The 54,401-nt window shown below is 71.7% G+C and carries 52 protein-coding genes, 1 tRNA gene and 1 riboswitch; of the genes, 24 read left to right on the forward strand and 29 right to left on the reverse strand.

The features are described 5' to 3' along the window. The first annotated feature begins 54 nt into the window (after positions 1–54). Entirely contained in the window at positions 55–1,749 is a 1,695-nt protein-coding gene (locus B9S57_RS19290) for an ISAzo13 family transposase (RefSeq protein WP_103514838.1), read from the forward strand. A gap of 13 nt (positions 1,750–1,762) precedes the next feature. Here the strand turns inward: B9S57_RS19290 and B9S57_RS19295 are convergent, their stop codons facing one another. Then, positions 1,763–2,284 carry a hypothetical protein gene (locus tag B9S57_RS19295; protein ID WP_146057768.1) on the reverse strand — a complete coding sequence of 174 codons (522 nt, stop codon included), beginning with the start codon at positions 2,282–2,284 and terminating at the stop codon, positions 1,763–1,765. 707 nt (positions 2,285–2,991) lie between these two features. Here B9S57_RS19295 and B9S57_RS34525 point away from each other — a divergent pair. Continuing rightward, on the forward strand, positions 2,992–3,162 hold the full coding sequence (locus B9S57_RS34525) for a hypothetical protein (RefSeq protein WP_181011405.1): 171 nt from the start codon (positions 2,992–2,994) through the stop codon (positions 3,160–3,162). A 159-nt stretch (positions 3,163–3,321) separates the two neighbouring features. Here B9S57_RS34525 and B9S57_RS19300 read toward each other — a convergent pair whose 3' ends face one another. The 3 genes from B9S57_RS19300 to B9S57_RS19310 all read right to left on the reverse strand — a co-directional run bounded on the left by B9S57_RS19300 (position 3,322) and on the right by B9S57_RS19310 (position 6,547). Next, a complete protein-coding gene (locus B9S57_RS19300; RefSeq protein ID WP_103516810.1) occupies positions 3,322–4,518 on the reverse strand; it encodes an NAD(P)/FAD-dependent oxidoreductase in 1,197 nt (398 codons plus the stop codon). 93 nt (positions 4,519–4,611) lie between these two features. Beyond that, on the reverse strand, positions 4,612–5,556 hold the full coding sequence (sigJ, locus tag B9S57_RS19305; RefSeq protein WP_103516811.1) for an RNA polymerase sigma factor SigJ: 945 nt from the start codon (positions 5,554–5,556) through the stop codon (positions 4,612–4,614). Positions 5,557–5,785: 229 nt separating this feature from the next. Continuing rightward, entirely contained in the window at positions 5,786–6,547 is a 762-nt protein-coding gene (locus tag B9S57_RS19310; RefSeq protein ID WP_103516812.1) for a hypothetical protein, read from the reverse strand. Between the two features lie 279 nt (positions 6,548–6,826). Here B9S57_RS19310 and B9S57_RS19315 point away from each other — a divergent pair, with 279 nt between their 5' ends. The 8 genes from B9S57_RS19315 (at position 6,827) to B9S57_RS19350 (ending at position 17,455) form a co-directional block, all read left to right on the forward strand. Then, complete coding sequence (locus B9S57_RS19315; RefSeq protein ID WP_103516813.1) at positions 6,827–7,717, forward strand: DUF2797 domain-containing protein; 891 nt, start codon at positions 6,827–6,829, stop codon at positions 7,715–7,717. Positions 7,718–7,766: 49 nt separating this feature from the next. Further along, positions 7,767–8,708 (forward strand): amidohydrolase family protein, encoded by a 942-nt coding sequence (locus tag B9S57_RS19320; protein WP_258036457.1) that lies wholly within the window; start codon positions 7,767–7,769, stop codon positions 8,706–8,708. A gap of 83 nt (positions 8,709–8,791) precedes the next feature. After that, positions 8,792–9,529: a response regulator transcription factor gene (locus B9S57_RS19325; RefSeq protein ID WP_103516814.1), complete on the forward strand. Its 738-nt coding sequence runs from the start codon at positions 8,792–8,794 to the stop codon at positions 9,527–9,529. 4 nt (positions 9,530–9,533) lie between these two features. Further along, positions 9,534–11,342: a HAMP domain-containing sensor histidine kinase gene (locus B9S57_RS19330; RefSeq protein WP_103516815.1), complete on the forward strand. Its 1,809-nt coding sequence runs from the start codon at positions 9,534–9,536 to the stop codon at positions 11,340–11,342. A 51-nt stretch (positions 11,343–11,393) separates the two neighbouring features. After that, positions 11,394–12,689, forward strand: coding sequence for a bifunctional glycosyltransferase family 2/GtrA family protein (locus B9S57_RS19335; RefSeq protein ID WP_103516816.1), 1,296 nt, complete (start codon positions 11,394–11,396; stop codon positions 12,687–12,689). Next, positions 12,686–14,881: a glycosyltransferase family 39 protein gene (locus tag B9S57_RS19340; RefSeq protein ID WP_103516817.1), complete on the forward strand. Its 2,196-nt coding sequence runs from the start codon at positions 12,686–12,688 to the stop codon at positions 14,879–14,881. Before B9S57_RS19335 ends, B9S57_RS19340 begins: the two co-directional genes overlap by 4 nt. A 218-nt stretch (positions 14,882–15,099) precedes the next feature. Continuing rightward, positions 15,100–16,599 (forward strand): MFS transporter, encoded by a 1,500-nt coding sequence (locus tag B9S57_RS19345; RefSeq protein WP_103516818.1) that lies wholly within the window; start codon positions 15,100–15,102, stop codon positions 16,597–16,599. Between the two features lie 82 nt (positions 16,600–16,681). After that, positions 16,682–17,455, forward strand: coding sequence for a TetR/AcrR family transcriptional regulator (locus B9S57_RS19350; protein ID WP_103516819.1), 774 nt, complete (start codon positions 16,682–16,684; stop codon positions 17,453–17,455). A 34-nt stretch (positions 17,456–17,489) separates the two neighbouring features. Here the strand turns inward: B9S57_RS19350 and B9S57_RS19355 are convergent, their stop codons facing one another. From B9S57_RS19355 to B9S57_RS19375, 5 genes are all read right to left on the reverse strand, one after another. After that, complete coding sequence (locus tag B9S57_RS19355; RefSeq protein WP_103516820.1) at positions 17,490–18,428, reverse strand: D-2-hydroxyacid dehydrogenase; 939 nt, start codon at positions 18,426–18,428, stop codon at positions 17,490–17,492. 8 nt (positions 18,429–18,436) lie between these two features. Next, positions 18,437–18,904, reverse strand: coding sequence for a PPOX class F420-dependent oxidoreductase (locus B9S57_RS19360; protein WP_103516821.1), 468 nt, complete (start codon positions 18,902–18,904; stop codon positions 18,437–18,439). A 77-nt stretch (positions 18,905–18,981) separates the two neighbouring features. Next, complete coding sequence (locus B9S57_RS19365; protein WP_103516822.1) at positions 18,982–19,797, reverse strand: YceI family protein; 816 nt, start codon at positions 19,795–19,797, stop codon at positions 18,982–18,984. Between the two features lie 183 nt (positions 19,798–19,980). After that, a complete protein-coding gene (locus B9S57_RS19370) occupies positions 19,981–22,476 on the reverse strand; it encodes an MFS transporter (RefSeq protein ID WP_103516823.1) in 2,496 nt (831 codons plus the stop codon). Positions 22,477–22,499: 23 nt separating this feature from the next. Beyond that, the gene (locus tag B9S57_RS19375; protein ID WP_103516824.1) at positions 22,500–23,012 is read right to left on the reverse strand and encodes a MarR family winged helix-turn-helix transcriptional regulator; all 513 of its coding nucleotides are present in this window, start codon (positions 23,010–23,012) and stop codon (positions 22,500–22,502) included. Positions 23,013–23,338: 326 nt separating this feature from the next. Between B9S57_RS19375 and B9S57_RS19380 the strand changes: the two genes are divergently transcribed. Further along, positions 23,339–23,554 carry a hypothetical protein gene (locus tag B9S57_RS19380; RefSeq protein ID WP_103516825.1) on the forward strand — a complete coding sequence of 72 codons (216 nt, stop codon included), beginning with the start codon at positions 23,339–23,341 and terminating at the stop codon, positions 23,552–23,554. A 249-nt stretch (positions 23,555–23,803) separates the two neighbouring features. Here B9S57_RS19380 and B9S57_RS19385 read toward each other — a convergent pair whose 3' ends face one another. The 6 genes from B9S57_RS19385 to B9S57_RS19405 all read right to left on the reverse strand — a co-directional run bounded on the left by B9S57_RS19385 (position 23,804) and on the right by B9S57_RS19405 (position 29,173). Beyond that, positions 23,804–24,670, reverse strand: coding sequence for an RNA polymerase sigma factor SigF (locus B9S57_RS19385; RefSeq protein WP_014155104.1), 867 nt, complete (start codon positions 24,668–24,670; stop codon positions 23,804–23,806). Positions 24,671–24,904: 234 nt separating this feature from the next. After that, on the reverse strand, positions 24,905–25,762 hold the full coding sequence (locus B9S57_RS19390; RefSeq protein WP_103516826.1) for an RNA polymerase sigma factor SigF: 858 nt from the start codon (positions 25,760–25,762) through the stop codon (positions 24,905–24,907). 186 nt (positions 25,763–25,948) lie between these two features. Continuing rightward, positions 25,949–26,242: a Dabb family protein gene (locus tag B9S57_RS19395; RefSeq protein WP_103516827.1), complete on the reverse strand. Its 294-nt coding sequence runs from the start codon at positions 26,240–26,242 to the stop codon at positions 25,949–25,951. 10 nt (positions 26,243–26,252) lie between these two features. Further along, positions 26,253–26,417 carry a hypothetical protein gene (locus B9S57_RS34530; RefSeq protein ID WP_181011406.1) on the reverse strand — a complete coding sequence of 55 codons (165 nt, stop codon included), beginning with the start codon at positions 26,415–26,417 and terminating at the stop codon, positions 26,253–26,255. Between the two features lie 390 nt (positions 26,418–26,807). After that, entirely contained in the window at positions 26,808–28,424 is a 1,617-nt protein-coding gene (locus B9S57_RS19400; protein ID WP_258036461.1) for an MDR family MFS transporter, read from the reverse strand. 101 nt (positions 28,425–28,525) lie between these two features. Further along, on the reverse strand, positions 28,526–29,173 hold the full coding sequence (locus B9S57_RS19405) for a TetR family transcriptional regulator (protein WP_103516829.1): 648 nt from the start codon (positions 29,171–29,173) through the stop codon (positions 28,526–28,528). Between the two features lie 366 nt (positions 29,174–29,539). Here B9S57_RS19405 and B9S57_RS19410 point away from each other — a divergent pair, with 366 nt between their 5' ends. Beyond that, entirely contained in the window at positions 29,540–30,337 is a 798-nt protein-coding gene (locus tag B9S57_RS19410) for a hypothetical protein (RefSeq protein ID WP_258036458.1), read from the forward strand. 66 nt (positions 30,338–30,403) lie between these two features. On the opposite strand, the gene B9S57_RS19415 is transcribed toward B9S57_RS19410, so the two are convergent. The 4 genes from B9S57_RS19415 to B9S57_RS35585 all read right to left on the reverse strand — a co-directional run bounded on the left by B9S57_RS19415 (position 30,404) and on the right by B9S57_RS35585 (position 32,111). After that, positions 30,404–30,491 (reverse strand) — tRNA-Ser (locus tag B9S57_RS19415). Positions 30,492–30,570: 79 nt separating this feature from the next. After that, positions 30,571–30,999: a tRNA adenosine(34) deaminase TadA gene (tadA, locus tag B9S57_RS19420; protein ID WP_103516831.1), complete on the reverse strand. Its 429-nt coding sequence runs from the start codon at positions 30,997–30,999 to the stop codon at positions 30,571–30,573. 81 nt (positions 31,000–31,080) lie between these two features. After that, positions 31,081–31,656, reverse strand: a complete 576-nt coding sequence (locus tag B9S57_RS19425) for a hypothetical protein (RefSeq protein ID WP_103516832.1) — start codon at positions 31,654–31,656, stop codon at positions 31,081–31,083. Between the two features lie 218 nt (positions 31,657–31,874). After that, positions 31,875–32,111 (reverse strand): hypothetical protein, encoded by a 237-nt coding sequence (locus B9S57_RS35585; protein WP_329230963.1) that lies wholly within the window; start codon positions 32,109–32,111, stop codon positions 31,875–31,877. A gap of 115 nt (positions 32,112–32,226) precedes the next feature. Here B9S57_RS35585 and upp point away from each other — a divergent pair, with 115 nt between their 5' ends. After that, positions 32,227–32,862, forward strand: coding sequence for a uracil phosphoribosyltransferase (upp, locus tag B9S57_RS19435; RefSeq protein ID WP_103516833.1), 636 nt, complete (start codon positions 32,227–32,229; stop codon positions 32,860–32,862). 54 nt (positions 32,863–32,916) lie between these two features. On the opposite strand, the gene B9S57_RS19440 is transcribed toward upp, so the two are convergent. From B9S57_RS19440 to B9S57_RS19455, 4 genes are all read right to left on the reverse strand, one after another. Continuing rightward, a complete protein-coding gene (locus tag B9S57_RS19440; RefSeq protein ID WP_103516850.1) occupies positions 32,917–33,513 on the reverse strand; it encodes a LytR C-terminal domain-containing protein in 597 nt (198 codons plus the stop codon). A gap of 141 nt (positions 33,514–33,654) precedes the next feature. After that, a complete protein-coding gene (locus tag B9S57_RS19445) occupies positions 33,655–33,951 on the reverse strand; it encodes a type II toxin-antitoxin system VapB family antitoxin (RefSeq protein WP_014155093.1) in 297 nt (98 codons plus the stop codon). A 250-nt stretch (positions 33,952–34,201) separates the two neighbouring features. Beyond that, on the reverse strand, positions 34,202–35,725 hold the full coding sequence (locus B9S57_RS19450; protein WP_181011407.1) for a M28 family metallopeptidase: 1,524 nt from the start codon (positions 35,723–35,725) through the stop codon (positions 34,202–34,204). A 200-nt stretch (positions 35,726–35,925) separates the two neighbouring features. After that, on the reverse strand, positions 35,926–36,537 hold the full coding sequence (locus B9S57_RS19455; protein WP_103516835.1) for an HhH-GPD-type base excision DNA repair protein: 612 nt from the start codon (positions 36,535–36,537) through the stop codon (positions 35,926–35,928). Between the two features lie 204 nt (positions 36,538–36,741). Between B9S57_RS19455 and cbiE the strand changes: the two genes are divergently transcribed. Together cbiE and cobM are read left to right on the forward strand one after the other, a co-directional pair. After that, positions 36,742–38,049, forward strand: a complete 1,308-nt coding sequence (cbiE, locus tag B9S57_RS19460; RefSeq protein ID WP_103516836.1) for a precorrin-6y C5,15-methyltransferase (decarboxylating) subunit CbiE — start codon at positions 36,742–36,744, stop codon at positions 38,047–38,049. Beyond that, positions 38,046–38,795 (forward strand): precorrin-4 C(11)-methyltransferase, encoded by a 750-nt coding sequence (cobM, locus tag B9S57_RS19465; protein ID WP_103516837.1) that lies wholly within the window; start codon positions 38,046–38,048, stop codon positions 38,793–38,795. Before cbiE ends, cobM begins: the two co-directional genes overlap by 4 nt. A 25-nt stretch (positions 38,796–38,820) precedes the next feature. On the opposite strand, the gene B9S57_RS19470 is transcribed toward cobM, so the two are convergent. Continuing rightward, a complete protein-coding gene (locus B9S57_RS19470) occupies positions 38,821–39,939 on the reverse strand; it encodes a cobalt-precorrin-5B (C(1))-methyltransferase (RefSeq protein WP_103516838.1) in 1,119 nt (372 codons plus the stop codon). Between the two features lie 15 nt (positions 39,940–39,954). Here B9S57_RS19470 and B9S57_RS19475 point away from each other — a divergent pair, with 15 nt between their 5' ends. Next, positions 39,955–40,710, forward strand: coding sequence for a cobalt-precorrin-6A reductase (locus B9S57_RS19475; RefSeq protein WP_103516839.1), 756 nt, complete (start codon positions 39,955–39,957; stop codon positions 40,708–40,710). 17 nt (positions 40,711–40,727) lie between these two features. On the opposite strand, the gene B9S57_RS19480 is transcribed toward B9S57_RS19475, so the two are convergent. The 3 genes from B9S57_RS19480 to B9S57_RS19490 form a co-directional block, all read right to left on the reverse strand. Next, on the reverse strand, positions 40,728–42,260 hold the full coding sequence (locus tag B9S57_RS19480) for a precorrin-2 C(20)-methyltransferase (protein ID WP_103516840.1): 1,533 nt from the start codon (positions 42,258–42,260) through the stop codon (positions 40,728–40,730). A gap of 2 nt (positions 42,261–42,262) precedes the next feature. After that, positions 42,263–42,889, reverse strand: coding sequence for a precorrin-8X methylmutase (locus tag B9S57_RS19485; protein ID WP_103516841.1), 627 nt, complete (start codon positions 42,887–42,889; stop codon positions 42,263–42,265). A 61-nt stretch (positions 42,890–42,950) separates the two neighbouring features. Continuing rightward, on the reverse strand, positions 42,951–44,252 hold the full coding sequence (locus B9S57_RS19490; protein ID WP_103516842.1) for a nitrite/sulfite reductase: 1,302 nt from the start codon (positions 44,250–44,252) through the stop codon (positions 42,951–42,953). A 108-nt stretch (positions 44,253–44,360) separates the two neighbouring features. Then, a riboswitch (cobalamin riboswitch) is annotated at positions 44,361–44,511 on the forward strand. Positions 44,512–44,542: 31 nt separating this feature from the next. Between B9S57_RS19490 and cobN the strand changes: the two genes are divergently transcribed. From cobN to B9S57_RS19520, 6 genes are all read left to right on the forward strand, one after another. After that, entirely contained in the window at positions 44,543–48,142 is a 3,600-nt protein-coding gene (gene cobN, locus B9S57_RS19495; protein WP_103516843.1) for a cobaltochelatase subunit CobN, read from the forward strand. Between the two features lie 86 nt (positions 48,143–48,228). Then, positions 48,229–48,978, forward strand: a complete 750-nt coding sequence (locus B9S57_RS19500) for an IclR family transcriptional regulator (RefSeq protein WP_103516844.1) — start codon at positions 48,229–48,231, stop codon at positions 48,976–48,978. A gap of 69 nt (positions 48,979–49,047) precedes the next feature. Beyond that, positions 49,048–49,440 (forward strand): hypothetical protein, encoded by a 393-nt coding sequence (locus tag B9S57_RS19505; protein ID WP_374935963.1) that lies wholly within the window; start codon positions 49,048–49,050, stop codon positions 49,438–49,440. Between the two features lie 103 nt (positions 49,441–49,543). Beyond that, the gene (locus B9S57_RS19510; protein ID WP_103516845.1) at positions 49,544–50,158 is read left to right on the forward strand and encodes a glyoxalase; all 615 of its coding nucleotides are present in this window, start codon (positions 49,544–49,546) and stop codon (positions 50,156–50,158) included. 78 nt (positions 50,159–50,236) lie between these two features. After that, complete coding sequence (locus B9S57_RS19515; RefSeq protein ID WP_103516851.1) at positions 50,237–50,680, forward strand: helix-turn-helix transcriptional regulator; 444 nt, start codon at positions 50,237–50,239, stop codon at positions 50,678–50,680. Positions 50,681–50,690: 10 nt separating this feature from the next. Continuing rightward, entirely contained in the window at positions 50,691–51,101 is a 411-nt protein-coding gene (locus B9S57_RS19520) for a VOC family protein (protein WP_103516852.1), read from the forward strand. A gap of 57 nt (positions 51,102–51,158) precedes the next feature. Here the strand turns inward: B9S57_RS19520 and B9S57_RS19525 are convergent, their stop codons facing one another. Next, positions 51,159–52,283, reverse strand: a complete 1,125-nt coding sequence (locus B9S57_RS19525) for a hypothetical protein (protein WP_103516846.1) — start codon at positions 52,281–52,283, stop codon at positions 51,159–51,161. 287 nt (positions 52,284–52,570) lie between these two features. On the opposite strand from B9S57_RS19525, the gene B9S57_RS19530 reads away from it, so the two are divergent. Beyond that, complete coding sequence (locus B9S57_RS19530; RefSeq protein WP_103516847.1) at positions 52,571–53,077, forward strand: DUF4234 domain-containing protein; 507 nt, start codon at positions 52,571–52,573, stop codon at positions 53,075–53,077. 279 nt (positions 53,078–53,356) lie between these two features. On the opposite strand, the gene B9S57_RS19535 is transcribed toward B9S57_RS19530, so the two are convergent. Beyond that, positions 53,357–53,749: a hypothetical protein gene (locus B9S57_RS19535; protein ID WP_258036459.1), complete on the reverse strand. Its 393-nt coding sequence runs from the start codon at positions 53,747–53,749 to the stop codon at positions 53,357–53,359. Between the two features lie 100 nt (positions 53,750–53,849). Here B9S57_RS19535 and B9S57_RS19540 point away from each other — a divergent pair, with 100 nt between their 5' ends. Then, positions 53,850–54,254, forward strand: coding sequence for a site-specific integrase (locus B9S57_RS19540; protein ID WP_258036460.1), 405 nt, complete (start codon positions 53,850–53,852; stop codon positions 54,252–54,254). The last annotated feature ends 147 nt before the right edge of the window (positions 54,255–54,401 follow it).

Consider the following 54,401-nt stretch of genomic DNA (forward strand, 5'->3'; position numbering starts at 1 on the left):
GGGCCTGCCGGGAAACAAGCCGTCGCTTCCGGGATTGTGGCTCGTTGTTGTGGTATGGGGAGATCGGAGGGGATCGAGACCGGGCTGGCGGCGAAGTTTCAGGCGCTGTTCCCGCACTTGGACGAGCGTCAGCGGCGACTGACCATAGGAGCGGAGGCACGCTCGCTGGGGCATGGCGGGATCAGGCTCGTCGCTCGCGCGGCGGGGGTGCGTGAGGGCACCGTTTCACGCGGGGCTGCTGAACTTGAGTCCGGTGACGTGCTGTTGGGACGGGTCCGCCGGGTGGGCGGGGGCCGCAAACGGGCGGTGGACCTGAATCCGGGGCTGCGGCCCGCGCTGCTGGCTTTGGTGGAGCCGAATGTGCGTGGGGATCCGATGTCACCGCTGCGGTGGACGGTGAAGTCGACGCGGCAGTTGTCCGCCGAGCTGGTCCGGCAGGGCCATCGGGTCTCGGCGGACACGGTGGCGGCGGTGCTGCGCGAGGAGGGCTTCAGCCTCCAGGGCAACGCCAAGACCACCGAAGGCAAGCAGCACCCGGACCGGGACGGACAGTTCCGCTATATCAACGACCAGGCCAAGGAGTTCCAGGCAGCAGGCGACCCCGTGATCAGCGTGGACACCAAGAAGAAGGAGCTGGTGGGCAACTACAAGAACGGCGGGCGCGAGTGGCATCGCAAGGGGGAACCGGTCCGGGTCCGTACTCACGACTTTCCCGACGCCGATCTGGGCAAGGCGATCCCGTACGGAATCTACGACCTGGCCGAGGATGCCGGCTGGGTCAACGTCGGCACCGATCACGACACCGCAGCGTTCGCCGTCGCCTCCATCCGCCGCTGGTGGCATGCGGCCGGACATGCCGCCTACCCGCACTCCGGACGCCTGCTGATCACCGCGGACGCAGGCGGTTCCAACGGACACCGGACCCGCGCCTGGAAGTTCGAGCTGGCCGCCCTGGCCCTCGAGACCGGCCTGGAGATCAGCGTGTCTCACTTTCCTCCAGGTACTTCAAAATGGAACAAAATTGAGCACCGGCTGTTCTCCCACATCACGATGAACTGGCGAGGCAGGCCGCTGACCAGCCATGACGTCATCGTCAACAGCATCGCCGCGACCACCACCCGCACCGGCCTCGCCATCCGGGCCGAGCTCGACACTGCCCTCTATGAGACCGGATTGAGGGTCAGCGACGGGCAGATGACCGCCTTGCCGCTGAACCGCCACGACTGGCATGGCGACTGGAACTACACCCTGCGTCCCGAGGAGCACCGTCGGGATGGAATCCCTCCCGTACTGCCTCAGCTCCAGCCCGGCCCCGGCCGCGCCTGGCTGGTCCACCCGGCCCTGACCGGCATGGACGACGAACGATGGGGCCAGCTCATCGGTGAGCTGGCGGCGGCCCGCACGGCCCAGCGGGAAGACGACCTACACCAGCGGCGCGGCGGCGACCGGCAGAAGACTCCCGCCGCCGGCCTCTACACCGGCCGGCGCCCGGGCCTCACTCTCGTCGACCGGCTCCTGGCCACCCTCCTCTACGAGAGGCTCGGGCTTCCCCAGGTCGCCATCGCCCGCCTCTTCGCGGTCGCGCCCCAGACCATCAACCGGCGCATCCGCAAGACCCACCAACTCCTCGACGAGATCGGGCACATCAACGCCCCGGCCGAGCACCGCCTCGCCACCCTGGACGACCTCGCAGACCTCGCCACACAGCTCGGAATCACCCCGCCACCGGAGATCAAGACGGCGAGTTGATAATCGGCAGGCCCTACCGCGCACCGTCCACGGGTTTCTCAGGAGGCTGAGGCAACGGCGTGGCAGAGGAGACCACATGAAGGAATCTGATGTGGGGAGCATCGATCTCTCGGATGGCTGCCTGCAGAAGCTCCCAGATGTCGAGGCGGGCGGGCGTCGGGTCTGCAACCGCCGCAGCTAGAGCACAGGAGAGGGCCCGCCGCTTTTGGGTGAGTGAGATGTCTTGCGCAGCGCCCACGACCCTTCCGGCGAACTCAAGCAACCTCTCATCGGCAAGGAGCCGCTGCTGAAGCTCGTCCGCCTCGATACCGAGGACACGGGTAACCTCACTCATCAATTCGCCGCGCCTGGCCGCGCGGTTCGCTGCGATCCGATCAGCAGCCATCTCGAATCCAGTGGCTAGGACTGGCCCGACTGCGGCACCAACAAGCGCTCCCGCTGGACCGCCGACTACTACGCCAACGGCAGCACCGGTACTTGCCCCAGCGACTTGCCCCAGGCCTCTGGCTACATCACCCGTCGTCTTCTTGTTCACAAGGCTGACTGTAGGCACTCAGTTGACGGAGGACATCCCGATTCCGTGCAGGGGTAGCGGTACAGCAGGGAAGTACAGCAACCACAGCAACCGGCCCCAGACGACAGCATCCATGGAAGGCCGTCACACGACCGGTATCACCGTCACTGACCGATCCACATTGAGCTACGGATCAGAAGGTTGCAGGTTCGAATCCTGCCGAGTGCACGCTGATCAGAAGCCCCCTGGAGATTCTCCAGGGGGCTTCTGGCATCAGTGGGTGACATCAACGTCTTCGTCGGCTGGTGCGACGCCCCAACCGGCACCCTTCGGGGGAGACCGCGTGGGGGGCTACCGTCGTTGCTGCCGCTCGTGGCCGGTGTCGGTGGGGGCGTGGCTGCGTTCGACCACCGCAACCTCGGGCAGTGGTTCTACGACCTGCTGGTGAGGCTGTTCCCCGGGGGACCAGGCCCGATGTCTCCCCGGATCGGCTGCGGGTGCTCACAGGATTTCCAGGGATGCTCTTGCTGGTCATCACTGGTGTTCAAGCGGTCGGCTTGGCTCTCGGGTGATGCCCGGGGAGCTCTGGTACGCGGTGTCCGGCGTCGGGACGTCTTCCTCGGTGCGGATCTCGGACGAGGCTGCCCTTTCCGGGTAGTTGGCCGGGTATGACGGATTCGAAGACGGGTGACGTGGCCGGACGACGGAGCCGTGGGCTTCGTTGGGCGATGATCGTTGGCTTTGCGCTGGTGGTCGGCGCGTTCGGTGCGGTGGTCTGGCACCTGCGGACCGGGGAGAACTGGACGGAGTCGACTCAGTTCGGCGCGGTCCTGGTTCCGTGCTGGGCGGGCTACGCGTGGGTGGTGCGGTTCGGTGAGCGCAGGCGGGAGCGTCGCTGACGCTCAGCCGGGGAAGTGGTTGCGGGATGATGACGGGCTTGCGGATGCCCACGGTCGTGGTGCCGCAGCCGGCGGTGAGGACCCGTACGGTGCTCCACCCGTCGAAGGGGACGGCTGCCCGAGCGGGTGGCGGAGGGCTGACAGCGTACGCCTGCCGGGTCAGGCCGACGCCTCGGCGGCCGGGGCTTCCCGGGGCTGCTCCCCTACGACGCGGCGGCGCCGGGGCGGGATGCCGAGCAGGGGGTTGGCCACGCCCCAGGCCGCGCCCTTGCAGACCAGTTCCTTGTAGAAGGCGGCGAACCTGCCGGTCAGGGCGGCCCGGACGGCCTGGTCGTCGGCCGTGACGTACTGGATCAGGCCTTCCTTGCGGCCCAGCGAGATGCACTGGTTGAAGTAGCGGATCGATGTGGTCGGAACCTTCCCGCCGGTCAGGCGGGCCGCGATGGCGTCGGCGGCCTGCCAGGCGGCGGGGGTGCCCGACGCGCACGACATCCGCAGCGGCTTGTCGGCGGGGCCCATGGCCATGGCCGCGTCGCCGACGGCGTACACGTCCGGGTGCGAGACCGAGCGCATGGTCCGGTCGACCACGATCTGGCCCGTGCCGGTGACCTCCAACGCGGTGGCCTTCGCGATCGGGTGGACCGCGAAGCCCGTGGTCCACACCGTCACCGCGGCCGGGATCGACGCCCCGTCGGCGGTGGCGACGTGGTCGGCGTCCACGGCGGTGACCGCGGTGTGCTCGTGCACCGTGATGCCGAGCTTGTCGCAGACCTTCCGCACGTGCGCGCGGCCCTTGGGCGACAGCCGGTCGCCGAGCCCGCCGCGGACGGCGAGGGCGACGTCGAGGTCCGGGCGGGCCTCGGCGATCTCGGTCGCGGCCTCCAGACCGGTGAGACCGCCGCCGACGACGAGCACCGGCTGTCCGGCCTCCAGGCCGGCCAGGCGCTTCCGCAGCCGGAGCGCTCCGGGGCGGCTCGCGATCTCGTGGGCGTGTTCCCCGGTGCCGGGGATGCCCTCTGTGTTCCAGCCGCTGCCGAGGGCGTAGACGAGGCTGTCGTACTCCAGCTCCTCGCCGCCGTTCGCCCCGGTGACGGCGACCGTCCTGCGGCCGACGTCGACGGCGGTGACCTTCGCGAGGGCCAGCCGGACGCCGGTGCCCGCGAACATCTCGGTGAAGGGCCGGGGCTTGAGGTCCTGCCCGACCGCCAGCTGGTGCATTCTGACCCGCTCGACGAAGTCGGGCTCGGTGTTGACGAGGGTGATCGCGACGTCCTCGCGGTGCAGTCGCCTGGCGAGGCGGCCGGCGGCGACGGCTCCGGTGTACCCGGCTCCGAGGACGATGATTCGGTGCGGCATTTCCTGGCTCCTGTCTCGCGCGGCTTCGACCCTTGAACCGGGCAGCCCGCCGTTTCCTGACAGGAGCCAGGTGTGAAGCAGCTCACACAGGGGTCAGAAGACCGTGAGCAGGGGTTCGCCGTGGTCGGCGGCCGCCCATCGCCTGGTCGCGCGCTCGAGCTTGTCGGGGTTGACCTGACTGCGGAACGCCGAGATCCCGTCGGCGGTGATCTCCAGGCACATGACACCGATGACCCGTCCGTCGAGGACCACGACGAGGGCGGGGGTGTTGTTGGCACTCGCGGCGTAGATCTCGGGGGAGCCGCCCACGAGGGCCCGTTTGGCCTGGCTGGGCTTGAACAGGCCCCGCATGAACGTCGCGACCGCGAGGGCACCCTCGAAGGCCTTCGCGCGGGCCGGGACCTTCCCGCCGCCGTCGCCGATCGCGACGGCGTCCGCGGTGAGCAGCCGTACGAGCGGTTCGGTCCGGCCGCTGGTGGCGGCGGCGAGGAACTCGTCGACGATCCGCCGGGCGGCGGCCTCGTCGATCTCGGTGCGGACCTTGCCGACCGCGATGTGCTTCTTGGCACGGTGGAAGATCTGCTGGCCGGCGGCCTCGGTGATGTCGAGGATCTCCGCGATCCGGCGGTGCGGGTAGCCGAAGGCCTCCCGCAGCACGTACACCACCCGCTCATTGGGGGAGAGGCGCTCCATGAGGGCGAGAACCGCGTACGAGACGGACTCGCGCTGCTCGGCGGTCTCGGCAGGGCCGAGCATCGGGTCCCCGTCGAGCAGCGGTTCGGGCAGCCACTGGCCCACGTACGTCTCGCGCCGGGCGCGGGCCGAGGTGAGCTGGTTGAGGCAGAGGTTGGTGAGGACCTTCGTCAGCCAGGCCTCGGGGACCTCGATGCGTCCGGTGTCGGTGGCCTGCCAGCGCAGGAAGGTGTCCTGCACGGCGTCCTCGGCATCGCCGGCGGAGCCGAGGAGGCGGTAGGCGATGGCCTGCAGGCGGGGCATGGACGCCTCGAACCGGGCCACGTCGTTCATGGTCAGAGCCATGGACCGGATCGTAGCCTCCCGGCTCTCCCGACCCCTTGTACCTCCTGCACTCGCGTCCACCCGGCCGGTGCGGAAACTCGTTACACCGCCCGGTCGTTGGTCGCCCGGACCGGATCGCCCGGACCGGATCGCCCGGACCGGATCGCCCGGACCGGACCGGACCGGACCTGGAGCCTCCGGTGTTCCTCGTGGCCCGACCCGCCCCCCGACGGGTCGGACCAGCGGCGCCTCAGCGCGCGTACGCGCCGAGGCCGATCAGGCAGTACACGTACTCGTTGAGCGTCGCCCCGTTGAGGGTGTAGCGGTACGAGAACGCGTACTGGGTGCGCGAGTTGGCGTTGCACCTGCTCATGTCCGACGTGGCGGGGACGGTCTGGATCACCTGGTAGTGGGCGTCCGATGCCGAGCAGGAGACCTCGGCGACACCGCTGACCTCCTGCGCCGTGGCGGAGTCCGGGAGCGTCCCGTTGAGGCAGGTACCGGTGTCGTACGGGTCGGGTTCCTCGGCACCGGTGTCGTACGGGTCCTCGTACGGGTCGTCCGTGTACGTGTCCTGCGCGTCCTCCGCCTCCTCGGTGGCGGGCTCCTCGGTGTCCTCGGTCTCCGCGGCGGTGGGTTCCTCGGTGTACGGGTCCTCATCCGCCGTCTCCTCGGCATACGGGTCGTCGGTGGAGGAGGCGTAGGCGGAGGAGCCGGACGAGGGGCCGGCGGAGGGGGTGTCGTCGAGTCCGGTGGACAGGAACACCGCGAACGCGATGACGGCGGCGATCCCGAGCACCCCCAGCCACACGGGGCCGTTCGGCGCACGGCTCCTGGTGACCCGGATGCGCAGGAGCACCTCCCGGCCGTCGACCTGGGCCCGGACGAGGTCGCCGTCCTCGGCGGGTGGGATGCGGATGCGGGTGGCACCGGTCGGCAGGGGTACGGCGACGACCGCGCCTTCGGCGGCCTGGCGCGGCGTCAGTGAGAGGGAGATCTCCGGTAAGGACACGTGGGCCAGTGTGGACCTGCGGCGGACCAATTGGAAAGTATTTCTAGAAATTCACTCTAGAAATACGTGCGCCGGCGGGCATAAGGCCGCTTCGCGGCCCTGCTCCGACGGGCGCGGACCCGGGCGTCCACTCCGTTAGGGTCTCTCCGGGTTCGCCGTCGTGGACGCGAACCGGACCTGCTCGTCGTTCACGTCGAGTCAGCCCCTGGAGGAGGCCGACATGCCCCTGCGCCGCGAGGCTCTCCGGTCCCCCGCTCCCCTCCCGCGTACGGCCTGAGCGTGGGCGGCTGGAGGTGCACCGGGCTGCGCTGGCCCGGCCACGGCGGTCCCGAGCTCGGATGGGCGCGGAGCGACGGCTCCGGGCCGGGACGGGTGAGCGTCCTGGCGTACGGGAAGGCGCTCGGCTTCCGGGCCGAGGGCGAGCGGCACTGTGTGGGGGCGCGCGGAAACCCGTGTCCGGTCCGGGCCGTGGTGCCCGTACGGAGCACGGGGGCGCGGTGCGAGGAGTGCGCACGGCTGGACCGGGCCCATTCCGTGGCCGCCGACACGATGGCCGACGATCCGCGCCCGTACCGCGTCTACCTGGCCTGGTTCGGCCCGGGGATGGTCAAGGTCGGGATCACCGGCGAGGCCCGGGACGCGGCCCGGCTGCGGGAGCAGGGCGCCGTGGTGTTCAGCTGGCTGGGGCGCGGTCCGCTGATGGCCGCGCGGCGTACGGAGGAGCTGCTGCGCTCGGCGCTCGGGGTGCCCGACCGGATTCCTTACGCGCGCAAGCGGGCCGTGCGCGGAGGGCTTCCGGGGGAGGACGAGCGGGCCGCCGAGATCGAGGAGCTGTACCGGCGGGCCACGGAGCTCGAGGGCGCCGGGTGGCCGGAGGCGCTGGAGCGGCTGCCCTTCGAAGCGGTCGACCACGCGGGGGTGTTCGGGCTGGCCGGTGCGGGGCCGACGGCGCGCGTGGTGACCGGGCTGGTGGACGGTGGCGTGGTGGCCGGGCGGCTGGTGGCGGCGGCGGGACCCGACCTCCACCTGGAGACCCCGGACGACGCGATCGTCGTGCTGGACACCCGTCTCGTCACGGGCTGGGACCTGTCAGGGGCCGACGCGGGGTCGGGTATGAGCGTGCCGACCGTGGCCGTGGGGGGCGGTGGCGTGCAGGACGGGCTGTTCTGAGATCGTCGCCCGGGATCGTTCCTGGTGACGTACGAGGCGGGTGGGGCGGATGAACAACGACGACCGTGAGCACGACGACGACCGAAGCCCCGACCCCGACCGAGGCCCCGATCGGGAGCCCGACCGCGAACGGGACGACGTGGTGCGGTTCTGGCAGCGGCTCGGGCTTCCCGGGATCATCGACGTCCACACGCACTTCATGCCGGAGCGGGTGCTCAGCAAGGTGTGGGAGTACTTCGACGCGGTGGGTCCGCTGACCGGGCTGGAGTGGCCGATCACCTACCGGCGGGACGAGGACGAGCGTCTCGCGCTGCTGCGGTCGTTCGGCGTGCTGCGGTTCACCTCGATGCTCTACCCGCACAAGGCCTCCATGGCCACCTGGCTCAACGGCTGGGCGGCCGGCTTCGCGGCCCGGGTGCCGGACTGCCTGCACACCGCGACCTTCTTCCCGGAGGAGGGCGTGGAGACCTATGTGCGTGAGGCGGTCGAGGCGGGGGCGCGCGTCTTCAAGTCGCACCTCCAGGTCGGGGCCTACGACCCGAACGATCCGCTGCTGGAGCCCGTCTGGGGGCTGCTGGCGGAGGCCGGTGTCCCGGTGGTGACGCACTGCGGATCCGGTCCGGCGCCCGGCGCGTTCACCGGCCCCGGGCCGATCGGCCGGCTGCTCTCCCGTCACCCCCGGCTGAAGCTGGTGGTCGCGCACATGGGGATGCCGGAGTACACGGAGTTCCTGGAGCTGGCGGCGGCCTACCCCGGGGTGCGGCTCGACACGACCATGGCGTTCACCGACTTCAGCGAGGACTTCATGCCGTTCCCGGCGGTGGAGCGCGGGCGCCTCGCGGACCTGGGGGACCGGATCCTGCTGGGCACCGACTTCCCGAACATCCCGTATCCGTATGTCCACCAGCTGGAGGCCCTGGAGCGGCTGGGGCTGGGCGACGCCTGGCTGCGGGCGGTCTGTCACGGTAACGCGAACGCGCTCTTCCGGTGAGGCAGCGGAGCCGAGCGGTCATTCTCAGGAAATTCACAGGTGCGCGAAAGCTCTCTCTCACGGCCGTCTCACAGGCTTGAGCCATGACGACGACCTCGCCCCAGGGGCGTACAGAACTGCTCAGGGCCGACCGCAACCCCGTCCGCGTCCTCGTCGTGGACGACGAGGCTCCGCTCGCCGAGCTGCTCTCCATGGCCCTGCGCTACGAGGGGTGGGAGGTGCGCAGCGCCGGGGACGGCGCGGGTGCGCTCCGCACGGCGCGCGACTTCCGTCCGGACGCGGTGGTCCTCGACGTGATGCTCCCCGACATGGACGGGCTCGCCGTGCTCGGCCGGCTGCGGCGCGAGCTCTCCGACGTGCCCGTGCTGTTCCTGACCGCACGGGACTCGGTCGAGGACCGGATCGCCGGGCTCACCGCGGGCGGCGACGACTACGTCACCAAGCCGTTCAGCCTGGAGGAGGTCGTGGCGCGGCTGCGCGGGCTGATCCGTCGCTCGGGCACGGCCTCCGTGCGCAGCGAGTCGACACTCGTCGTCGGCGACCTGGTGCTGGACGAGGACAGTCACGAGGTGAGCCGGGGCGACGACTCGATCCATCTCACGGCGACCGAGTTCGAACTGCTGCGCTTCCTGATGCGCAACCCGCGCCGGGTGCTGAGCAAGGCGCAGATACTGGACCGGGTCTGGAACTACGACTTCGGCGGCCAGGCGAACGTCGTCGAGCTGTACATCTCCTACCTGCGCAAGAAGATCGACGCGGGGCGCACCCCGATGATCCACACCCGGCGCGGGGCGGGATACCTCATCAAGCCCGGGGAGTAGCCCCGTGAGCAGGAGGAGGAACGGCGCGGGACGCCCCTGGACGCTGCGGACCCGGCTCGTCGTGTACGCGGTCACGCTCATCGCGGTGGTCGCGGCCGTGATCGGTTCGGTCACCGCGATCGCCTTCCACGAGTACATGTACGGGAAGCTGGACGGCCAGCTCCACGACATAGCGATGCGGGCCGAGGCGCGTCCGCCCGGCAGCGGGAAGCCGGTTCCGGGCGGCCTCGGGAACGGCAAGCCGCTGGGCTTCATCGGGATCGGCCAGCCCTTCAGGACCGTCGGTGCCGTCACCGTCGACGGCGACGTCACCGATTCGAAGTACCTGGAGGACGGTGGGCCGGGCGCGCAGGAGAGCGCGGAGTCCCTGACCGGCGCGCAGAAGGAGGCCCTGGAGACGGCCGCGGTCACGGTGGGCGAGGGGGCGCGCGACGTCGAGCTGCCCGGACTCGGTGGATACCGCGTGGAAGCCGTCCGTGCGACCGGCGGTTCGACCGTCCTCGTCGGCATTCCCACGGCCGAGGTGGACAAGGCCGTCACCACCCTCATCCTCGTCGAGGTCTGCGTCACCGGGGCCGGGCTCATCGCCGCCGGGATCGCCGGTGCCGCCATGGTCGGTGTCGCCCTGCGCCCGCTGCGCCGGGTGGCCGCCGCCGCGACCCGGGTATCCGAACTGCCTCTGCACAGCGGCGAGGTCGCGCTCTTCGAGCGGGTCCCGGAGGCCGAGGCCGATCCGCGTACGGAGGTCGGGCAGGTCGGCGCGGCCCTCAACAGGATGCTGGGCCATGTCGGTTCGGCCCTGGACGCCCGGCAGAAGAGCGAGACGCGGGTCCGGCAGTTCGTCGCGGACGCCAGCCACGAGCTGCGTACCCCGCTCGCCTCGATCCGCGGCTACGCCGAACTGACCAGGAGGGGACGGGAGAACGCCGGACCCGACACCCGGCACGCCCTGGGGCGGATCGAGTCCGAGGCGGAGCGGATGACGGGCATGGTCGAGGACCTGCTGCTCCTGGCGCGTCTCGACGCCGGACGGCCGCTCTCGTACGAGAGCACCGATCTCTCGCCCCTCGTCATCGACGCGGTGAGCGACGCCCGTGTCGCGGACCGCGTCCCCGACGGCGGTTCCGGTGCCACCCGTCACTGGCGGCTGGAGCTGCCCGAGGCGCCCGCGACGGTCTCGGCCGACCCGACGAGGATCCAGCAGGTGCTGGTCAACCTGCTGGCGAACGCCCGTACGCACACGCCGCCCGGGACCACCGTCACCGTCCGGGTGCGCGAGGCACGCGAGGAGCTGCCCCGGGTGACCCTGGAGGTCCAGGACGACGGGCCCGGGATCCCGGCCGAGCTGCAGCCGCGCGTCTTCGAACGGTTCGCGCGAGGCGACGCCTCACGCTCCCGCCACGCGGGGTCGACGGGGCTCGGCCTGGCCATCGTGCAGGCCGTCGTCACCGCCCACGGGGGCGTGGCCGAGGTGCGCTCCGTCCCCGGGAACACCGTGTTCGCCGTCCACCTTCCGGCGGACGAGGTGTACGCGGCCGACACGGTGTACACGGCCGGCGAGGAGTACGCGGGACACGGCGGGCACGGCGGGCACGGCGGACAAGCGGGGCACGGCGGGTACGCGGGACACCGGGCGAACGTCCCCGCGAACGGGCCCCTGGCGCCCGCGAACGGTCCCTCGACGCCTGCGGACAGCGCTCCGTACGTGTCCGGGAGCCGCGCTCCGTACGCGCCCGAGGACAGCGCCCCGTACGCGCCCGCGACGCCTCCGGATCACCCCCCCCGTACACCCCCCGGCGCACTCACAGGCTGACCACAGGCGCAGCACACGGACGTGACAGGGCGGTTGGCGAGTGTCTGTGTCATGCGAACCGACACTGCTTGGAGCACCCTGCCGGCCCGGGAACATCTCCTGGCCGCAGCGGTCGGTGCTCCCGTACTCGACATCGTGGTCCCGGTCTACAACGAGGAGAAGGACCTCGAGACGTGTGTGCTGCGCCTGCACGACCACCTGGCGCGGACGTTCCCCTACGCCTTCCGGATCACCGTGGCGGACAACGCGAGCACCGACCGGACGCCCCAGGTGGCGGCTCAGCTCGCGGCCCTGATCCCCGAGGTGCGTTCGTACCGGCTGGAGGAGAAGGGCCGGGGCCGGGCGCTGCGGACCGTCTGGTCCCACTCGGACTCCCCGGTCCTCGCCTACATGGACGTGGACCTCTCGACGGACCTGAACGCGCTGCTGCCGCTGGTCGCCCCGTTGATCTCCGGCCACTCCGACCTGGCCATCGGCTCGCGCCTGGCCCGTAGTTCACGGGTGGTGCGGGGATCGAAGCGGGAGTTCATCTCGCGGGCCTACAACCTGATCCTGCGCTCGTCGCTCGCCGCCGGCTTCAGCGACGCGCAGTGCGGCTTCAAGGCCGTACGGCGCGAGGTCGCGCAGCGGCTGCTGCCGATGGTCGAGGACACCGGCTGGTTCTTCGACACGGAGATGCTGGTGCTGGCCGAGCGGGCGGGCCTGCGCATCCACGAGGTGCCGGTCGACTGGGTCGACGACCCCGATTCCACGGTGCACATCGTGAGGACCGCGACCGACGACCTCAAGGGCGTCTGGCGGGTGGGCCGGGCCCTGGCCACCGGAGCGCTGCCGCTGGACCGGCTGGCACGCCCCTTCGGTGACGACCCGCGCGACCGGGTCGTGCCCGGGGTGCCGCGCGGACTCGCCCGACAGCTGGTCGGCTTCTGCGTCGTGGGGGCGCTCTCCACCCTGGTCTACCTCGCCCTCTATTCGCTCTTCCGGCTCGGCGTCGGCCCGCAGTTCGCCAACGCCGCCGCCCTCCTCGTCTCCGCCGTCGCCAACACGGCGGCGAACCGGAGACTCACCTTCGGCGTGCGCGGCCGGGGAGGCGCAGTGCGCCACCAGGCGCAGGGGCTCGTCGTCTTCGCGATCGGGCTCGCCCTCACCAGCGGTTCGCTCGCCGCCCTGGGCACGGCGTCCGGCTCGGCGTCGCACGGCACGGAACTCGCCGTGCTGATCGCGGCCAACCTCGCGGCAACGGTGCTGCGGTTCCTGCTCTTCCGCGCCTGGGTCTTCCCCGACCGGCGTACCGACCACCAGGACGCCCGCAAGGGCGCCGCACACGAACTGAGGAACGCCCGATGACCTCGGCCACGCACTCCGACCCCTTCCAGGCCCCGCCCGGCATCCCCGGGGCGCCCGCGCACGCCGCGGGCGGGCGCGAGCCGGCGGCGCGGCGCGTCCTGCGGGGCAGGCCCGAGGACCCGCGCTGGGCGAGGCCCGCCCTCCTCGGGATGCTGCTGGTCATCGCGCTCGCGTACCTGTGGAATCTCAGCGCGTCCGGCTACGCCAACTCCTTCTACTCCGCAGCCGTGCAGGCCGGCAGCCAGAGCTGGAAGGCCTTCTTCTTCGGCTCGCTGGACTCGGCGAACGCGATCACCGTGGACAAGCCCCCGGCCACCCTCTGGCCGATGGCCCTGTCGGTCCGGATCTTCGGTCTGAGCTCCTGGGCGATCCTGGCACCGCAGGTGCTGATGGGCGTCGCCACGGCCGGGGTCCTGTACGCGTCCGTGCGGCGCCGCTTCAGCGCCGCCGCCGGGCTGATCACGGTGGCGGTCTTCGCGCTGACCCCGGTCGCCGCGCTGATGTTCCGCTTCAACAACCCGGACGCGCTGCTCGCGCTCCTGATGACCGTCACCGTCTACTGCGTGCTGCGCGCGCTGGAGGGCGGCCGGACGAAGTGGCTGGTCTGGGCGGGCGTCGCGGTGGGACTCGCGTTCCTGTCGAAGACCCTGCAGGCCTTCCTGATCCTGCCGCCGCTCGCCGTGCTGTACGCGGTGTGCGCGCCGGTCTCCGTGCGGAAGCGGTTCGGCCAGATCGGTCTGGCCGCATTGGCGATGGTCGTCTCCGGCGGCTGGTGGGTGGCGGTCGTGGAACTGTGGCCCGCCTCCTCGCGCCCGTACATCGGCGGCTCGCAGAACAACTCCTTCCTGGAACTGACCTTCGGCTACAACGGACTCGGCCGGATCAACGGCGAGGAGACCGGGAGCGTCGGGGGCGGCGGCGGTGGCGGCGGTGGCGGCCGGGGCGGCGGCTGGGGCGAGACCGGCATCGGCCGGATGTTCAACTCCGAGATCGGCAGCCAGATCTCCTGGCTGCTGCCCGCCGCACTGATCCTGCTGGTCGCGGGCGTCTGGCTGACCTGGCGGGCGAAGCGGACCGACACGGCCCGTGCGGCGTTCCTCGCCTGGGGCGGCTCGCTGCTGATGACGGCCCTCGTCTTCAGCTTCATGGCCGGCATCTTCCACCAGTACTACACGGTGGCCCTGGCGCCCCACGTCGCGGCGCTGACCGGGATGGGCGCCACGGTCCTGTGGGAGGAACGGGCCAAGTGGTGGGCGGGTGCCGTGCTCGGCGGGACCGTAGCGGTGACGGCGCTCTGGGCCTACGTCCTGCTGGGGCGCACGCCGGACTACGTCCCGTGGCTGCGCTGGGCGGTCCTGATCGCCGGGCTCGTGGCTGCGGCCGGGCTGCTCCTCGCGGCACGGCTGGGCCGGGCGCTCGTGACGGTCGCGGTGGGGCTGGGGCTCGCCGCCTCGCTCGCCGGGCCGACCGCGTACACGATCAGCACACTGAACACCGGGCACCAGGGTTCGATCGTCACCGCCGGCCCGGCGGGCGCGAGCATGGGCGGCCCCGGCGGCGGGCGGGGCGGTGGTCCCGGTGGCGGGGAGGGCCCCGGCGGTGGCATGCAGCCTCCCGGCCAGGGCACCCGGCAGGGCGCCCAGGGCGGCGGTCAGGCGCCGGGCACCGCGCCGGGCACCCCCCAGGCGGGCGGCTTCCCGGGCGGCGGAATGCCGGGCCAGGGCAAGGGCCGGCGGGGACAGGCTCCCGGCGGTCAGCAGGGCGGCATGCCCGGCGGTGGCACGGGCGAAGGCGGCGGTGCGGGCGGCGGTGGCGGCATGGGCGGTCTGCTCAACGGCGCCTCCGTCGACTCCGAGGCCGGGACGCTCCTGAAGCAGAACGCCGACGCGTACACCTGGGCCGCCGCGGCCATCGGTTCGCAGAACGCCGCGAGCTACCAGCTCGCCACCGGGGACCCGGTGATGGCGATCGGCGGATTCAACGGGAGCGACCCGTCCCCCACGCTCGCCCAGTTCAAGAAGCACGTGGAGGACGGGAAGATCCACTACTTCATCTCGGGCGGTATGGGCGGAGGTGGCGGCGCCGGTGGCGAGGGCGCCTCGTCCCAGATCTCGGCGTGGGTGGAGGAGAACTTCAAGGAGGTCACGGTGGGCAGCGCGACCTTCTACGACCTCACTGAGCCGACGAGCTGAGAGGCCCCTCCGGAACGAGGAGGAACACGGCCGTAGCCAGGACGGTGACACCAGGGCGGTGGTCCCGAGCAGAGACTCCGGGGCCACCGCCCTGGTGCGTCGGCCGACGCGGTCCCGGCATCCCCCGTCATGGGGTTGTACGGTGTACAGGAAGTGCCATACGGTGTAGAGCGGCACCCGCCATACACCGTACAAGTGCACCGGAACCAGGAGCCCGCATGACGGCGACCGCACCCGAGGAGAACGTCCTCACCCCCCGGAACGGGCATGCGCAGCGCTGGCTGATCCTCGGAGTGATCTGCCTCGCCCAGCTCACGGTGCTGCTCGACAACACCGTCCTGAACGTCGCGATCCCCTCCCTCACCACCGAGCTGAACGCCTCCACGGCCGATGTGCAGTGGATGATCAACGCCTACTCGTTGGTCCAGTCCGGACTGCTGCTCACCGCCGGAAGTGCCTCCGACCGCTACGGCCGCAAGAAGATGCTGGTCGCGGGCCTTCTGGTGTTCGGTGTCGGCTCGCTGGCGGCCGGACTCTCGCAGTCCTCCGGACAGCTGATCGCCGCCCGCGCGGGGATGGGCGTCGGCGGTGCGCTGCTGATCACGACGACCCTGTCCGTCGTGGTCCAGATCTTCGACGACACCGAACGCGTGAAGGCCATCGGTATCTGGTCCACCGTCAACTCCCTCGGCTTCGCGGCCGGTCCGCTGCTCGGCGGGGCCATGCTCAACCACTTCTGGTGGGGCGCGATCTTCCTGATCAACATCCCCGTGGCGGTCATCGGCCTGATCGCGGTCGTCCGGCTCGTGCCGGAGTCCAGGAACCCGAGCGGTGACCGGCCCGACCTGGTCGGGGCCCTGCTCTCGACCCTCGGCATGGCGGCCGTCGTCTACGCGATCATCTCCGGGCCGGAGCACGGCTGGGGATCCGGGCCGGTCCTGCTGACCGCCTTCGCCGGGGTGGCCGTCCTCACCGGATTCGTCCTGTGGGAGCTCCACATCCCGTACCCGATGCTGGACATGCACTTCTTCCGTGACCAGCGGTTCACGGGGGCGGTGGCCGGCGCGGTCCTGGTCGCCTTCGGGATGACCGGCTCGCTCTTCCTGCTGACCCAGCACCTGCAGTTCGTCCTCGGCTACGAACCGCTGGAGGCCGGGCTGCGCACGGCTCCGCTCGCCCTCACCGTCGTCGCGCTCAACCTCACCGGACTCGGTGCGCGGCTCGTCGGCAGGTGGGGGACGCCCGCCGTCATCGGTACCGGGATGTCGCTGCTGGCCGCGGGGCTCGCGGCGATCGCGCTGCTGGGCGGGCGTGACTACGGCGGCATGCTGCTCGGCCTGGTCGTCATGGGGGCGGGCGTCGCACTCGCCATGCCCGCCATGGCCAACGCGATCATGAGCGCCATCCCCCGGGAGAAGGCCGGCGTGGGCGCCGGAGTGAACGGCACGCTCGCCGAGTTCGGGAACGGGCTCGGGGTCGCCGTGCTCGGCGCCGTGCTCAACTCGCGGTTCGCCGCGCTCGTCCCCGGGGCCGTCGGCGCCGCCTCGCTCCCCGCGGTGCTCGCCTCGGCGGACGGCCGGGCGGAACGGGAGCGCATCACCGACGCCTTCGCCTCCGGGCTGGAGACCAGCCAACTCGTCGGGGCCGCGGCGGTCCTGGCGGGCGGACTGCTGGCCGCGGCCTTGCTGAGGAGGGCGGAGCGTACCGAAACGGACTGAGACCCCAGGTGACGGGCATAGCATCGTGACAGGGTTCGTGCCGGTACGCAGGAGTGCCACAGCAAGACGAGGAGCGTGCGCCATGGGGTCCGCGGCAGACGGTGTGAGGAGCCCTTCGCGGGTCAGTGTGTGGCTGGACCGCCGGACACCCTCGCGCACCCGCAAGGCGGATCAGCCGACCGGTCTCGACCGCGAAAGGATCACGGCGGCGAGCGTGCGGCTGCTGGACGCCGACGGCCTCGCGAAGTTCTCCATGCGGCGCCTGGCCGCCGAGCTCGACGTCACGGCGATGTCCCTCTACTGGTACGTCGACACCAAGGACGACCTGCTGGAACTCGCCCTGGACACGGCCTTCGGCGAGATTCCGGCGACGCCCGAGGACGCCGACTGGCACGACCGGCTGCGCGAACTGGCGGGCCGCTACCGCGCGATGCTGGTGCGCCACCCCTGGGTGTCGGCCCTGATCGGGCGCTTCCTGAACATCGGCCCGCACTCGATGCTGTTCTCGTACGCGGTGCAGGACGTCGTGCGCGCCACCGGGCTCCCCCTGGAGCGGCAGACGGGTGCGATGTCGGCCGTCTTCCAGTTCGTCTACGGATTCGGCACCACCGAGGGCCACTTCGTGCAGCGCACGGTGGAGGCCGGTCTCACCCAGGACGAGTACGTCGAGCGCGCGATGGGCACGATCCGCGCGGACCCGGAGCTCAGGCAGGTCATGCGGCCCTCGGAGGAGCTGATGGCCGCGCGCGGCGGGGGCACGGTGGAGGAGATGCGCGAGCGGGACTTCGCGTTCGCGCTCGACCTGCTGATCGCGGGCATCGAAGCGACCTGCGCGCGGACGGCGCACCGGTCGTAGTCCCGTCACCCGGGTGGCCCGGGGCGCCCGGACGTCAGTAGCCGCGCACGGTGTCGACGGCCAGCGCGGGCGTACGCCCGTCGGTGACCGCCTCCCAGCAGCTCGCGAAGTCGGCGACGACGTCCTCGTCGGCCGTGATGCCGGCCGAGTGGGACGTGATCACCGTGTGCGGCAGCCGCCAGGCGGGGTGGCCGGGTCCGGCGGGCTCGTCGGGCAGCACGTCGAGCACGGCCCCGCGCACGGTGCCGGCGCGCAGCGCGGCCTCCAGGGCCGGCAGGTCCACGGTCGCGCCCCGCCCCACGTTGACGAAGGTGACGCCCCGCATCGCGCGGAACCGGGTGTCGTCGAAGAACCGCTCCGTGGCGTCGGTGAGCGGCAGGGTGGAGACCACCCACCGGGCCTCCGCCAGTGCCGTGGTCTCCTCCCGCGAGCCGGCCAGGACCACCCGGTCGAAGCCCTCGGGCACCTCGCGGGGGGTGCGGCCCACTCCCACCGTGCGTACGGAACAGGCCCGCAGCAGCCCGGCGACGGCGGAGCCGATGCGCCCGGTGCCGTGGACGACGGCCGTGCGCCCGGCGACGAGTTCGGACGGGATCCGGCGCCACAGCTCCCCGGAGTGCTGGGCGGTGTGCTCCTGGACGGACTGGCACTCGGCGAGCACCCAGGCCAGCGTGTACTGGGCGATGCGCTCGCCCATCCGCCCCACGGTCCGCGTCAGCAGGGCCCCCGCGGGCCACGGCCCGGAGGCGAGCAGCGCGTCCGTGCCCGCGTTGACGCTGTGGAACCACAGGAGCCGCGGATTCCGCAGCGCTCCGGGCAGCGCGTCACCCACGTACAGGAACGGTTCGTCGGCGCACGCGGACGAGGCCGGTCGCCCGGTGATCCGTTCCAGCTCACGGACCACGGCGGGGGAGACGGACGGAGAGGTCAGCAGCCGGGCCCCCGCGAGCGGGCCCGGGTGGGGCGGTGTCATCGGTGCGCTCAGCCGCCGGCCAGGTGGGCGGGGAAGCCGCCGGTGGCGACGGGACTCCAGCGCTCGGGGGTGATCCGGATGATGGACTTCCCCTGCTTGACCATCGCCGCCCGGTACTCGTCCCAGTCCGGGTGCTCCCCGGAGATGGTGCGGAAGTACTCGACGAGGGGCTCCACCGAGTCCGGTGAGTCGATGACCTCGGCCGAGCCGTCGATCTGGACCCACGGGCCGTTCCAGTCGTCCGACAGGACGATCACGCTCACCCGCTCGTCCCGCTTGGCGTTCCGGGTCTTGGCCCGTTCGGGGTACGTCGAGACGACGATCCGCCCCGCGCCGTCGACGCCGCAGGTGAGCGGGGAGCCCTGGGGGCGGCCGTCGGACCGGGTGGTCAGCAGGATCGCCCGGTGCCTGGGGCGCACGAAGTCCAGCAGTTCCCCGAGTTCCACAGCGGTGTTGGTCGCGATGTTGGGTGCCATGCGTCCAACCCTAGGCCCCGGGGCCGTACCCCTCCCGACAGCCGGGTGGGAGGCGGCACCGGGGCCCTGTGCCCGTCCTAGCCGGGGACGGAGTCGCCCTGGACCGCCTGGATGTCGAGCTCGACCCGCAGCGTCGTGCCGATCGCGGAGATGCCGGCCTGCAGCACCTGGTTGTAGTTCATGGCGAAGTCGTCGCGGCGCAGCTCCGCCGTCGCGTGGAACGCCGCCCGCACCCCGCCCCACGGGTCGGGGCCGGTGCCCAGGTAGCTGAGGTCGAGATCGACGTCGCGGGCGATGCCGTGCATGGTGAGCACGCCGTGCACCGTCCAGCGGTCGGGGCCGGCGGGGGTCAGCGCCCGGGAGCGGTAGGTGAGCTCCGGGTACGCCTCCACGTCCAGGAAGTCCGCCGAGCGCAGGTGCTTGTCGCGCATGGCGTTGCCCGTGTCGATGCTGGTGGAGGCGATGAAGGCCTCCACCCGGGAGTGCTGGACGTCCTCGGCGATCTCGATCCGGCCGCCGAATTCGGTGAACCGGCCGTGCACGCTGGAGATCCCCAGGTGCTGCGCGACCGCGGCCACCGAGGAGTGCACCGGGTCCAGCGACCAGGTGCCGGGAGGCGGGAGTTCCACGCCTCCCTGCCGGGCCAGCACGACGGTCCCGGCCTCGACCCGCCCGCTGGCCGTGACGAGCGCGGTGGACGCGGCGGGGGCGTACCCCACCGCCGTGACGATCACCGTGTACGCGCCGGCCTGCAGGAGGTCGTCGGTGCGGACGGCCCCGTTCTCGTCGGCGGCGGCCCGGAGCACCTGCGTGCCCGTCATGTCGGTCACCGTCACGACCGCGTGCTGGACGGCCCAGCCGTCCCGCGTGCGTACCTGTGCGCGAAGTCCCATCCCGTGTTCTCTCCTTGCTCAAATCACTCGTGAAGCAGCGACTCAATGAGTCGGGCCCCGGGCGGGATCGGCAGGCCGTCCCCTGCCTGCCGTTCCCGCCACGGGGCCCATTTCCGCCGGCGACACAGCCTCTCCGCTCGAAGCGCTGTTCCGCCAGGGGTCTATGTGGATCTTCCGGTGTACCTACTCGCCCGGGTGGGCGAGTTCGATGTCGTGACCGTCGACACCGGCGCCGCTCACGGTCAGCGAGCCGGCCACCGGCGGGTAGCCGGTCGCGATCACCGAGTACTCACCGGCGTCCAGGTCGGTGAAGGCGTAGACGCCGTCCTCCCCGGTCGTCGACGTGGCGACCACGTTGCCCGCCGCGTCGATCAGCGTGACCCGGGCGTCGTTCAGCGGTGCCCGGCCGGAGCCGGCCCTGACGACACCACGCACCAGCGCACCGGAGCGCAGGGCCACGTCGACCCGGGTGACACCCTGGCCGCCGACCTCCACCGGCAGGGCCAGCGGACGGAAGCCCGCGGCCGTGATTGCGACGGTCACCGAACCGGGGATCAGCTCACCGAAGGTGAACTCGCCCGCGTCGCCCGAGACACCCGTGGCGAGCACGTCGCCACGCACATCGGTCACGACGACCATGGCGCCCTGGACCGGGGTGCCGCCCTCGGAGGTCCGCACGGTCCCGGAGAGACCGCTCGTGCCGGCGAGGAGGATGTCGAAGGCCAGCGGCTCGTCGCCGACGACCACCGTGGACGCCTGCGGCTGGAAGCCGTCGGCGGACGCGATCAGGACGTAGCTGCCGGAGCCCGGCGCGTCCAGGACGTAACCGCCGTCGACCTGGGCGACGGAGCGCCCCAGCTGCCGGCCGCCCAGGGAGATCAGCGTGACCGCGGCGCGGCCGACCGGTGCGCCCTCGGCGCCCCGGACCACACCGTGTACGGGCGTCCCCTGCACGACCGGCTCCTTCGTGGCAACCGCCTGCGCCAGGGTGTCGACCGAGGTGGCCGCGGCCGTGCCCTCGGCGGCCTGTGCGGTGCCGGTGGTGGCCTCGACGTGCTCCGTCACGGCTGCGGCCTCGGGGGAGGCGCTGTCATTGCCCGCCCTGGTCTTCAGCGCGACCTCCTTGATGAAGAGGGTCAGGACGAAGGCGAGCAGCGCGGCGGGCGCGGCGAAGAGGAAGACGTCGGCGACACCGTGGCCGTAGGCGACCTCCATGACCGTGCGCAGCGGTGCGGGGAGTGCGTCCAGGTCGGGGATGCCTCCGCCACCGGTTCCGCCGTGGCCGTACGCGGCACCCGCGGGGCCGAGGTCGGCGATGCCGTCCTTGACGTAGTGGGTGACGCGGTTGCCCAGGACGGCGCCCAGTGCCGAGACGCCGATCGCGCCACCGAGGGAACGGAAGAACGTCACGACGGAGCTGGCCGAGCCGAGGTCGGAGGGGGCCACCTGGTTCTGCGTGGCGAGCACCAGGTTCTGCATCATCATGCCGATGCCGAGACCCATGACGAACATGAAGATCGCGATGTGCCAGTACGTGGTGTCGTACCGGATGGTGCCCAGCATGCCGAGGCCCGCGGTGAGCAGGAAGCCACCGGAGACGAGCCAGGCCTTCCAGCGGCCCGTCTTGGTGATGACCTGACCCGAGATGGTCGAGGAGAGGAAGAGTCCGGCGATCATCGGGATGGTCATGACGCCGGACATCGTCGGCGACTTGCCCCGCGCCAGCTGGAAGTACTGGCTGAAGAAGACGGTGCCCGCGAACATTCCGATACCGACGAACAGCGAGGCCAGCGAGGCCAGCGTGATGGTGCGGTTACGGAAGAGGCGCAGCGGGATGATCGGCTCGCGGGCCTTCGTCTCGACGAAGAGGAACAGCGCGGCCAGGACGACCGTGCCGGCGAGCATCGTCCAGGTCTGCCAGGAGATCCAGTCGTACTTGTCACCGGCGAAGGTGACCCAGAGCAGCAGCAGCGAGACCGCGGCGCTGATGAGGAACGCGCCGGACCAGTCGACCTTGACGCCCTCGCGCTTGACCACGGGGAGCTTCAGGGTCTTCTGGAGCACGATCAGGGCGATGATCGCGAACGGCACACCCACGTAGAAGCACCAGCGCCAGCCCATCCAGCTGGTGTCGGTGATGACACCGCCGAGGAGCGGGCCGCCGACGGTCGCGACGGCGAAGACCGCGCCGAGGTAGCCGCTGTAGCGACCGCGCTCGCGCGGGGCGATCATCGCGGCCATCACGATCTGGGCGAGGGCGGACAGACCGCCGACGCCGATGCCCTGCACCACACGGCAGGCGATGAGCATGCCGCTGCTGGTCGACAGACCGGCGACTATGGAGCCGCCGACGTAGATGATCAGCGCGATCTGGACCAGCAGCTTCTTGCTGAACAGGTCCGCGAGCTTGCCCCACAGCGGGGTGGTGGCGGTCATGGCCAGCAGCGAGGCCGTCACGACCCAGGTGTAGGCGCTCTGTCCGCCACCGAGGTCGGAGATGATCTCGGGCAGGGCGTTGGAGACGACCGTCGACGACAGGATCGCGACGAACATGCCGAGCAGCAGCCCGGCGAGGGCCTCCATGATCTGCCGGTGTGTCATCGGCGTGCCTGCGGGGGCTTCTGCAGCCCCGTGCTTGGCGTGGCCGCCCCGCACACCGGGTGGTGTGGTCGTAGCCATTTGGTTCCTTCTCTTTGCTTCTGTTACACGGGTGTACGGGTGTACGAATCGTCGGCGTGCCCGGCGCGGCAGTCGCCGCTGTGCCGTCCGGGGGCGCACCCCCCGGGGACGCGGCAGGAGAAGCTGTCGCGCAGCCGGGACAACAACGAGTTGAGCTGACCGACTTCTTCGTCGGACCAGTCGTCGAGATTGTGGGCGAACATTTCGGTGGTCCGCCGGCTCAGTTCGTCGATCATCTCGGCGCCGGCGGGGGTCAGCCGCAGGATGCGGGACCGCTTGTCCGCCGGGTCCAAGGACCGTTCGATCCAGCCGTTCTCCACCGCGTGGGTCACGTGTCGGCTGGTCACCGACATGTTCACGGCCAGGAGCTCGGCAAGGCGGGATATCCGCATCTCGCCGTACTTGCCCAGCAGCGTCAGCACGGTGGCCGAGCCACCGGGACACTCGGCGGGCAGGATGCGGGCGAGGCCACGCTTGACGGCTCCGACGGCGCTGAGCTGCCGGGCCAGTTCTTCGTACTGACTCCGTGCCGCCACTGACCCTCCAGACGTCTCGCGAGGTCATCTTGTTGCTTAGGGCAACGATATAAGCGGTTGGTTGCTGCAGGCAAATGAAATGGACCTTGTAGGAGTAAAGGAACGCAAAAGCCTGCGTAGGGGCGGGGTCAAGCGCGCAGCGCACAGGGGGTGGGCCGTGCCGGATGTGTTCCTGGACACAGGCGTGACCTGCGGTGGTGGCTCGTGGAGGCGGTGCGGAGCGCTCCCGCGTGCGGGTGAAGAGGCCGTGTGCGCCGGGAGAGGGCATCGGCCGCCGCCGACCCGGGGGTTGGGCGGAAGGCCTGCGTTCGCTAGGGTCCTGGGCCATGGCACACAACCCCCACGCCCCGCAGCCGGGCCCCGAGGGCACTCACGACCCGGCGGGCAGCACGCAGATGTTCCGCGCGTTTGTCGACGAGGGCGAGCCCCAGCGCCGGCAGCAGCCCGCTCCGGCCCCGTCCGGCTCGAAGACCGGGGTGATCGTGGCCGTCGTCGCGGTCATCGTCGTCCTCGGCGCGGTCGCCTGGCTCGCGCTCGGCTGACCGTCCCCTTCACGGCGGGTCCGTCGCTCCTCCGCGGGAGCTCAGGGCCTGCCCGGCGCCCACGTGCGTGTGTGCGCCGCCCTTCCGTACCGCTCCCGCTCCGCCCGTCGGCGCGGGAGCGTCTGCGTTGTCCCGGCGATCGCCGCACGTACCGGTGGCGGCCCCGGACACGGCGAAGCCGCCGGGGCGGCGGTCATGGCGCCCCGGCGGCTTCGTGAGCCGTGCCGTACGTACGGACCCGTCAGGGGGTCAGTCGGCGATGAGCCCCTCCCTGAGCTGGGTGAGCGTCCGGGTCAGCAGCCGCGAGACGTGCATCTGCGAGATGCCGACCTCCTCGCCGATCTGCGACTGGGTCATGTTGGCGAAGAAGCGCAGCATGATGATCTGCCGCTCGCGCGGGGCGAGCTTGGCCAGCAGCGGCTTCAGGGACTCGCGGTACTCGACGCCTTCCAGCGCCGCGTCCTCGTACCCCAGGCGGTCCGCCAGTGAGCCCTCGCCGCCGTCGTCCTCGGGTGAGGGGGAGTCCAGCGAGGAGGCCGTGTAGGCGTTGCCCACGGCCAGCCCGTCGACCACGTCCTCCTCGGAGACCCCGAGCGCCTTGGCCAGCTCCGGCACCGTCGGCGAGCGGTCGAGCTTCTGGGCGAGCTCGTCGCTGGTCTTGGTGAGGGCGAGCCGCAGCTCCTGGAGCCGGCGCGGCACCCGCACCGACCACGAGGTGTCGCGGAAGAAGCGCTTGATCTCCCCCACGACGGTCGGCATCGCGAACGTGGGGAATTCCACGCCCCGTTCGCAGTCGAAGCGGTCGATGGCCTTGATCAGGCCGATCGTCCCGACCTGGACGATGTCCTCCATGGGTTCGTTGCGGCTCCGGAACCGTGCCGCCGCGTACCGCACGAGCGGGAGGTTGAGCTCGATGAGTGTGTCCCGCACATAGGCCCGCTCGGGGCTGTCCGTTCCGTCGGGGCCCGAAGCGGGACCCAGCGCGGCGAGCCGCAGGAACAGGGAGCGGGACAGGGTGCGGGTGTCGATGGCTTCCGGCGAGCTGGTGAGCACGGCAGGTGCCGGCACGCTCTTCGTGAGCGTGAGCACCTTCGAGCTGCCCTGTTCTGTGGACATGCCACCCCCTTGAGGTCGCGGACGGTCGCGGTGGCCACGACCATCGGAGGAACGCAGCCTCCACCTGAATACCGGAGGTAGGGCTGCGGCAAACGCGGTTCCAGCAGAATGTCACATGTCGGCAACACGCTGTAGTGACATGTCGACAAGTCAGCGCCGAAACTGCGCAGGAAACAGGGGGTGTACGGCTTTTGCGCCCCCGGATCCGGCCCTCCGGGGGTCTACCCGTTCTGGTTACGCCTCGATCCTGTTTGCGGACCGCAGTCGGGCGAAACTTCTGGCCAGAAGCCTTGACACATGCATCTGGGAGACGCCCAGTTCGGCGCTGATCTGCGACTGCGTCAGGTTGTTGTAGTAGCGCAGCAGCAGGATCCGCTGCTCGCGCTCGGGCAGCTGGACGAGCAGGTGCCGTACCAGGTCCCGGTGTTCGACCCCGGCCAGTGCCGGGTCCTCGTAGCCGAGCCGGTCCAGGAGTCCGGGCAGTCCGTCGCCCTCCTGGGCCGCCTCCAGCGAGGTCGCGTGGTAGGAGCGGCCCGCCTCGATGCAGGCGAGGACCTCGTCCTCGGAGATCTTCAGGCGCTCCGCGATCTCGGCGGTGGTCGGTGAGCGGCCGTGAGCGGTCGTCAGGTCCTCCGTCGCGCCGGTGACCTGGACCCAGAGTTCGTGCAGCCGCCGCGGCACGTGCACCGTCCGCACGTTGTCCCGGAAGTAGCGCTTGATCTCGCCGACCACGGTGGGCATGGCGAAGGTGGGGAACTGGACGCCGCGTTCCGGGTCGAAGCGGTCGATGGCGTTGATCAGGCCGATCGTGCCGACCTGGACGACGTCCTCCATCGGCTCGTTGCGGCTGCGGAAGCGGGCCGCCGCGTACCGCACGAGCGGCAGGTTCGCCTCGATCAGCGCGGTGCGCACCCTGTGGTGCTCGGCCGTGCCGGGTTCGAGGTCCTTGAGCCGTCCGAAGAGCACCTGGGTCAGGGCTCTGGTGTCCGCGCCCCGGGTTCTGGCGGGCGTGGTCGGATCGGGGGTCTCGGTCTGGATGTCGTCCGTCTGGACGCTCTGGGGCGGGACTTGAGGCGCTGTACTGGCCGGCACGGTGTCGCCACCCCTTTGCGGTCAACTACGGTCAACTCATCCGTCAAAAGCGGTCATAGCATCACAAGACATGTCCACTGTGCGCAAGCACCGCATAGAGTCGTGTTGAGGGTGTTTTGGTTTAAACATGACGAAAAGCCCCTCTCCTGTGGGGGAGGGGCCTGCGGGACCGGGTGCTCGAAAGGGTCAGAAGGGGTAGTCGGCGATCACCCAAGTGGCGAACTCGTGCCACTGGCCGGCGGCGGCCTGGTGCTCGGGGTGCTCGACGTACCGCCGGAGCGCGTCCTCGTCGGCGACCGCCGAGTTGATGGCGAAGTCGTAGGCGATCGGCCGGTCGGTGATGTTCCAGGCGCACTCCCAGAACTCCAGCTCCGGGATCCTCCCACCGAGGTCCCGGAAGGCCCGGGCGCCGGCGACGACCCGCGGATCGTCCCGCTCGACGCCGTCGTTCAGCTTGAACAGGACCAGGTGGCGGATCATGGGGGTTCTCCTACTTCACGAGCTCGGACATGAAGTCTCCGACGCCCTGCGCGGCGCTCGAAATACCTTCGAACCCTACTTGGACGAGTTCGGCGGACCGCTCGGGCGAGGTGATGATCGTGTACAGCACGAAGACCACCAGCATGTAGAGCGCGATCTTCCTCGCTTGCGCCACGGTCGGCCCCGCCTCTCCCCTTCGATCACCTGTGCAGTCGCGTGATTCTAGCCGCACGTATGGCCGTATCCGCGGGCCGTTTCCGATCACTCACGCGGCCTTCAGGGTCGAAGGACCCTTCGATTCGGGCCCTTTGTCGGTCGCTGCGGCTTACGTCGAGGGGGAGGATGGGAAGCGAGCCCGCCGCGCCCTCAGGAACGCGCGGGCCGAGGAACGGGACCTCCACGAGGTCCCCACCGCGTGACTCCCCCCGACCGCGGCGAGGACCTACGGTCCCCGTTCTCACCGGGGGAAGCGGCTTGTCCCCCCGATGCCGCTTCCCCCGACCTGACGTCCGAAGGGCCCGGCGCATCGCGCCGGGCCCTTCGTGTCGTCGCGTACTCCCGCGGGTCAGTCCTTGCCGAGACCGACCGTGCCGGGGGCGGCGTCGCGGACGCCGGCGTCCGAGCCGTCCCGGGGTGCCGGGACGGTGACCGCCGTGACCACGGCGGCGTCCTCGGCGGCGAGGCGCTCCATGCCGCTCGTCGTCTTGAGGGGCTTCTCCTTGATGAAGAGCACCGCGAGCAGACCGAGGAAGGCGAACGGGGTGGCGGTGAGGAAGAGGTCGCCGGTCGCGACGCCGTACGCGTGCTCGACGATGTTCCTCATCGGCTCGGGCAGGGTCGTCATGTCGGGGACGGCGCTGCTGTGGCCGCCGCCCGTCACGGGGATCCCGTTCTCCGCGAACCCCTTGCTCATCTCGCTCGCCACCCGGTTGGCGAGGATCGCGCCGAGCACGCTGGTGCCGATCGTGCCGCCGAGGCTGCGGAAGAAGGACAGCACGGAGGTCGCGGCGCCCAGCTCGTGTGCGGGCACGTCGTTCTGCGCGGCGAGCACGAGGTTCTGCATCAGCATGCCGACGCCGATCCCCATGAAGGCCATGTACACGCTGAGCAGGCCGAAGTGCGTGTCGGCGTCGATGGTCGAGAGCAGGCCGAGGCCCGCCGTCATCACCACGGCGCCCGCGACGAGGTAGATCTTCCACTTGCCGGTGGCGGAGATGATCTGCCCGGCGACGGTCGAGGAGACCAGCAGACCGCCGATCAGCGGGAGGCTCATGAGCCCCGCGACGGTCGGGGACTTGCCCAGCGAGATCTGGAAGTACTGGGACAGGAACACGGTCCCGGCGAACATCGCGATACCCACGAAGAAGCTCGCCAGGGTCGTGAGCGACACCGTGCGGTTGCGGAAGATGCCCAGCGGGATGATCGGCTCGGCGGCCCTGGACTCGACGAAGACCGCCGCGGCCAGCAGCACGACACCCAGGGTCACCAGCACGGCCGTCTGCCAGGAGGCCCAGTCGAAGCTGTTGCCCGCGAGGGACGTCCAGATCAGCAGCGAGCAGACGCCGGCCACGATCAGGAAGGCACCGGTCCAGTCGATCCTGACCTGGCGGCGGACCGTCGGGAGCTTCAGGGTGCGCTGGAGCAGCACGATCCCGGCCAGCGCGAACGGCACGCCGATGAAGAAGCACCAGCGCCAGCCGAGCCACGAGGTGTCCACGAGGACACCGCCGATGAGCGGCCCCGCGACCGTGCCCACGGCGAAGACCGCGCCGAAGATGCCCGCGTACTTGCCGAGCCGGCGCGGCGGGATGATGGCGGCCATCACGATCTGGGCCAGCGCCGTGAGACCACCGGCACCGATGCCCTGGATGACCCGGCTGATGATCAGGGTGACGACGTCCTGGGAGAAGCCGGCCACCAGGGAGCCGACCACGAACAGGCCGAGCGACAGCTGGAGCAGCAGCTTCTGGTTGAACAGGTCGGCGAGCTTGCCCCAGAGCGGCACGGTGGCCGTCATGGCGAGCAGCTCGGAGGTCACGACCCAGGTGTACGAGGACTGGCTCGCGCCGAGGTCGGCGATGATGCGCGGCAGGGCGTTGGCGACGACCGTGCCCGCGAGGATGGCGACGAACATGCCCGCCATCAGGCCGGACATCGCCTGGAGTATCTGACGGTTGGACATGGGGGCGGGCGACTGTCCGGGCGCCTCGGTTGCGGTCACGGTGTCCCTCTTGGGTGCAGGAGCAGAACAGGGTTCGGTGGTGTGCGGAGCGGTGGGCCGGACTACTCGGCAGGCCGGGGGAGTCCTCGGGCCAGTTGGGCGAAGACCTCCTGGAAGGCGTCCGCGAGTGCGGTCTCGCCGGAGCGTTCGCACCAGTGCTCCAGGGCGACCCGCAGGGCTGTCTGGGTGACGGCGGCGAGGAGCCGTGCGAAGAGTGCGGTGCCGGGCGCCCCTTCGCTCTCAGGGCGCGTGCTGTGAAGCCAGTCGGTGAGGGCGGCGGCCAGAGCCCGCTCGTCCGCCACGTGTGCCTGGAGACCGCGGTGGATGAGGTGCGGCGAGCGCTGAAGCACCTTGGACTGGAGGGCCCACAGCTCCTGGCGGCTCTCGAACCCGTCGAGCTCGCTGACGAGGGCGTCGCGCACGACGTCGAGCGGCGGCCGGTCGGCGGGCGCAGCGCGCACCGACTCCCTGATCCTCTCGCCCACCTCGTCGTCGACCAGGACGAAGGCGTCGTCATGGCTGGGGAAGTAGTTGAAGAACGTCCTCGGTGAGACGCCGGCGGCCTCGCTGATGGCTTCGACGGTGACGTTCTCGACCCCGTGCTCGGCGGCGAGCCGGACGGCAGCCTCCGCGATCGCCCGGCGGGTCGCCTGCTTCTTGCGCTCCCGGAGCCCGGGTGCGGATGTCGTCGTCCTCGGCACAATGTGCATGGTAGGCAAAGATGCACATCCTGCAAAATTATTTGCGCGGTGCGGCAGCCGCCCGAGGGCGGTGCGGCAACCGCTGCGGAGCGGACCCTTCACCCGCCCGGGCTCCCCTCGCCCCCGGACGGGAGGCTGTCCCGCCCCGGACCGACCGCCACCTCCCGTCCGGCCTCCGGGCCCGGTCCGCCGATGTGAACACCTCGTATTCACTACGGACGGTGATGTTCGCTCCGGGGTATCCGTTGCGTGATGTCCGCCTGTGCCCCCATATGGTGAGTGCGCCGTCGCCCAGGGTAATGCCGTGGTGTGCGCCGCGTCGTTCGGGCACCCGGCGCCTGCCGGACGCCCTTCATCCATTCGGAAGGAATGACTGTGAGTACTCACTTCGGCGTCACCCGGAGGAAGGCCCTCGTGGTCGCGGCACTGGCCGCGATCGTCGCCTCGACGGTCTCCGGATCGGCGTCCGCCGTGACGGACGGGGACGAAGGCGGCCACGAGCGCCGCGGGGACCACTGGGGCGTGATCGCCCGCAACACGATCGGCTCCCCCGTGGCCGACCTGCGGAACGGCCCGTTCGGTTCCTTCGGTGTCACGGGCCCCGCCGCCAGGCCGCCCTACGGACGGGGCAGCCTCGGCATCTCGGTGGCGGACGACTCCACCACGCTGAGCCCTCCCAGCGAGAAGGTCGACTTCGGGAACGAGGTCGACTTCTACGGCGACCCGGTGCAGGGCCTCCGGCGCGTCGGGTTCCACGTCTTCCAGACCGGGGAGAACGTGACCTACGGCGGCCCCGAGAACATGCCGAACATCAGGTTCGAGATCGACCCCAACCTGACGGCTCTGCCTGCCGACAACTACTCCACGCTGGTGTGGGTCCCGGACGCCTCCCCGGTGACGAACCGGTGGAGCGGCTTCATCGACGCCACCTCCACCGGCTACTGGTACCTCACGGGCAACGAGCTCCCCGCCTGCAACCAGGCCGCCGAGTGCTCCCTGGACGAGGTGAAGGACGCGCTCGACGACGGAGGTGAGGGCGCGACCGTTCTCACGGCCGCGGTGGGCAAGGGCCGCGACCACATGTGGATCGGCGCGGTCGACGGCCTCCGCATCAACCAGGACGTCTACGACTTCGAGGCCGACGGCGTCCGGACGACGCGTCGGGCCGGCTGACCCGGGGGCCGCGCGGAACGCAGTGAAGGGACCGACCCCCGAGAGGGTCGGTCCCTTCATTCACAGCGGTAGCGGTGGGATTTGAACCCACGGTGACGGGTTACGCCACACTCGCTTTCGAGGCGAGCTCCTTCGGCCGCTCGGACACGCTACCGAGAGAGAGCTTAGACCATGCCGGGCCCTGGCCCGAAATCCGATTCCCGGAGCCGGGCCGGTGCGCCCTCCGGGAGGCCTCAGCGCTCCCGGAAGAACGCGGTCAGCAGGTCCGCGCAGGCGTCCTCCAGGACGCCGTGGATCACCTCGGGGCGGTGGTTGAGCCTGCGGTCGCGTACGACGTCCCAGAGCGAACCCGCCGCGCCGGCCTTCTCGTCGCGGGCCCCGTAGACCACCCGGCCGATCCGGGACTGGACGAGCGCGCCCGCGCACATCGTGCAGGGCTCCAGGGTGACCACCAGCGTGCAGCCGGTCAGCCGCCAGGAGCCGAGCGCCGAGGCGGCGCGGCGCAGTGCCAGCACCTCGGCGTGGGCCGTCGGGTCGGCGGTGGCCTCGCGCTCGTTGTGGCCGGTGGCCAGCAGGGCGCCGTCAGGGCCCAGGACAACGGCGCCGACCGGCACATCGCCGGCCGACGCCGCCTGCGCGGCCTCGTCCAGGGCTTGGCGCATGGATGCCTGCCACGGGTCCCGTACGGGATCGGCGGGAGGCGGTGAGGAGGGGGTGGAGGGCGGTGCGGTCACCCGCGGACCCTAACGGACGGCCTCCAGGACCTCGGCCGCTCCCAGCGCGTCCGCGATCTCCGCCAGTGCGTCCGTACGCAGGGTCAGCAGATCCTTCTCGGACAGCCCGAGGTCCGCGAGGACCCCGAGGTCGCCGAGCGGCCCCGCCGGTACGGCGTCGGGGTCGTCATCCAGGTCGGGTTCGGTGACAGCGGGGCCGGCCCGGCCGTCGCCGCTGTCCTGGGCTTCGTCCGGCTCGCCGTCCTCCGTACCGTCGAGGTCGACGAGCTCCTCGAGTGCGGCGATCTCGTCCTCGGCCCCCGGTTCGCGGCCGAGCAGTTCATCGGTGAGCAGGATCTCCCCGTACGAGGAGCGGGCGGCGGCGGACGCGTCCGAGATGTAGATACGGGGGTCCTCCTCACCGTCCACCCGGACGACGCCGAACCAGGCGTCCTCCTGCTCGATGTAGACCAGGACCGTGTCCTCGTCCACCGAGGCCTCACGGGCCAGATCCGTCAGGTCGGACAGGGTTTCCACATCGTCGAGCTCTGTATCGCTCGCTTCCCACCCGTCTTCGGTGCGCGCGAGCAGTGCGGCGAAGTACACCGTGACTCTCCCACTGGTCATAGGTGAATCGGTCCGACGGGAGGGCAGACGGTCATCCGGCTGCTCTGGGCCCCGCCCAATCGGCATCGTGGCAGAAACGAGCGCGATGCGAGACCTCTTCGACCGTTGCGTCGGCCATCAGTTCCTGGAGGGGGTTCCGGCTGACAGCGTTCGCCCGGGCCCCGCGGGAGGGTCCGAGCGGCTTCCGGCGGACGGCCTCACCAACGGAACGTCCGCATCCGCATCTGTTGCCGCATACGGGCCGCGCGGGCCCGGCGCGGCTGAACCCGGTCGCGCAGCTGCTTCGCCTCGTGCAGCTCGCGGAGGAACTGAGCCCTCCGCCTCCGGCGTGCCGCGTCACTCTCCTGCGCGTCCGGCACGTTCTCCTGAGCTTCGGGCAGGTCGCGCGCGTCGCGTCCGGCCCGCCGCTGATCCCGCTGCTCCCCGTCGCGCAATCGACACACCACCCCAAGCCCGGGTCCGTATGCCCCCACCTTCCCCCCGAACAGGTGCTTGATGCCAGTGCGCACCGGCGGGAAGCCAGTCCGGGGCCCGGTTACTGTTGACGGCATGCGGATCCACGTCGTCGACCACCCGTTGGTGGCGCACAAACTCACCACGCTGCGCGACAAGCGCACCGACTCCCCGACCTTCCGGCGGCTCGCCGACGAACTGGTCACCCTCCTCGCCTACGAGGCCACCAGGGATGTGCGGACCGAGCAGGTCGACATCGAGACCCCGGTGACGCCCACGACCGGTGTGAAGCTGTCGTATCCGCGCCCGCTGGTCGTCCCGATCCTGCGCGCCGGTCTCGGCATGCTGGACGGCATGGTGCGGCTGCTCCCGACCGCCGAGGTCGGCTTCCTGGGCATGATCCGCAACGAGGAGACGCTCCAGGCGGAGACGTACGCGACGCGGATGCCCGAGGATCTCTCCGGCCGTCAGGTCTACGTCCTGGACCCGATGCTGGCCACGGGCGGCACGCTGGTCGCGGCCATCCGGGAGCTGATCAAGCGTGGCGCGGACGACGTCACCGCGGTCGTGCTCCTCGCGGCGCCCGAGGGCGTCGAGGTGATGGAGCGCGAGTTGGAGGGCACACCGGTCACGGTGGTCACGGCCTCGGTCGACGAGCGGCTCAACGAGAACGGCTACATCGTGCCCGGGCTCGGCGACGCCGGTGACCGGATGTACGGCACCGTCGACTGACCGGCCGGGCGGGCGGCCCGGCCGGAAGCCCCGGCGGGGCCGGGTCAGGCAGTCTCAGCAGCCGGACGGTGCCGGGGACGGCTTCGTCAGGGCCGTGAGCGCCGAGGCGGCGGCCGCGGGCGTGCTGAACGCCTTGAACTTCGTGCCGATGATCAGATCGACGTCCGCGGTCCTGCGGGCGTCGGTCTTCTGCGCGGCCCCCGGCAGCTGTGTGGCGAGCACCGGGAAGGAGCCGTTCATGGCCGTCGGGCCGCCGAGCAGCATCCCGGTGCCGGGCACCTTCTTGTCGTAGGCGGCGGGGGCGTTGTCCACCTTGCCGATGGCGAAGCCGCGCTTCTTGAGCTCGTCCGCCGCGGCCTTGGCCAGACCGCTGCGGGGTGTGGCGTTGTAGATGTTGACCTTGATGGCGCCCGGTTTCGGGAGCGCCTTCGCGGGCGCCGAGGCGCTCGGGGAGGGACAGGCCTTCGGGCGGTCCGCCGCGCTGGCCTGTTTGTCGCCGCCGGTGAAGACGTCGATGAGCTGGAGAGTGCCCCAACCGGCCAGGCCGAGGGCCACCACGGCGGCAGCCGCGGAGAGGGCCAGCTTGCGGCGATGACGGGGGCGGCGCATGCGGGGGTAGGTGTTACCCGTGATGCGGTACTTTCCGCCCATGCCGGGAGGGGTCAGCATGCTCATGGGCGCAGCGTAGTGCGACCTGGTGATGATGCCTACTAAACGATCAACCTATGGCACCCGTATGAGCATAAAAGCACCCGAAAGGCCCGAAATGCTCCACAGGTGGGAGTGGCGGGTTCAGCCCATTTCGAGCACGCGTGCGTGCAGCACCTGGCGTTGCTGCAGGGCGGCGCGCACGGCCCGGTGGAGCCCGTCCTCGAGGTAGAGGTCGCCCTGCCACTTCACGACATGGGCGAACAGGTCGCCGTAGAACGTGGAGTCCTCGGCGAGCAGGGTCTCGAGATCCAGCTGGCCCTTGGTGGTCACGAGCTGGTCCAGGCGGACCGGGCGCGGCGCGACATCCGCCCACTGTCGGGTGCTTTCCCGGCCGTGGTCGGGATATGGCCGCCCATTTCCGATGCGCTTGAAGATCACACGGAAAGCCTACCGGGCAAGGGCCTCCGGGCGCAGCCATGGAACAGGACCGGAATGCGGGTCGTAAGCGGATGAAACGGTGCAAAATTCCGCACGGTCCGTCATCCGGTCGGCGCATATCGGTGAGGACGCCCCGGTGGATGCGCGGTGGATACGCGGGGGCCGCCCGGTGGCGGCCCGGTGAAGCGCCGGTGCGCCGCACTCCGCGGGCGGGACGGCGTGGCCCGCCGCCCGCGGGGTGCGGTGCGCGCTACTCGGTGAGGCCGTGCGCGTGGCCCTCGCGCAGCCCGCGCCCGCTCCGGGGCTCGCCGCCGGCCGACGCGGCCGGTACCGGGCGCGTCAGGGAGCTCAGGTCGTACGCGTAGGTGCCCACCGCGTCGGCGATCACGTCGATGTTGGTGTCGAAGCGCTTCATGTCGACGTTGTCGAGGTCGTCGCAGGCCGCGTGGTAGCAGGGGTCGTACGCGACGCCGGCCTCCCCGCCGTAGGTCCTGGCCTCCGCGGCCGTCTTGATGCCCTCGGCGCCCGTGTCGGTGCCGCCGGACGGGATGCCGACCTCGATGAACGGGCCGTAGTCGGAGCGCCCGGTGAAGTCCGTGCCGGTGTGCGGCTCGCCCCTGCTGTCCAGGAACGCGTTGATGTCACGCTCCAGTTGGGCCGATCCCTCGGGACCCGGGCCCTCGCCCTCGCCGTCGGAGTCGTCGCCGTCGAAGACGAACTGCGCGCCGTTCGGGGAGGCGATCATGTCGAAGTTGAGGTAGAGCGCGATCTTCGCGCGCTGCGCCTCGGAGAGCTTCGCGACGTACGCCTCCGAGCCCAGCAGGCCGTTCTCCTCCGCCGACCACCAGGCGAAGCGCACCTTGTTGGCAGGGGTCCGGTGGGACTTGGCGAGTTCCAGGGCGACTTCGAGGAGTCCTGCCGATCCCGAGGCGTTGTCGTTGATGCCGGGGCCGTCGGTGACCGAGTCGAGGTGCGCGCCGAGCATGACCGTCCTCGCCGCGTTGCCGCCGCGCGTCTCGGCCACGACGTTGCGGGTGGTGCGCTCCTCCTGCAGTTCGCGGATCTCGAGGGAGACCTTCACCTCGCCCTTCGCCAGGTCCGCGACGAGCTTCTCACCCTCGGCCCGCGTGAGTCCGCCGGTGGGGATCTTCCCCGACGCGACGTCGCCGAGCGTGCCGGAGAGGACGCCTTCGGTGTTGTTGTAGATGACCGCGCCGGCCGCGCCGGCTTCCGCGGCGGCCGCCTGCTTGTCCGCGAAGGAGCAGCCGCCCCGCTCGATCAGGGCGATCCTGCCGGTGAAGGTCCCCGCGGCGTAGTCCGCGGCCTCGCAGCCGGTGGTGTCGTCGGTCGGCACGGCCGTGAGAGCCGCCGTGATGCCGCCCTCGCCGGTGGAGGGCGTGTACGTCATCGCCCGGATCGAGATGTCCCGGGGGGTGGGGGAGACCACGGCGAGCTTCTCGGCGAGGGTCTCCGTGTAGATGAAGTCGAACGACTGGTACGAGACCCGGTAGCCGGCCTTGCGGAGCAGCCGGTGGACGTAGGCGGCGGAGGCGTCGTGGCCGGGCGATCCGGCCGCGCGATGCCCGTCCGCCGCGTCGGCTATGGCCTGGAATCGCTGCAGGTGCCGGTAGGCGTCCTTGGCGCTGGAGTTCCTGACCAGCTGCCGTGAGAGCTTGGCGGCGTCCCTGGCCGGGTCCTTCGACGCGTGTCCGTGGTCGGGGGACGCGGCGAGGAGGAGCGGTGCGGCCAAGGCGGTGGCGGCCACGACTGCCATGGCTCTGCGACGTTGTGCGTGCACAGGAGTCCTTCCGGTGTGAACGGATGTGCGGGCAAGCTAGCGAGCCGGCCGGCGTCTGGGAACAGGTGTGGCCGTTCCTGACCGGATGCGTGGCCGGTTCCCGACGTACGGACCGCCGGTTCCCGACGTACGGACCGCCGGTGCCGCTCCCCGTCGGGCCGGCCGGGCGTGCCCGGTCATCCGGAGCCGCCCGCCGCCTTGGCCGCGGCTTTCGCCTGTTGCTTGTGGGCCCGCACCTCGGCGAGAGATTCGGGCCCGGTGATGTCGGCCGCCGACCGGTGCGAGCCCTTTTCGCCGTACGCCCCGGCGGCTTCGCGCCAGCCCGTCGGACGTACGCCGAGCTGCTTGCCCAGCAGGGCCAGGAAGATCTGTGCCTTCTGGGTGCCGAAGCCGGGCAGGGCGTTGAGCCGCTTCAGCAGCTCGGCCCCGGTGGCCGCGTCCGCCCAGACCGCTTCCGCCCGCCCGTCGTACTCCGCCACCAGGAACTGGCAGAGCTGCTGCACCCGCTTGGCCATGGAGCCCGGATACCGGTGCAGGGCGGGTTTCTCCGTGAACAGCCCGGTGAAGGCCTCCGGGTCGTACGCGGCGATCGCGCGGGCGTCCAGATCGTCCGACCCCATGCGCCGAGCCAGCGTGAGCGGTCCCGTGAACGCCCACTCCATCGGTACCTGCTGGTCCAGCAGCATGCCGACGAGGGCGGCCAGCGGACTGGAGCCCAGCAGCGCGTCCGCGTCGGGCTCCTGGGCGATCCGCAGGGTGTGCGCCTTGCCGTTGTCGCTCTTGGTCATGTATTCGATGATCGCGAGAGCGGCCGGGATCGGCGACTCGGTGGGATCCGGCCCGGAGCTCCGTACCGGGGAGCGTCAGCCGGCGCCGGGGAGGCGTTCTCGACACCACGCGGGACTTCTTCCGGAGTCACTCCGCCGCGCAGGTCCGGGAACGGCCCCCGTAGAGTTCGGCTGCGTCGTCCCGCCAACCCCGAGGTACCGGCTGTGTCCCCCGCATCACCCCCGCCCGCCGTCCCGGCGGCCGCCTCCGCCGTGAGCGTCGTGGGCATCGGCGCCGACGGCTGGGCCGGTCTGCCGGAGACCTCGCGCTCGGTGCTCCTGGACGCCGAGGTCCTGATCGGCGGTGAGCGCCAGCTGCGGCTGCTCCCGCCGGACTGTACCGGCCGGCGCGTGTCCTGGCCCTCCCCCCTGCGTCCCGCGGTGCGCGGTCTGCTCGCGGCGCACGAGGGGAGCAGGACCGCCGTCCTGGCCAGCGGCGATCCCCTGTTCTACGGCATCGGCCGGGCCCTCACCGAGGAGCTGGGCTCCGGGGCGCTGCACGTCCTGCCGCACCCCTCCTCGGTGTCGTACGCCTGCGCCCGGCTCGGCTGGCCGGTGGAGGACGCCGAGGTTGTCACCCTCGTCGGGCGCCCCACGGCCCGGCTGGCCGCCGCGCTCCACGAGGGGCGCCGGCTGCTGGTGCTCTCCGCCGACGCCGCCACGCCCGCGGCCGTGGCCGCCCTGCTGCGCGGACGCGGCTTCGGGCCGAGCCGGATGCGGGTGCTCGAACAGCTCGGCTCCCCGGCCGAGGAGTGCGTGGACGGCGTCGCCGACACGTGGGAGCACCCGCCCGGGGACCCGCTCAACCTGATCGCGGTGGAGTGCCGGAGCGCCCCGGGAACCCTGCGGCTCGGCGCCGTACCCGGGCTCCCCGACGAGGCGTACGACCACGACGGGCAGCTCACCAAGCGCCATGTCCGGGCGGCCACCCTCGGGGTCCTCGCGCCCGCGCCCGGCGAGCTCCTGTGGGACGTCGGCGGCGGCTCCGGATCGATCGCCGCGGAGTGGATGCGGACCCATCCGTCCTGCCGTGCCGTGACCGTGGAACGCGATCAGGAACGGGCGGGGCGCATCGCCCGTAACGCGGACCGGCTCGGCGTCCCCGGGCTGGGCGTGGTCACCGGCCGGGCACCGGAGGTACTGGCCGGACTGCCCGTGCCGGACGCGGTGTTCATCGGCGGCGGGCTGACCGCACCGGGACTGCTCGACGCCTGCTGGGACGCGCTGGGCCCCGGTGGCCGGCTGGTCGCCAACACGGTGACGCTGGAGTCGGAGGCGCTCCTCGCCCAGTGGCACCGGCGCCTCGGCGGTGACCTGGTCCGCCTCGCGGTGGCGCACGCCGTGCCCGTCGGCGGATTCACGGGCTGGCGTCAGGCGATGCCCGTCACCCAGTGGTCCGTACAGAAGCCCTCGCTCGCTCCCGAATCCCCGCACGCTTCCGTATCCCCGCACGTCCCAGGAGACGACAGATGACCGTGTACTTCATCGGCGCGGGCCCCGGTGCCGCCGACCTGATCACGGTGCGCGGTGCCCGCGTCCTCGCCGCCAGCCCGGTCTGCCTGTACGCGGGCAGCCTGGTACCGCGCGAACTGCTCGCCGAATGCCCCCCGGACGCACGGCTCGTGGACACGGCCCTGCTCGACATCGACCAGATCACCGCCGAGTTGGTGCGCGCCCACACCGAGGGTCATGACGTGGCCCGGCTGCACTCCGGGGACCCGTCGGTCTTCAGCGCCGTGAACGAGCAGATGCGGCGCCTCGACGAGGCGGACGTGCCCTACGAGGTGGTGCCCGGGGTGCCCGCCTTCGCCGCGGCCGCGGCGGCGCTCAAGCGGGAGCTGACGGTGCCCACGGTCGGCCAGACCGTGATCCTCACCCGGATCGCCCAGCGGGCCACGGCCATGCCCGAGGGCGAGGACCTCGCCACCCTGGGCCGCAGCGGCGCGCTGATCGTGCTGCACCTCGCGGCGCGGTACGTGGACCGTGTGGTCGACGAACTGCTGCCGCACTACGGGGCGGACTGCCCGGCCGCCGTGGTCGCCATGGCCTCGCGCCCGGACGAGATCGTCCTGCGTGGCTCGCTGGACTCCATCGCCGGGCAGGTGAAGGAGGCGGGCGTGATCCGGACCGCGGTGATCATGGTGGGCCGGACGCTGGGGGCGGAGCAGTTCCGCGACAGCCACCTCTACTCCCCGGCGCGGGACCGCCACACCTGCTGAGTGGCGGGCGGGGCGGTCCGGTCGCTCAGCGCACCTCGCTGCGCCCCACCACCGCCCCCGCCCGGTCGATGCAGATCACATCCACCGTCACCGGCGCTCCCCGCAGCACCGACAGCGCCTCGTCACGGGCCGCCACCGCCACCAGGTCGCCCAGCGGCACCCCGGCCGCCATGCACAACTGCAGTGCCGCGAGGCCGGTGTTGGCGACCTCGATCTCCGCCGCCAGCGCCTCGCTCGCGCCGCCCTGCCGGGCCAGCCGTGCCAGGAACGGCTTGTCGACCTGGGAACGGCCCGAGTGCAGGTCCAGGTGGCCGGCGGCGAGCTTGGACAGCTTGGCGAAGCCCCCGCAGATCGTCAGCCGCTCCACCGGATGCCGGCGCACGTACTTCAGCACGGCGCCCGCGAAGTCACCCATGTCCAGCAGGGCGATCTCCGGCAGGTCGTACGCCGCCAGCACCGTCTTCTCCGAGGTCGATCCCGTGCACCCCGCGACGTGCCGGAGCCCGGCCGCGCGCGCCACGTCCACCCCGCGGCGGATCGAGTCGATCCAGGCCGAGCAGGAGTACGGCACCACGACGCCCGTCGTGCCCAGGATGGAGATCCCGCCCAGGATGCCCAGCCGGATGTTCCACGTGAAACGTGCGATCTCCTCACCGTCGTCCACCGAGACCGTGATCTCGACATCGCCGGTGCCGCCGTGCTCCGCCGCCACCGCCGCGACGTGGTCCTGCATCATCCGACGCGGGACCGGGTTGATCGCGGGTTCCCCGACATCGAGCGGCAGCCCCGGAAGCGTCACCGTGCCCACCCCGGGTCCGGCCCGGAACACCACGCCGGACCCGGGGGGCAGGAGCCGTACGGTCGACCGCACCAGCGCGCCGTGCGTGACGTCCGGGTCGTCGCCCGCGTCCTTGACCACACCGGCGGTGGCCCGTCCGTCGGCGAGCTCCTCCACCGCGAGCGCGAAGGCGGGAGTCTGCCCCCGGGGCAGCGTGATGGTCACCGGGTCGGGGAACTCACCGGTCAGCAGGGCCGTGTACGCCGCCGCGGTCGCCGCCGTCGCGCAGGCACCGGTCGTCCACCCCGGCCGCAGACCGGTGTGCTTGAGTTGGGCGGCGCGCCCGCCCTGCGCCTCACTGCTCATGGATGGACCGATCCGATGACCTTGCACGTACTCGTCCTCGGCGGCACGACGGAGGCCCGCCGACTCGCGGAGGCCCTGGTGGCCGCGGACGGGATCAGGGTCACCAGCTCACTCGCCGGCCGTGTCGCCAGGCCGACGCTGCCACCCGGCGAGGTGCGCGTCGGAGGCTTCGGCGGAGTCGGAGGCATGACCGACTGGATCCGCGCGCACCGTGTGGATGCGGTCATCGACGCCACCCATCCCTTCGCAGGAACGATCAGTTTTCACGCGGCTTCGGCCGCCGCCGCTGTCCATGTTCCCCTGCTCGCTCTCAGACGGCCCGGCTGGGTGCCCGTCGAGGGCGACCGCTGGCACGTCACCGACTCCCTCGACGGCGCGGCGGAACTGCTGCCGGAACTGGGTTCGCGCGTCTTCCTCACCACTGGACGCATGGGCCTCGCGGCGTTCGCCGCGCTGGACCGGCTGTGGTTCTTGATGCGCTCGGTGGATGCCCCCGAGGCCCCGCATCCGGCGCGGATGGAGGTCCTGCTGGACCGGGGGCCGTTCTCCCTGGAGGGCGAGCGGGAGCTGATCCGGTGTCATCGGATCGACGTGCTCGTCACGAAGGACAGCGGCGGTGACGCGACGGCGCCCAAGCTCACCGCCGCCCGCGAGGCCGGCATCCCGGTGGTGGTGGTCGGACGGCCGCCGGTCCCCGACGGCGTGCCGGTGGCCGGGACCCCGGAGGAGGCCCTCGCCCTGCTGCGGGGGCTGCCGGATCTGCGCCCCTGACGACAGGGGCGCCCCCGTCAGGCCTCCGGGTAGCGGCGCGGTGTCCAGACGATCTGCCGCCCGTCGCCCCGGTGCACCCACCGCGTCTGCGAGGAGCCGACGATGAGGATCGTCCGCATGTCCACCTCCATCGGGTCCAGATCGGCCAGCCGCACCGTCCGTACGCTCTCCGTCGGGCCCCCGACATCGCGGCCGAGCACCACGGGCGTGTCCGGCGAGCGGTGCTCCAGGAGCAGGTCACGGGCCTTGCCGACCTGCCAGGTCCGGCTGCGGGAACCGGGGTTGTACAGCGCCATCACCAGGTCGGCCGTGGCCGCCGCGCGCAGCCGCTCGGCGATGACCTCCCACGGCTTGAGCCGGTCGGAGAGGGAGAGGGTGGCGTAGTCGTGGCCGAGCGGCGCCCCGGCCCGGGCGGCGGCGGCGTTGGCCGCGGTCACCCCGGGAAGCACCCGCACCGGGATCTCCGTGTACGCGTCCTGGGAGGCCACTTCCAGCACGGCCGTCGCCATCGCGAAGACCCCGGGGTCGCCCCCGGAGACCACGGCCACCCGGCGTCCCCTGCGGGCGAGGTCGAGGGCGAATTCGGCGCGCTCCGACTCGACCTTGTTGTCGGAGCCGTGGCGCTGCTGACCGGGCCGGACCGGCACCCTGTCCAGATACGTCGTGTAGCCGACCACGTCGTCGGCGGCGGCCAGCGCCCCACGGGTCTCGGGCGTCAGCCACAGCGGGCCGGCCGGTCCGGTGCCCACCACGACGACCTCGCCAGGGCCCGTGCCCGCAGCGGGTGAGGGCCGGGGCGCGTCGATCCGGCTGGGCAGCACGGCGACCGCGAAGTAGGGGACCGAGTCCGGGTCGGTGTCCGCCAGTTCGCCGGTCCGCTCCCCGGCCATGGTGGCGCGCTCGACGTAACGGGCCTCGGGCAGCCGCCCGGACGCCTCGAACGCCCGGCGTACGGCTGGGAACGTCCGCCCCAGCTTCATCACCACGGCCGAGTCGGTGGCCGCCAGACGCGCCGTCAGCTCCTCCTCCGGCAGGGTGCCCGGCAGGATCGTCAGCACCTCCTCGGCCTCCACGAGGGGGGTGCCGAGACGGGCGGCGGCGGCGCTGACCGAGGTGACACCGGGGATGACCTCGGTCGCGTAACGGTCCGCGAGCCGCTTGTGCATGTGCTGGTAGGAGCCGTAGAAGAGCGGGTCGCCCTCGGCGAGCACCGCGACGGTGCGCCCGGCGTCGAGGTGTACCGCGAGGCGGGCGGCGGCCTCGGCGTAGAACTCGTCCAACGCGCCCCGGTAGCCCCCCGGGTGGTCCGTGGTCTCCGTCGTGACGGGGTAGACCAGGGCCTCCTCGATGTGGTCCGGGCGGATGTACCGCTCCGCGATCGAGCGGGCGATGGAGCGGCCGTGCCGGGCGGAGTGGTAGGCGACGACGTCGGCCTCGCCGATGATCTCCACGGCCCGCACGGTCATCAGCGCCGGGTCGCCGGGGCCGAGCCCGACCCCGTACAGCCGGCCCGTGCCGGTGGTGCCGTCGGTCCCCTGCTGCTCGGGCATGGTCACTCCTCCTCGCTGGCGATCGCGTTGAGGGCGGCGGCGGCGATGGCACTGCCCCCGCGCCTTCCCCGTACGACGAGGTGCTCCAGCCCGGACGGGTGCGCGGCCAGGGCTTCCTTGGACTCGGCGGCCCCGATGAAGCCGACGGGCACACCGATGACCGCGGCGGGCCGGGGGGCGCCCTCCTCGATCATCTCCAGCAGCCGGAAGAGCGCGGTGGGCGCGTTGCCGACGGCGACGACGGCCCCCTCCATCCGGTCCCGCCACAGCTCCAGGGCGGCGGCGCTGCGGGTGGTGCCGAGCTCCGCGGCCAGTCCGGGGACGGAGGGGTCGGACAGGGTGCAGATGACCTCGTTGTCGGCGGGCAGCCGCTTGCGGGTGACCCCGCTGGCGACCATCGCCACGTCGCACAGGATCGGCGCGCCTGAGCGCAGGGCGGCGCGGGCGTCGGCCACCGCGTTCGGGGAGAAGACGAGGTCGCGTACGAGGTCGACCATGCCGCAGGCGTGGATCATGCGGACGGCCACCTGGCTCACATCGGCGGGCAGCCCTGCCAGATCCGCCTCCGCGCGGATGGTGGCGAAGGACTGGCGGTAGATCGCCGGTCCGTCCTTCTCGTACTGGTGCACAGTGCTGTCGCTTTCTTCATCGGACAGGTCGAATGAGTTGAACAGAGGTGATACGTGCTGGTCAGGGGTGCGAGCCCCGGGCCGTCGCCACAGCGGCCGCGAGCGCCGCCGGGTCGTCCCGGGCCGTCACCGCCCCGGTCGTCCGGTCCCCCCGCACATGGGAGATCCGGTGTCCGTCGGAGGTGGCGACCACGTCGATCCACTCCCCGCGCGGGTGGCCGCACCGGCGTTCGCACCCGGACCAGTACACAGGGAGCCGGCCGACCGGTCCGAGGGCGGCCCCCGCCTCGGCCCGCACGTCTGCCAGCGACTTCGCGCAGCCGGGACGCCCGATGCAGGCCCCCACCCCGGCCCACGGGGAGCCGGGCCCGGTGATCAGCCCGGCCGTGGAGAGCTCGCCGAGAAGGCCGTCCGCGCGCTCGGGCGCGATCCCGGTGACCACGGCACCGCGCCACGGGGTGAGCCGCAGTCCGCCGGCGCCCGACAGCAGCCGCCACTGATCCGGGCCCAGCCGTCCCAGCGGTACGCCGACGGAGAGCGCGGCCTCGCGGTGGGGTCCGGGGACGGGGCCGTGTGCCGGCGGGAGCCCTTCGAGGGGGCGAGGGCGCCGGTCCGGGGAGACGGAGAGGCCGGCCTCCCGCAGCCGGTGCGCGACCTCTGCGGGGAGGGCCTCCGCCGCCGCGCCCGGCAGGTCCTTCACACGCCAGGCGCCGGTGTCCTGTGCCGCGTCCAGGAAGGCTCCGGCGGCGATCGACGCGGCCCGGGGGCCGTCGGAGGCGGGCACCCGCAGGACGGCGTCACCGCTTCCGACGCGCAGCAGGGCGCTGCCGTCATCGTGGCCGAGGAGAGCGAGGTCGGCGCCGAGGGCGTCCACGTCGCCGCGGCCGTCGTCGAGCGCGAAGAGAAAACGTCCGGAGAGCGCCGTCGTACGGTCGCTTCCGCAGAGGAGCCGGTCCAGTTCGGCCAGCCATGGTCCGACGTCGGCGGACCCGAGGCCGTCGAGCCCGGAGAGCGGGGACGCGACCACGTTGCGTACCCGTTCATGACGTGCGGACGGCAGCAGTCCGGCCCGGTCCAGCAGCGCGGCCAGCTCGGCGCCGCACTCCGGAGCGAGCCCGCGCAACTGCACGTTTCCACGGGAGGTGAGATGCAACTCACCGTCGCCGAAGCGCCCGGCGGCCCGCCCGAGGACCACGGCCTGATGGGGGGTCAGCACCCCGCCGGGTATCCGGACCCGCGCCAGCGCACCGTCGTCCGCCCGGTGCAGGCGCAGCGCGCCGGGGCAGGCGTCACCGCTGCTCCGGGCACACGCGTCGCCCGGGGACCGGGGAGGAAGGGGGGAGGCCGACATGGCGGCGAGCATACCGACCGTGACCGTGGCCCACCCCTACGGTCACTGTGACCTACGGGACATCCGCTCCGGCTTCCGGCCAGGGGCGGGGGCCGTCTGGTCAGGACCCCCTACCCCCCGCCTACTATGCCTGGTGGCGGTCCGTTCGGTCTGCCATCGCCAGACGGCGACACGGAGGAAGCCCGGTGAGATTCCGGCGCGGTCCCGCCACTGTGAGCCCGGTCCACGACCGGGCGAGTCAGGAACTCCTGCCGTCCGACACCGCCCGGGGCGTGGACACCCCGAGGAAGGGCTGACGCCGCATGATCCTGCTCCTGTCGACGTCCGACACCGACCTGCTCAGCGCCCGCGCCTCCGGCGGCCCGGTCGGCTTCCGCTACGCGAATCCGTCCCGGCTCTCCGTGGAGGACCTGCCGCAGCTCCTGGAGGGCACGGACCTCGTCGTCGTACGCCTCCTCGGCGGTGTCCGCGCCTGGCAGGAGGGGCTGGACCAGGTGCTGGCCACCGGTCGCCCGGTCGTCGTCCTCACCGGTGAACAGGCCCCCGACGCCCAGCTGATGGCCGCCTCCACCGTTCCCATCGGCATCGCGGCCGAGGCGCACGCCTACCTCGCGCACGGGGGTCCCGCCAACCTGGAGCAGCTGGCCCGCTTCCTCTCCGACACCGTGCTGCTCACCGGCCACGGCTTCGAGCCGCCCGCGCCCGCCCCCGCCTGGGGCCCGCTGGAGCGGACCGCCCGTGAGGTCACCGGCCCCACGGTCGCGGTGCTCTACTACCGCGCCCACCACATGAGCGGGAACACCGCGTTCGTCGAGGCGCTCTGCACGGCCGTGGAGGACGCCGGCGCACGCCCCCTCCCGCTGTACGTCGCCTCGCTCCGCACACCCGAGCCCGAACTCATCGACGAACTCCGCGCCGCCGACGCCATCGTGACCACGGTCCTCGCCGCGGGCGGCACCAAGCCCGCCACCGCGTCGGCGGGCGGCGACGACGAGTCCTGGGACGCGGGCGCCCTCACCGGCCTCGACGTCCCCGTCCTCCAGGCGCTCTGCCTCACCAGCCCCCGCGCCGCCTGGGAGGAGAACGACGAGGGCGTCTCCCCGCTGGACGCGGCCACCCAGATCGCTGTTCCCGAGTTCGACGGCCGCCTGATCACCGTGCCGTTCTCCTTCAAGGAGATCGACGAGGACGGCCTGCCCGCCTACGTCGCCGACCCCGAGCGCGCCGCCCGGGTCGCCGGGATCGCCGTACGCCATGCCCGGCTCCGCCACATCCCGGCCGCCGAGAAGAAGATCGCGCTGGTCCTGTCGGCGTACCCGACCAAGCACTCCCGCATCGGCAACGCGGTCGGCCTCGACACCCCCGCCAGCGCCGTCGCCCTGCTGCGCAGGCTCCGGGCGGAGGGCTACGACTTCGGCCCCGAGGAGGAGATCCCGGGCCTGGTCTCCGGCGACGGCGACGAGCTGATCTACGCGCTCATCGAGGCCGGCGGCCACGACCAGGAGTGGCTCACCGAGGAGCAGCTGGCCCGCAATCCGGTCCGCGTCCCCGCCGCCGACTACCGCCGCTGGTTCGCCACGCTCCCCGCCGAACTCACCGCGGCCGTCGAGGAGCACTGGGGCCCGGCGCCCGGCGAGATGTTCGTCGACCGGTCCCGCAACCCGGAGGGCGACATCGTGCTCGCCGCCCTGCGCCGCGGCAACCTGCTGATCCTCATCCAGCCGCCGCGCGGCTTCGGCGAGAACCCGATCGCGATCTACCACGACCCCGATCTGCCGCCCTCGCACCACTACCTGGCCGCCTACCGCTGGATCGCCGCGTCCGCCGAGGACAACGGCTTCGGTGCCGACGCGATGATCCACCTCGGCAAGCACGGCAACCTGGAGTGGCTGCCCGGCAAGAACGCCGGCCTCTCCGCCGCCTGCGGCCCCGACGCCGCGCTGGGCGACCTGCCGCTGGTCTACCCCTTCCTGGTCAACGACCCGGGCGAGGGCACCCAGGCCAAGCGCCGGGTGCACGCGACCCTGGTCGACCACCTCGTGCCGCCGATGGCCCGCGCCGACAGCTACGGCGACATCGCGCGGCTGGAGCAACTCCTCGACGAGCACGCCCAGATCGCCGCGATGGACCCGGCCAAGCTGCCGGCCGTCCGCGCCCAGATCTGGACCCTCATCCAGGCCGCGAAGCTCGACCACGACCTGGGCCTGGAGGACCGGCCGGAGGACGAGGGCTTCGACGAATTCATCATGCATCTCGACGGCTGGCTCTGTGAGATCAAGGACGTCCAGATCCGCGACGGCCTGCACGTCCTCGGCAGCGCCCCTGCCGGGAACGACCGCGTCAACCTGGTCCTGGCCGTCCTGCGCGCCCGGCAGATCTGGGGCGGCACGTCCTCGCTGCCCGGCCTGCGCGAGGCGCTCGGCCTGGACGAGTCGGCGGCCACCCGCACCGCAGCCGACGCGACCGAGGAGCAGGCCCGCGCCCTCGTCCAGGCGATGGACGACGCGGACTGGGACCCGGCCGCCGTCGCCGGTGTGGCGGCGGGGCTCCCGGAGGCCGTCGCCGACATCCTCGACTTCGCGGCCCGCGAGGTCGTGCCCCGGCTCGCCGCGACGACCGACGAGCTCGACCACGCGGTCCACGCGCTGAACGGCGGCTTCGTCCCCGCCGGCCCTTCCGGCTCCCCGCTCCGCGGCCTCGTCAACGTCCTGCCGACCGGCCGGAACTTCTACTCGGTCGACCCGAAGGCCGTCCCCTCCCGCCTCGCCTGGGAGACCGGCCAGGCACTCGCGGACTCGCTCCTGGAGCGCTACCGCGCCGACAACGGTGAGTGGCCCACCTCCGTCGGCCTCTCCCTGTGGGGCACCAGCGCGATGCGCACCGCCGGCGACGACATCGCCGAGGCCTTCGCCCTGCTCGGCGTGCGCCCCGTCTGGGACGACGCCTCCCGCCGGGTCACCGGCCTGGAGCCGATCCCGTACGAGGAGCTCGGGCGGCCCCGTGTCGACGTCACGCTCCGCATCTCCGGCTTCTTCCGCGACGCCTTCCCGCACACCATCGGGCTGCTCGACGACGCCGTACGCCTCGCGGCCTCCCTCGACGAGCCCGCCGAGCGGAACTTCGTCCGTGCCCACACCCAGGCCGACCTGGCCGAACACGGCGACGAGCGGCGGGCCACCACCCGCATCTTCGGCTCCCGGCCGGGGACGTACGGCGCCGGGCTGCTCCAGCTCATCGACTCCCGCGACTGGCGCACCGACGCCGACCTCGCCGAGGTGTACACGGTGTGGGGCGGCTACGCCTACGGCCGTGAGCTGGACGGACGCCCGGCCCGGGACGAGATGGAGACCGCGTACAAGCGGATCGCGGTGGCGGCGAAGAACACCGACACCCGCGAGCACGACATCGCGGACTCGGACGACTACTTCCAGTACCACGGCGGCATGGTCGCGGCCGTACGCGCGCTGAAGGGCACCGCTCCCGAGGCGTACATCGGCGACTCGACCCGCCCCGAGACGGTCCGCACCCGCACTCTGGTCGAGGAGACGTCCCGGGTCTTCCGCGCGCGCGTGGTCAACCCGAAGTGGATCGAGGCGATGCGCCGCCACGGCTACAAGGGCGCCTTCGAGCTCGCCGCGACGGTCGACTACCTCTTCGGGTACGACGCCACGACGGGTGTGGTCGCGGACTGGATGTACGACAAGCTGACCGAGACGTACGTCCTGGACCCGGCGAACCGTGAATTCCTCCAGCAGGCCAACCCGTGGGCGCTCCACGGCATCGCGGAGCGCCTCCTGGAAGCCGAGTCCCGGGGGATGTGGGCCAAGCCCGACCCGGCGGTCCTCGAAGCGCTGCGCCAGGTGTTCCTGGAGACCGAGGGTGACCTGGAGGGCGAGGACTGAGACGCGCACCGGCCGGGGGAGCTCCCCTGGCCGGTGCGCGTCCGCTCCGCCTTGCTGCCCCCGGGAAGCGGGTCCAAGCTTGAAGTATGGGTGACCTAGCGGGCCACGCGCCTCTCCCCTCTGTGCAGCACGCGTTCCGCTTGATGGAAGCCGTGGCGGCACACGCGGGCGGTGCGCCCGCGCACGAACTGGCGCGGCAGACCGGTCTGCCGCCGGAAACGGCCCAGGAAGTGCTGCGGGCGCTCACGCAGGACGGCTACCTCCGCAGGAACGAGGACGGCGGCTTCGTCCTGGGCGACAAGCTGCACGACGGGCACTCCGCGCAGGATCTGGTGAGCCGCTTCCGTCCCGCCCTCGCCTCGCTGCGCAACGATGTGTCGGCCGCCGCCTACCTCACCTTCTACGAGGAGGGTGAGATCCGGATCGCCGAGATCGTCGACAGCCCGAAGACGCCCAGGGTCGACCTCTGGGTGGGCTTCCAGGACGCCGGGCACGCCACCGCACTCGGCAAGTGCGTGCTGCGTGAACTGGACGAGGACGCACGCGGTGAGTACCTCTCGCGGCACACCCTCGCCGATCTCACGCCCCGCACGATCACGCACCGGGAGGACCTGATCCGGCAGCTCGAGGCGTCGGTGTCGGCCCCGGTGGTCATGGACCGGGAGGAGTACGACCTCGGCACGGTGTGCATCGCGGTGCCGGTGCGCAGCGGTGACAGGCTCGGCTCGCTCGGCGTCTCCTTCCGGGCCGACCGGATGTACCGCACCAGTCAGGTCCGCGAGAGCCTGCTGTCGTCGGCGGCCCGTGTGACCAGGGACATCGCCCTCGGCGGCTGAGGGGTGCCGGCGGCCCCGAGACCCCTGCGCGCCCGTCTTGGGGCCTGCGCACGGAGCCCCTCAGGCGCCGTGGCCGCCGGCCGTGACCTTCCTGAGCTCGGACAGCACTTCCCTCATCACGAGCGACATCGCGCGGTCCACCGCCTCGACGCCGCACGGCTGTTCCGGCTCGCGGTCGAGAAGGCCCCCGCCGGGCCGGTGCTCCACGGTGCCGCGGAGGAGGGCATCGCGATCCGCGACATCGCCGAGGTCATCGGCCGTCACCCCGACGTCCCCGTCACCTCCGTGGACCCGGCGGCCGCGGAGGCGCACTTCGGCTGGGCGGCCGGGTTCATCGCCCTGGACTCCGCCGCCTCGCACACCCGCACCGCCGAGCTGCTGGACTGGCGCCCGGAGCGGCACGGCCTCGTGGAGGACCTGGAGGAGGGACACTACTTCGCCGCCCCCGCAGTCACCGGCTGACGTACGGCCCCGCAGGGCCCGTGCCCCGGGGGCCCCGCCGGGCACGGCCGGACCGGTCAGGAATCGAGAAGCGCCGGGCGCCGGGCCGCCCTACGGTCGTTCCATGGCTTCCCTCACATGCGTCACCCTCGAGGTGGCAGACCCCACCGCCGCCGCACACTTCTACACCGAGGCGTTCGGCCTCGGCGACGAACTGCGCGTACGCGCCTCCGAGGCGCCGACGACCGGCTTCCGCGGCTTCACGCTGTCGCTCACGGTCTCCCAGCCGTCCACGGTGAACAGCCTCGTCGACTCCGCCCTCGCCGCCGGTGCCACAGCGGTGAAGCCGGCCTCGAAGTCGCTCTGGGGCTACGGCGCCGTCGTGCAGGCACCGGACGGGACCCTCTGGAAGATCGCCAGCTCGGCGAAGAAGGACAAGGGCCCCGCCACCCGGGAGATCGACCGCTTCGTCCTCCTGCTGGGCGTGGAGGACGTCCTCGAGACCAAGCGGTTCTACGTGGACCGGGGCCTTGCGGTCGGCAAGAGCTTCGGCCGCAAGTACGTCGAGTTCGACACCCCCTCCAGCCCCGTCACCCTGGCGCTCTACGGACGCCGCGCCCTGGCCAAGGACGCCGGGGTCGCCCCCGACGGCACCGGTTCGCACAGGATCGCCCTCGGCAGCGATCTCGGGCCCTTCACCGACCCGGACGGTTTCGCGTGGGAGAAGGCATCGGCCTGACGCGCACCCCGCGCGGCCCCGCGGCACGGAGCACCGAAAGCGCTGCGGCGCCCCGTGCCGCGTGGCACGATCGCTCACGTGACGAACCGAGCAGCCGAGGCGCAGCACCTGCGCGACCTGGCACGACTGCGCCGCGTCCGTGATCGCATGGACCGGGAGTACACACAGCCCCTGGACGTGGAGGCCCTCGCCCGGGGGGTGAACATGTCGGCCGGGCACCTCAGCCGGCAGTTCCGGCTCGCCTACGGGGAATCACCGTACGGCTATCTCATGACGCGCCGGATCGAGCGGGCGATGGCGCTGCTGCGCCGCGGCGATCTCAGCGTCACCGACGTCTGCTTCGCGGTCGGCTGCTCGTCGCTCGGCACCTTCAGCACGCGCTTCACCGAACTGGTCGGGATGCCCCCCAGCACCTACCGGCGCAAGGCGGCCGGCGGGGAGGGCGGGGTGCCGGCCTGCGTGGTGAAACAGGTGACCAGACCGGTCAGGAATCGAGAAGCACGCGGCCCCGGGCAGCCGTAGCGTGAACGGCATGGACATCACCATTCACACCAGCGTCCTTCCGCAGGACGACCCGGAGGCGGCCCTCGTCTTCTACCGCGACACGCTCGGATTCGAGGTCCGCAGCGATGTCGGATCCGGCGCGATGCGCTGGATCACGGTCGGCCCGGCGGGGCAGCCGGGCACCTCCATCCTGCTCGCCCCGCCGGCCGCCGACCCCGGCATCACCGAGAACGAACGCCGCACCGTCGCCGAGATGATGGCCAAGGGGACCTACGGCTGGATCCTGCTGGCGACCCAGGACCTCGACGCCACCTTCGAGAAGGTGCAGGCCGGCGACACCGAGGTCATCCAGGAACCGACGCTGCAGCCGTACGGCGTGCGTGACTGCGCCTTCCGCGACCCCGCGGGCAACCAGATCCGCATCCAGGAAGTGCGCTGAGCCCTCCCGCCCGTACGGCCGGGAGGCCCGCTTCCACGGCCGTACGGGCGGGCGGCGTCAGCCGGTGGACGCCTCGGGGGCGGTCGCCGTGGAGCGCTCGATCAGGCCGTTGACCGTCATGTCCCCGTGCGAATCCATGGGCGTGGAGTACTCCCCGACGGCCCAGAAGCCGCCGGAGCCATCCGCCGGGGCCAGGTCGTAGAAGGAGTAGGAAGGCCACCGGGTGTCGCCGTCGAGTGCCGGAACCCCCGCCTCCTTCGTCCAGGTGGTCCCGTCGAAGTGCCAGAAGACCGGATCCGCGTGGGCGGGTTCGGCCTGGTCGTTGCCGGTCACCCACAGGCCGCCGGCGCCGTCGGGGGCGATGGCGTGGATGTAGAAGGTGGCGAGCGACCCGGTGATGTCCTCCCAGGCGGAGCCGTCCCAGCGGGCGACGTCCGGCACGGGTGCGGTCTCGTCCGGGTCGTCGGCCCATCCGGCGACGTAGACGCTGTCGGACGAGGCGGCGACCTCGGCGGTGTCCGTGCCCGTGCGCACGGGGGGCTGGTCCATCAGCGTCCAGGTGGTGCCGTCCCAGTGGTACGTCACCGGGTGGCCGCCCTTGACCGGGTACTTCATCCCGGTGGCGTAGGCGTCGTCCGCCGAGATCGCGTCGATGTCCCGGATGTCGACGAGGGCGGGCAGCGCGAAGGTCTGCCAGGTGCCGCCCGCATAGGTGTAGAGCGCGTTGCCGCCCTTGAAGAGCCGCCCGGGGACGGCGTCGATCGGCACCTCGGGCCAGGAGTCGTCGGCGGGCCCGGCCGCGGTCACGCTGTTCCAGCGCTCACCGTCGTAGTGCACGAGCGCCTGGTCCCTGCCCACCGAGCCGTAGGCCCAGACGTCGTCCGCGGAGACTGCGCTCACCGCCGACCACTGCCAGACGTCGGGCAGTCCCGGGGCGGTGTCCTCGGCCCACTGCCCGCCGTCCCAGCGCATGATGACGCCGTGGCCGTCCTCGCGGCCGACCGCCCATGCGAGGTCGTCGTCGACGGAGGACACGGACATCAGGGAACCGGCGGCGCTGTTCCCCGAGAGGGAGACCTCCCAGCCGGTCACCCCGGCCGCACCCGCTCCACCGGCGGTGAGCAGCGTGGAGGCGAGGGCGAGCGGGACGGCAGCCGCGCGGATGATGTGCCGAGCAAGCATCAGTGAGCGTTCCTTCGTGGTGAGTCGAAGCCTTCCCGGGGCCGCGTCGAGGACGACGGCCGACCGGCCACGGGAGCAGACCCCTGGCACGCGCTGATGGTTGTACGCGTCCCGCCGCGCGGAACTCTCCGGGTGCCGGGTGGCACGCCGACGGTCCGGTGCACATCGCGGTTGATCACAGGGACATGACAGATCTTCACGGAAAACTCAATTTCCTTCACGTTTTCCGCACTTGCTGTCATGCTGCTGCGGCTGACACCACACATCGCAGATGGAGAGCACCCGGCATGTCCGATACCCAGCCCAGCACCGCTCCCGGTTCGTACGCCCCCGGCCAGGCAGGCGAGGTCGTCGCGGCCGGCGCTCCGGCCTCCACCCCGGCCGCCCCCCAGCTGCCCGGTCTGGCCATGAAGCGCCGGGGGCCCGTCGCCGTGTGGCTCGGCCTGACGATCGTCACCTTCGGGATCTACCAGCTGGTCTGGTACTTCAAGATCCACAAGGAGCTGGGGGAGTTCGACCGCCGCCAGAACCTGAACCCGGGCGGCAGCCTGATGGTCCTGCTCTTCCTGGGGTGGACCCTGATAGCCCCGCTGATCTCCTTCCGGAACACGGGAAGGGCGATCGCCGCCGCCCAGCGCGCGGCCGGCCTCCCCGTGACCTGCAGCCCCGCCACGAGCATGTGGCTCATGTTCGTCTTCGGCCTCAACGTCTGGTACATGCAGCGCCAGCTCAACCTGGTCGTGGACGCCTACCCGGGCGCCGCGCCGGGCACCCCGGTGACGCTCGCGGCCTGAGCTGCCGCGCAAGGGGGGCGCCGGCGGTGCGGGCGGAAATGGTCCGTGCCGCCGGATCGTGGGCCCGGTGAGTCCGCGGGCGGCACCGCTCAGTTGCCGACGGGCACCTGGGCGGCGGGGAGGTCCAGCAGGGCGGTGTCTCGCCGCCCTGCTGCTCTGCGCCGGGCCGGGGGGTGGAGGAGCCGTCCGCGCCGATGACGGCCGTGACGTCAACTCGCCTGGGGGATAACCCATGTGCAGCCTGCGGGCCCGCGGTCCGGATCCGTCAGGGGGCTACGTTCATGCGACGGCCACGACGGCTGCGGTTGCCGTGAACGTCCCGACGGCGTAGAAGGCCCACGACCGCCTGTTGCGCATGCCCGCCAGTGCGGTCACCGCCACCAGGGCGTCCAGGGCCAGTTTCACCCACATCTTCGCGTCGACCACCGGCAGGTCGAGGGACGTGAGAGTCCATATGAGTCCCGCACCGGTGACCAGTTGGACGACCGCGCTGGTGACCATGTAGCCGCCGGTCACCGGGTCCTCCCCCCTCAACTGGTAGAAGACGGAGAGCAGGCGCGCGGCGCTCGGGCTGCGGTGGGCGGACCTCGATACCGGCAGCGGTGTCCTGCGCGTCAGGAAGAACCGGCTGAGGCCGAAGTACCTGCACGGCTGCGGCGGTGACTGCGGCACTTAGCCGGGGTTCTGCAAGAAGCGGGTCAGGAAGAACGAGGACACGGCCAGCACGAAGTCGCGCGCCGGCCGACGCGTCATCGGTGTCCCCGACGAACTGGTGAGGCTGCTGGAGCTGCACCGCAGAGAGCAGGCACGCGAGCGGGCGATCGCAGGGGAGGACTGGCGAGAGTCCGGGTTCGTCTTCACCTCTCCCGTGGGCGAGCCGCTGGTGCCGAGCACGGACTACGGCACCTGGAAGCGGCTGCTGGCCGATGCGAAGGTTCGGGACGGGCGCCTGCACGATGCCCGGCACACCTCGGCGACGGTTCTGCTCATCCTCGGTGTCCCCGAACGGGTCGTGATGCAGATCATGGGCTGGTCGTCCACGGCGATGGCGGCCCGGTACCAGCACGTGACGGGCGGCATCCTCGCCGACGTCGCGCAGCGGGTCGGAGGACTCATCTGGGAAGTGGCCAAGGAGCCCGACGAGAGCGGCGCGGAGGGCTCCGCAGGGTCTCGATGAGACTGCAGATGAGACTACGGGCCTAGAGGAACGCCGAAGGGCCCCACCGCAAGCGGTGGGGCCCTTCGACGTATTGCCCGGTGAGAGCAATGGCGGAGGATACGAGATTCGAACTCGTGAGGGGTTGCCCCCAACACGCTTTCCAAG

The organism is Streptomyces sp. SM10 (assembly GCF_002910915.1).
Lineage (GTDB): Bacteria > Actinomycetota > Actinomycetes > Streptomycetales > Streptomycetaceae > Streptomyces.

Bases quoted from the DNA above. Each gene is read 5' to 3' on its own strand.
- cobN (WP_103516843.1), top strand. From the start codon at position 44,543: ATGATCCTGCTCCTGTCGACGTCCGACACCGACCTGCTCAGCGCCCGC.
- B9S57_RS19490 (WP_103516842.1), bottom strand. From the start codon at position 44,252: ATGCTCGCCGCCATGTCGGCCTCCCCCCTTCCTCCCCGGTCCCCGGGC.
- B9S57_RS19360 (WP_103516821.1), bottom strand. From the start codon at position 18,904: ATGGCACCCAACATCGCGACCAACACCGCTGTGGAACTCGGGGAACTG.
- B9S57_RS19385 (WP_014155104.1), bottom strand. From the start codon at position 24,670: ATGTCCACAGAACAGGGCAGCTCGAAGGTGCTCACGCTCACGAAGAGC.
- B9S57_RS19525 (WP_103516846.1), bottom strand. From the start codon at position 52,283: ATGCTTGCTCGGCACATCATCCGCGCGGCTGCCGTCCCGCTCGCCCTC.
- B9S57_RS19450 (WP_181011407.1), bottom strand. From the start codon at position 35,725: ATGGCAGTCGTGGCCGCCACCGCCTTGGCCGCACCGCTCCTCCTCGCC.
- tadA (WP_103516831.1), bottom strand. From the start codon at position 30,999: ATGCGCCAAGCCCTGGACGAGGCCGCGCAGGCGGCGTCGGCCGGCGAT.
- B9S57_RS19520 (WP_103516852.1), top strand. From the start codon at position 50,691: ATGGACATCACCATTCACACCAGCGTCCTTCCGCAGGACGACCCGGAG.
- B9S57_RS19530 (WP_103516847.1), top strand. From the start codon at position 52,571: ATGTCCGATACCCAGCCCAGCACCGCTCCCGGTTCGTACGCCCCCGGC.
- B9S57_RS19395 (WP_103516827.1), bottom strand. From the start codon at position 26,242: ATGATCCGCCACCTGGTCCTGTTCAAGCTGAACGACGGCGTCGAGCGG.
- sigJ (WP_103516811.1), bottom strand. From the start codon at position 5,556: ATGGCTCTGACCATGAACGACGTGGCCCGGTTCGAGGCGTCCATGCCC.
- B9S57_RS19405 (WP_103516829.1), bottom strand. From the start codon at position 29,173: ATGCACATTGTGCCGAGGACGACGACATCCGCACCCGGGCTCCGGGAG.
- B9S57_RS19475 (WP_103516839.1), top strand. From the start codon at position 39,955: ATGACCTTGCACGTACTCGTCCTCGGCGGCACGACGGAGGCCCGCCGA.
- B9S57_RS19370 (WP_103516823.1), bottom strand. From the start codon at position 22,476: ATGGCTACGACCACACCACCCGGTGTGCGGGGCGGCCACGCCAAGCAC.
- B9S57_RS19510 (WP_103516845.1), top strand. From the start codon at position 49,544: ATGGCTTCCCTCACATGCGTCACCCTCGAGGTGGCAGACCCCACCGCC.
- B9S57_RS19335 (WP_103516816.1), top strand. From the start codon at position 11,394: ATGCGAACCGACACTGCTTGGAGCACCCTGCCGGCCCGGGAACATCTC.
- upp (WP_103516833.1), top strand. From the start codon at position 32,227: ATGCGGATCCACGTCGTCGACCACCCGTTGGTGGCGCACAAACTCACC.
- B9S57_RS19320 (WP_258036457.1), top strand. From the start codon at position 7,767: ATGAACAACGACGACCGTGAGCACGACGACGACCGAAGCCCCGACCCC.
- B9S57_RS19350 (WP_103516819.1), top strand. From the start codon at position 16,682: ATGGGGTCCGCGGCAGACGGTGTGAGGAGCCCTTCGCGGGTCAGTGTG.
- B9S57_RS19440 (WP_103516850.1), bottom strand. From the start codon at position 33,513: ATGGGCGGAAAGTACCGCATCACGGGTAACACCTACCCCCGCATGCGC.
- B9S57_RS19355 (WP_103516820.1), bottom strand. From the start codon at position 18,428: ATGACACCGCCCCACCCGGGCCCGCTCGCGGGGGCCCGGCTGCTGACC.
- B9S57_RS19400 (WP_258036461.1), bottom strand. From the start codon at position 28,424: ATGTCCAACCGTCAGATACTCCAGGCGATGTCCGGCCTGATGGCGGGC.
- B9S57_RS19380 (WP_103516825.1), top strand. From the start codon at position 23,339: ATGGCACACAACCCCCACGCCCCGCAGCCGGGCCCCGAGGGCACTCAC.
- B9S57_RS19345 (WP_103516818.1), top strand. From the start codon at position 15,100: ATGACGGCGACCGCACCCGAGGAGAACGTCCTCACCCCCCGGAACGGG.
- B9S57_RS19500 (WP_103516844.1), top strand. From the start codon at position 48,229: ATGGGTGACCTAGCGGGCCACGCGCCTCTCCCCTCTGTGCAGCACGCG.
- B9S57_RS19480 (WP_103516840.1), bottom strand. From the start codon at position 42,260: ATGCCCGAGCAGCAGGGGACCGACGGCACCACCGGCACGGGCCGGCTG.
- B9S57_RS19325 (WP_103516814.1), top strand. From the start codon at position 8,792: ATGACGACGACCTCGCCCCAGGGGCGTACAGAACTGCTCAGGGCCGAC.
- B9S57_RS19365 (WP_103516822.1), bottom strand. From the start codon at position 19,797: ATGGGACTTCGCGCACAGGTACGCACGCGGGACGGCTGGGCCGTCCAG.
- B9S57_RS19455 (WP_103516835.1), bottom strand. From the start codon at position 36,537: ATGACCAAGAGCGACAACGGCAAGGCGCACACCCTGCGGATCGCCCAG.
- B9S57_RS19470 (WP_103516838.1), bottom strand. From the start codon at position 39,939: ATGAGCAGTGAGGCGCAGGGCGGGCGCGCCGCCCAACTCAAGCACACC.
- B9S57_RS19340 (WP_103516817.1), top strand. From the start codon at position 12,686: ATGACCTCGGCCACGCACTCCGACCCCTTCCAGGCCCCGCCCGGCATC.
- B9S57_RS19300 (WP_103516810.1), bottom strand. From the start codon at position 4,518: ATGCCGCACCGAATCATCGTCCTCGGAGCCGGGTACACCGGAGCCGTC.
- B9S57_RS34525 (WP_181011405.1), top strand. From the start codon at position 2,992: ATGATCGTTGGCTTTGCGCTGGTGGTCGGCGCGTTCGGTGCGGTGGTC.
- cobM (WP_103516837.1), top strand. From the start codon at position 38,046: ATGACCGTGTACTTCATCGGCGCGGGCCCCGGTGCCGCCGACCTGATC.
- B9S57_RS19290 (WP_103514838.1), top strand. From the start codon at position 55: ATGGGGAGATCGGAGGGGATCGAGACCGGGCTGGCGGCGAAGTTTCAG.